The 56556-nt window shown below is 71.9% G+C and carries 48 protein-coding genes and 1 pseudogene (1 of these 49 running past the window's edge); 16 read left to right on the top strand and 33 right to left on the bottom strand.

From position 1 onward, the window contains the following. From ACIQGQ_RS19375 to ACIQGQ_RS19365, 3 genes are all read left to right on the top strand, one after another. Positions 1–560, top strand: the 3' portion of a protein-coding gene (locus tag ACIQGQ_RS19375) for a siderophore-interacting protein (RefSeq protein ID WP_402397346.1). Its footprint begins 283 nt before the window's first position; the window shows 560 of its 843 coding nt (coding positions 284–843); its start codon lies beyond the left edge, outside the window; the stop codon is at positions 558–560. Positions 561–758: 198 nt separating this feature from the next. After that, the gene (locus tag ACIQGQ_RS19370) at positions 759–2168 is read left to right on the top strand and encodes a cryptochrome/photolyase family protein (protein ID WP_402397343.1); all 1410 of its coding nucleotides are present in this window, start codon (positions 759–761) and stop codon (positions 2166–2168) included. Between the two features lie 85 nt (positions 2169–2253). Further along, complete coding sequence (locus ACIQGQ_RS19365) at positions 2254–2697, top strand: SPW repeat protein (protein WP_402397340.1); 444 nt, start codon at positions 2254–2256, stop codon at positions 2695–2697. 112 nt (positions 2698–2809) lie between these two features. Here ACIQGQ_RS19365 and ACIQGQ_RS19360 read toward each other — a convergent pair whose 3' ends face one another. The 12 genes from ACIQGQ_RS19360 to ACIQGQ_RS19305 all read right to left on the bottom strand — a co-directional run bounded on the left by ACIQGQ_RS19360 (position 2810) and on the right by ACIQGQ_RS19305 (position 14978). Then, a complete protein-coding gene (locus tag ACIQGQ_RS19360; RefSeq protein WP_402397337.1) occupies positions 2810–5644 on the bottom strand; it encodes a DEAD/DEAH box helicase in 2835 nt (944 codons plus the stop codon). Positions 5645–5688: 44 nt separating this feature from the next. After that, positions 5689–6597: a diacylglycerol kinase gene (locus tag ACIQGQ_RS19355; RefSeq protein ID WP_402397334.1), complete on the bottom strand. Its 909-nt coding sequence runs from the start codon at positions 6595–6597 to the stop codon at positions 5689–5691. Between the two features lie 17 nt (positions 6598–6614). Next, positions 6615–7565: a twin-arginine translocase subunit TatC gene (gene tatC / locus ACIQGQ_RS19350; protein ID WP_402397331.1), complete on the bottom strand. Its 951-nt coding sequence runs from the start codon at positions 7563–7565 to the stop codon at positions 6615–6617. Positions 7566–7630: 65 nt separating this feature from the next. Next, positions 7631–7924, bottom strand: coding sequence for a Sec-independent protein translocase subunit TatA (gene tatA / locus ACIQGQ_RS19345; protein ID WP_352277579.1), 294 nt, complete (start codon positions 7922–7924; stop codon positions 7631–7633). Between the two features lie 261 nt (positions 7925–8185). Continuing rightward, a complete protein-coding gene (locus ACIQGQ_RS19340; protein WP_366290251.1) occupies positions 8186–8386 on the bottom strand; it encodes a hypothetical protein in 201 nt (66 codons plus the stop codon). Positions 8387–8482: 96 nt separating this feature from the next. Continuing rightward, positions 8483–8752, bottom strand: a complete 270-nt coding sequence (locus ACIQGQ_RS19335; RefSeq protein ID WP_352277582.1) for a hypothetical protein — start codon at positions 8750–8752, stop codon at positions 8483–8485. Between the two features lie 19 nt (positions 8753–8771). Beyond that, positions 8772–9731: a WYL domain-containing protein gene (locus ACIQGQ_RS19330; protein ID WP_366290245.1), complete on the bottom strand. Its 960-nt coding sequence runs from the start codon at positions 9729–9731 to the stop codon at positions 8772–8774. An 18-nt stretch (positions 9732–9749) separates the two neighbouring features. Next, positions 9750–10703: a helix-turn-helix transcriptional regulator gene (locus ACIQGQ_RS19325; protein WP_402397327.1), complete on the bottom strand. Its 954-nt coding sequence runs from the start codon at positions 10701–10703 to the stop codon at positions 9750–9752. 115 nt (positions 10704–10818) lie between these two features. Beyond that, positions 10819–11193, bottom strand: a complete 375-nt coding sequence (locus ACIQGQ_RS19320; RefSeq protein WP_366290239.1) for an FKBP-type peptidyl-prolyl cis-trans isomerase — start codon at positions 11191–11193, stop codon at positions 10819–10821. Positions 11194–11237: 44 nt separating this feature from the next. Further along, the gene (locus ACIQGQ_RS19315) at positions 11238–12182 is read right to left on the bottom strand and encodes an FKBP-type peptidyl-prolyl cis-trans isomerase (protein ID WP_366290236.1); all 945 of its coding nucleotides are present in this window, start codon (positions 12180–12182) and stop codon (positions 11238–11240) included. 165 nt (positions 12183–12347) lie between these two features. Next, positions 12348–13709, bottom strand: coding sequence for a Pup--protein ligase (gene pafA, locus ACIQGQ_RS19310; RefSeq protein ID WP_366290233.1), 1362 nt, complete (start codon positions 13707–13709; stop codon positions 12348–12350). A gap of 9 nt (positions 13710–13718) precedes the next feature. Beyond that, positions 13719–14978 (bottom strand): MFS transporter, encoded by a 1260-nt coding sequence (locus ACIQGQ_RS19305; protein WP_402397323.1) that lies wholly within the window; start codon positions 14976–14978, stop codon positions 13719–13721. Between the two features lie 133 nt (positions 14979–15111). On the opposite strand from ACIQGQ_RS19305, the gene ACIQGQ_RS19300 reads away from it, so the two are divergent. Continuing rightward, positions 15112–16137, top strand: coding sequence for a LacI family DNA-binding transcriptional regulator (locus tag ACIQGQ_RS19300; RefSeq protein WP_402397320.1), 1026 nt, complete (start codon positions 15112–15114; stop codon positions 16135–16137). Between the two features lie 60 nt (positions 16138–16197). Here the strand turns inward: ACIQGQ_RS19300 and prcA are convergent, their stop codons facing one another. The 6 genes and pseudogenes from prcA to arc all read right to left on the bottom strand — a co-directional run bounded on the left by prcA (position 16198) and on the right by arc (position 21991). After that, the gene (gene prcA / locus ACIQGQ_RS19295; protein WP_402397318.1) at positions 16198–16986 is read right to left on the bottom strand and encodes a proteasome subunit alpha; all 789 of its coding nucleotides are present in this window, start codon (positions 16984–16986) and stop codon (positions 16198–16200) included. Between the two features lie 59 nt (positions 16987–17045). Beyond that, entirely contained in the window at positions 17046–17891 is an 846-nt protein-coding gene (prcB, locus tag ACIQGQ_RS19290; protein WP_402397316.1) for a proteasome subunit beta, read from the bottom strand. After that, positions 17843–18033 (bottom strand): annotated as a pseudogene (locus ACIQGQ_RS19285) (endonuclease domain-containing protein); the annotation flags it as partial. The pseudogene ACIQGQ_RS19285 and the gene prcB, both read right to left, overlap by 49 nt. A 101-nt stretch (positions 18034–18134) precedes the next feature. Then, positions 18135–18353, bottom strand: a complete 219-nt coding sequence (locus ACIQGQ_RS19280) for a ubiquitin-like protein Pup (RefSeq protein WP_124718707.1) — start codon at positions 18351–18353, stop codon at positions 18135–18137. Positions 18354–18475: 122 nt separating this feature from the next. Beyond that, positions 18476–19987 carry a depupylase/deamidase Dop gene (gene dop / locus ACIQGQ_RS19275; RefSeq protein WP_366290218.1) on the bottom strand — a complete coding sequence of 504 codons (1512 nt, stop codon included), beginning with the start codon at positions 19985–19987 and terminating at the stop codon, positions 18476–18478. 237 nt (positions 19988–20224) lie between these two features. Beyond that, the gene (arc, locus tag ACIQGQ_RS19270; protein ID WP_366290215.1) at positions 20225–21991 is read right to left on the bottom strand and encodes a proteasome ATPase; all 1767 of its coding nucleotides are present in this window, start codon (positions 21989–21991) and stop codon (positions 20225–20227) included. A 241-nt stretch (positions 21992–22232) separates the two neighbouring features. Between arc and ACIQGQ_RS19265 the strand changes: the two genes are divergently transcribed. Continuing rightward, positions 22233–22544, top strand: coding sequence for a ferredoxin (locus tag ACIQGQ_RS19265; protein ID WP_352280591.1), 312 nt, complete (start codon positions 22233–22235; stop codon positions 22542–22544). 53 nt (positions 22545–22597) lie between these two features. Here the strand turns inward: ACIQGQ_RS19265 and ACIQGQ_RS19260 are convergent, their stop codons facing one another. The 3 genes from ACIQGQ_RS19260 to ACIQGQ_RS19250 form a co-directional block, all read right to left on the bottom strand. Further along, on the bottom strand, positions 22598–23176 hold the full coding sequence (locus tag ACIQGQ_RS19260) for a hypothetical protein (protein WP_402397311.1): 579 nt from the start codon (positions 23174–23176) through the stop codon (positions 22598–22600). Positions 23177–23409: 233 nt separating this feature from the next. Further along, positions 23410–24315 (bottom strand): tRNA (adenine-N1)-methyltransferase, encoded by a 906-nt coding sequence (locus tag ACIQGQ_RS19255; protein ID WP_093541283.1) that lies wholly within the window; start codon positions 24313–24315, stop codon positions 23410–23412. A 50-nt stretch (positions 24316–24365) separates the two neighbouring features. Then, a complete protein-coding gene (locus tag ACIQGQ_RS19250; protein WP_402397308.1) occupies positions 24366–25616 on the bottom strand; it encodes a site-2 protease family protein in 1251 nt (416 codons plus the stop codon). Between the two features lie 172 nt (positions 25617–25788). Between ACIQGQ_RS19250 and ACIQGQ_RS19245 the strand changes: the two genes are divergently transcribed. Both ACIQGQ_RS19245 and ACIQGQ_RS19240 read left to right on the top strand, forming a co-directional pair. Next, positions 25789–26634 (top strand): RecB family exonuclease, encoded by an 846-nt coding sequence (locus ACIQGQ_RS19245; RefSeq protein WP_402397699.1) that lies wholly within the window; start codon positions 25789–25791, stop codon positions 26632–26634. A gap of 18 nt (positions 26635–26652) precedes the next feature. Next, positions 26653–27324 carry a response regulator transcription factor gene (locus ACIQGQ_RS19240; RefSeq protein WP_366290206.1) on the top strand — a complete coding sequence of 224 codons (672 nt, stop codon included), beginning with the start codon at positions 26653–26655 and terminating at the stop codon, positions 27322–27324. Between the two features lie 10 nt (positions 27325–27334). On the opposite strand, the gene ACIQGQ_RS19235 is transcribed toward ACIQGQ_RS19240, so the two are convergent. From ACIQGQ_RS19235 to metH, 3 genes are all read right to left on the bottom strand, one after another. After that, complete coding sequence (locus ACIQGQ_RS19235) at positions 27335–28939, bottom strand: ABC transporter substrate-binding protein (protein ID WP_402397305.1); 1605 nt, start codon at positions 28937–28939, stop codon at positions 27335–27337. A gap of 113 nt (positions 28940–29052) precedes the next feature. Beyond that, a complete protein-coding gene (locus ACIQGQ_RS19230) occupies positions 29053–29754 on the bottom strand; it encodes an HAD family hydrolase (RefSeq protein ID WP_402397303.1) in 702 nt (233 codons plus the stop codon). Positions 29755–29872: 118 nt separating this feature from the next. Next, a complete protein-coding gene (metH, locus tag ACIQGQ_RS19225) occupies positions 29873–33385 on the bottom strand; it encodes a methionine synthase (protein WP_402397299.1) in 3513 nt (1170 codons plus the stop codon). A 240-nt stretch (positions 33386–33625) separates the two neighbouring features. Here metH and ACIQGQ_RS19220 point away from each other — a divergent pair, with 240 nt between their 5' ends. The 5 genes from ACIQGQ_RS19220 to ACIQGQ_RS19200 all read left to right on the top strand — a co-directional run bounded on the left by ACIQGQ_RS19220 (position 33626) and on the right by ACIQGQ_RS19200 (position 39525). Next, a complete protein-coding gene (locus ACIQGQ_RS19220; protein WP_352280606.1) occupies positions 33626–34390 on the top strand; it encodes an IclR family transcriptional regulator in 765 nt (254 codons plus the stop codon). 322 nt (positions 34391–34712) lie between these two features. Beyond that, complete coding sequence (locus tag ACIQGQ_RS19215; protein WP_402397296.1) at positions 34713–35504, top strand: MIP/aquaporin family protein; 792 nt, start codon at positions 34713–34715, stop codon at positions 35502–35504. 56 nt (positions 35505–35560) lie between these two features. Next, a complete protein-coding gene (gene glpK, locus ACIQGQ_RS19210) occupies positions 35561–37096 on the top strand; it encodes a glycerol kinase GlpK (RefSeq protein ID WP_402397292.1) in 1536 nt (511 codons plus the stop codon). Between the two features lie 5 nt (positions 37097–37101). Next, positions 37102–38712, top strand: a complete 1611-nt coding sequence (locus ACIQGQ_RS19205; RefSeq protein ID WP_402397289.1) for an FAD-dependent oxidoreductase — start codon at positions 37102–37104, stop codon at positions 38710–38712. 141 nt (positions 38713–38853) lie between these two features. Beyond that, positions 38854–39525: a FadR/GntR family transcriptional regulator gene (locus ACIQGQ_RS19200; RefSeq protein WP_352280614.1), complete on the top strand. Its 672-nt coding sequence runs from the start codon at positions 38854–38856 to the stop codon at positions 39523–39525. Between the two features lie 205 nt (positions 39526–39730). Here the strand turns inward: ACIQGQ_RS19200 and ACIQGQ_RS19195 are convergent, their stop codons facing one another. Both ACIQGQ_RS19195 and ACIQGQ_RS19190 read right to left on the bottom strand, forming a co-directional pair. Next, complete coding sequence (locus tag ACIQGQ_RS19195) at positions 39731–40510, bottom strand: SDR family NAD(P)-dependent oxidoreductase (RefSeq protein ID WP_402397286.1); 780 nt, start codon at positions 40508–40510, stop codon at positions 39731–39733. Then, entirely contained in the window at positions 40507–41859 is a 1353-nt protein-coding gene (locus ACIQGQ_RS19190; protein WP_402397282.1) for an L-fuconate dehydratase, read from the bottom strand. Before ACIQGQ_RS19190 ends, ACIQGQ_RS19195 begins: the two co-directional genes overlap by 4 nt. Before the next feature lie 258 nt (positions 41860–42117). Here ACIQGQ_RS19190 and ACIQGQ_RS19185 point away from each other — a divergent pair, with 258 nt between their 5' ends. Next, positions 42118–43179, top strand: a complete 1062-nt coding sequence (locus ACIQGQ_RS19185) for a PAC2 family protein (protein ID WP_402397279.1) — start codon at positions 42118–42120, stop codon at positions 43177–43179. 72 nt (positions 43180–43251) lie between these two features. On the opposite strand, the gene ACIQGQ_RS19180 is transcribed toward ACIQGQ_RS19185, so the two are convergent. The 5 genes from ACIQGQ_RS19180 to ACIQGQ_RS19160 form a co-directional block, all read right to left on the bottom strand. After that, complete coding sequence (locus ACIQGQ_RS19180) at positions 43252–46317, bottom strand: NPCBM/NEW2 domain-containing protein (RefSeq protein WP_402397276.1); 3066 nt, start codon at positions 46315–46317, stop codon at positions 43252–43254. Positions 46318–46452: 135 nt separating this feature from the next. Next, positions 46453–47682 (bottom strand): cysteine--1-D-myo-inosityl 2-amino-2-deoxy-alpha-D-glucopyranoside ligase, encoded by a 1230-nt coding sequence (gene mshC, locus ACIQGQ_RS19175; RefSeq protein WP_402397273.1) that lies wholly within the window; start codon positions 47680–47682, stop codon positions 46453–46455. Between the two features lie 120 nt (positions 47683–47802). Next, on the bottom strand, positions 47803–48648 hold the full coding sequence (locus ACIQGQ_RS19170; protein WP_402397270.1) for an SCO1664 family protein: 846 nt from the start codon (positions 48646–48648) through the stop codon (positions 47803–47805). Next, on the bottom strand, positions 48612–49202 hold the full coding sequence (locus ACIQGQ_RS19165) for a DUF3090 domain-containing protein (RefSeq protein WP_352280628.1): 591 nt from the start codon (positions 49200–49202) through the stop codon (positions 48612–48614). The genes ACIQGQ_RS19170 and ACIQGQ_RS19165 overlap by 37 nt, the downstream gene beginning before the upstream one ends. Positions 49203–49325: 123 nt before the next feature. Then, a complete protein-coding gene (locus ACIQGQ_RS19160) occupies positions 49326–50015 on the bottom strand; it encodes a histidine phosphatase family protein (protein WP_402397266.1) in 690 nt (229 codons plus the stop codon). A gap of 66 nt (positions 50016–50081) precedes the next feature. Here ACIQGQ_RS19160 and corA point away from each other — a divergent pair, with 66 nt between their 5' ends. Then, on the top strand, positions 50082–51077 hold the full coding sequence (gene corA, locus ACIQGQ_RS19155) for a magnesium/cobalt transporter CorA (RefSeq protein WP_402397263.1): 996 nt from the start codon (positions 50082–50084) through the stop codon (positions 51075–51077). Positions 51078–51093: 16 nt separating this feature from the next. Here corA and ACIQGQ_RS19150 read toward each other — a convergent pair whose 3' ends face one another. Then, the gene (locus tag ACIQGQ_RS19150) at positions 51094–51876 is read right to left on the bottom strand and encodes a ferritin-like domain-containing protein (RefSeq protein WP_402397697.1); all 783 of its coding nucleotides are present in this window, start codon (positions 51874–51876) and stop codon (positions 51094–51096) included. A gap of 173 nt (positions 51877–52049) precedes the next feature. After that, positions 52050–53099, bottom strand: coding sequence for an LLM class F420-dependent oxidoreductase (locus ACIQGQ_RS19145; RefSeq protein WP_402397260.1), 1050 nt, complete (start codon positions 53097–53099; stop codon positions 52050–52052). 139 nt (positions 53100–53238) lie between these two features. Here ACIQGQ_RS19145 and ACIQGQ_RS19140 point away from each other — a divergent pair, with 139 nt between their 5' ends. Both ACIQGQ_RS19140 and ACIQGQ_RS19135 read left to right on the top strand, forming a co-directional pair. Further along, a complete protein-coding gene (locus ACIQGQ_RS19140; RefSeq protein ID WP_402397257.1) occupies positions 53239–54222 on the top strand; it encodes an aldo/keto reductase in 984 nt (327 codons plus the stop codon). Continuing rightward, entirely contained in the window at positions 54219–56429 is a 2211-nt protein-coding gene (locus ACIQGQ_RS19135) for a helix-hairpin-helix domain-containing protein (protein WP_402397255.1), read from the top strand. Before ACIQGQ_RS19140 ends, ACIQGQ_RS19135 begins: the two co-directional genes overlap by 4 nt. Positions 56430–56556: the final 127 nt, after the last annotated feature.

The raw sequence follows: 56556 nt of genomic DNA, 5'->3' as shown, positions 1-56556 counted from the left end.
GCGAGCTGGCCATCGACTTCGTGGTCCACGGCGACGAGGGGCTCGCCGGGCCCTGGGCGATGCGGGCGGTCCCCGGCGAGCAGGTGACGTTCCTGGGCCCGGGCGGGGGCTACGGCCCGGACGCCTCGGCCGACTGGCACCTCCTCGTGGGCGACGAGAGCGCGCTGCCGGCCGTCGCGGCGGCCCTGGAGCAGATGCCGGCGGGTGCGGTGGTGCACGCGTTCGTCGAGGTGTCGGACGCGGCGGAGGAGCAGAAGATCGTGACGCCGGACGGTGTCGGGGTGACCTGGCTGCACCGCGGCGCGCGCCCGGTCGGCGAGGCGCTGGTCGACGCGGTGAAGGGGCTGGAGTTCCCGGCGGGCGAGGTGCAGGCGTTCGTCCACGGCGAGGCGGGCTTCGTCAAGGAGCTCCGCCGCCACCTGCGGCTGGACCGCGGCATCCCGCTCCCCCAGCTGTCCATCTCCGGCTACTGGCGCCTCGGCCAGAACGACGACGCCTGGCGCGCCGTCAAGCGCGAGTGGAACGCCCAGATGGAGCGCGAGCAGGAGAAGGCCGCGTAAGGACCGGCACGACCCCGTGCGCCCCGGCCCCGGCCGGGGCGCACGCGTGTCCGGCACCCGCGCCGGGAGACCGTACGGGTACATGGAGCGCTCGGCGGGCAGCGCACCCATCTCGTTCACCCTTACGCGCGATCCGCGATATATCGCGAATCCCGGAACTGATGGAAGGATCATGCGCTCCCGGGCAAAGGACACCGCATGACCGTCTCCGTCGCACTGTTCACCGCCGATCTGCGCCTGCACGACAATCCGGTCCTGCACGCCGCCCTCCATGAAGCGGACACCGTCGTCCCCCTGTTCGTACGCGACCGGGCCATCCACCGGACCGGCTTCGACGCGCCGAACCGGCGGGCGTTCCTCGCGGACTGCCTCGCCGATCTCGACGCCGGGCTGCGCCGGCGGGGCGGACGGCTCGTCGTCCGCGAGGGTGAGGTGGCGGCCGCCGCCCGCGCCGTGGCCGTGGCAACCGGTGCGCGGAGCCTGCACATCGCCGCCGGAGTGAGCGGCTACGCGGCCCACCGCGAGCACCGGCTGCGCACCGCCCTGGCGGAGGCCGGCTGCACCCTGCACGTCCACGACGCGGTGGTCACCGCGCTCGCCCCGGGCGCGGTCGTCCCGGCGGGCCGCGACCACTACGCGGTGTTCACTCCGTACTTCCGCCGCTGGCAGGAGGCCGGGGTGCGGGGCCCCCTGCCCGCCCCGCGTGCGGTGCGGCTGCCGGACGGGGTGGCGTCGGACCCGCTGCCGGAGCGGGCGGCGGTCTCCGGCACCTCCCCCGGGCTCGCCGAGGGCGGCGAGTCGGCCGGGCGCGGGCTGCTGTCCTCCTGGCTGCGCGGCCCACTGGCCGACTACGCGACCGGCCACGACGACCTGGCCGCCGACGCGACCTCCCGGCTCTCCCCGTACTTCCACTTCGGCTGCCTCTCGGCGGCCGAGGCGGTCGACCGGGCGGGGCGGCGGGGCGGGGCGGGCGGTGACGCGTTCGTACGGCAGCTGGCCTGGCGGGACTTCCACCACCAGGTGCTCGCCGCCCGGCCGGACGCCGCACGGGACGACTACCGCCCCCGGAACGACCGCTGGCGGTCCGACGAGGACGAGATCACGGCCTGGCGCACCGGGCGCACCGGCTACCCGGTGGTCGACGCCGCGATGCGGCAACTGGCGCACGAGGGCTGGATGCACAACCGGGGCCGGATGCTCGCGGCCTCCTTCCTCACCAAGACGCTGTACGTGGACTGGCGGGTGGGCGCCCGGCACTTCCTGGATCTACTGGTCGACGGCGACCTGGCGAACAACCAGCTCAACTGGCAGTGGATGGCGGGCACCGGCACCGACACCCGCCCCAACCGGCTCCTGAACCCGGTGGTCCAGGGCAGGCGCCTCGACCCGCGCGGCGGCTACGTACGCCGCTGGGTGCCGGAGCTCGCGGAGCTGGCCGACAGCGAGATCCACGAGCCGTGGAAGCTGACCGGACCCCGCCGGGAAGCGCTCGGTTACCCGGCCCCGCTCGTCGGCCTGATGGAGGCGCGGGCCCGCTTCGAGCACGCACGCGGCCTGGACCGGCCTGCGGTTCCCGCCGATTCCCGCGACTCCGAAAGCTACACATAAGGGAGATATAAGAGCAGAATGGCGGTACGGGCCGCATATCGAACGGGTACGGCGGCCCGGTCCGTGGAGGGAAGGAGACGACCCCATGTCGAACCTCTCGCACACCGGCCATGACATGGCCACCCACCCCGATGTCACCGAGATGCGCGACCGCTACGCCCGCATGCTCGGCGGCCGGGACGTGGCCCTGGTGGACGCGCCGGTGTTCCTGGTCGGCCTGTACTGCGCCATCTCGCCGTGGGTGCTGCACTTCACGACGACCCAGTCCGCCCTCGCCACCCACAACCTGATCATGGGTATCGCGATCGCCGTACTCGGCCTCGGGTTCACCGTCATGCCGGAGCGCATGTACGGCCTGAGCTGGGCCATCTGCGTCATGGGTGCCTGGATCATCCTCGCCACCTGGATCGTCGGCAGCAGCCCCGGCATCGGCATCGCCCTCAGCAACATCATCGTCGGCGGCCTGACCGTGCTGCTGGGGCTGGCCTGTGTCGGCGTGGCCCTGAAGAGCGGGAAGCACCCGGGCTGAGGAGGCCGCGGGGAACACCGCGCGTCACGGAAAGCGCCGGAAGCCGCCGGGGAAAGGAGCCGCGGCCGCGGTCCCCGGGCCCCGAAGGGCCCGGGGATCCCCGTGCCGGGCCTCAGCCCACCGAGCTGTACGCCACGACGCCCCGGAGCACCGCGTCCACCGCCTTGTGGGCGCTCCGCGCCACGGAGCTCCCTTCCTTCGGGGCGGCGGCCGCGATCTGCCCCAGTACGTCGATCACCTGCTTGCACCACCGTACGAAGTCCCCGGCCGGCATGTCCGCCTCGCCCAGCACCTCGTCCAGCGTCCGGCCGGACGCCCACATGTAGACCGCCCAGGCGAAGCCGAGGTCGGGCTCGCGCTGGCCGACGCCCTCCGCCTGGTTGATCTTGAATTCCTCTTCCAGGGCGTCGAGCCGGCCCCAGATCCGGACCATCTCGCCCATCGCCGTCTTCGCGGGCCCGGCGGGCAGCTTGGGCGCCACCGCGTCGTCGGCCTGCCGGGCCTCGTAGACCAGCGCCGAGACGCACGCCGCGAGTTCGGCCGGGTTCAGCCCCTCCCAGACGTCCGCCCGCAGGCATTCGCTCGCCAGCAGGTCCAGCTCGCCGTAGAGGCGGGCCAGTCTGCGTCCGTGCTCGGTGACCTCGTTGCCGCGCAGGTAGTCGAGCTCGGTGAGCAGGGCGACGATCCGGTCGAAGGTGCGGGCGATGGTGTTGGTCCGCCCCTCGATCCGCCGCTCCAGCTGCCGGGTGTCGCGCTTCAGACGGTGGTAGCGCTCGGCCCAGCGGGCGTGGTCCTCGCGCTCGTCGCACCCGTGGCAGGGGTGGGCGCGCAGCTCGGCGCGGTAGCGGGCGATCTCCCGGTCGTCGGCGGCCGGGGACCGTCCCTTGCGGTGCCGGTCGGGCACGATGTGCCCGGCCTTGGTGCGCAGCGCGGAGGCCAGGTCGCGGCGCGACTGCGGGGAGCGCGGGTTGAACGACTTCGGCACCCGCATCCGCTCCAGCGCCTCCACCGGTACCGGGAAGTCGATCGAGGCGAGCCGCTTGACCTGGCGCTCGGCCGTGAGCACCAGGGGCCGCGGCCCGTCGTGGTACTCCGTGCCCCGGTGGCTGTGCGCGTTGGCCCGGCCGGCGGGCAGCCCCGGGTCGAGGACCAGCGCGAGCCCGGCGAACTTGCCGGTGGGCACATGGATGACGTCGCCGGGCTTCAGCTTCTCCAGCGACGCCGCGGCGGCGGCCCGCCGCTGCGAAGCGCCCTGCTTGGCCAGCTCGGTCTCCCGGTCCTTCAGCTCGCGGCGCAGCCGCGCGTACTCCTCGAAGTCGCCGAGGTGGCAGGTCATGCCCTCCCGGTAGCCCTCCAGGCCCTCCTCGTTCTTCTGCACCTGGCGGGAGATGCCGACCACCGAGCGGTCGGCCTGGAACTGCGCGAAGGAGGTCTCCAGCAGCTCCCGCGAGCGGTGCCGGCCGAACTGGTGCACCAGGTTCACGGCCATGTTGTAGGACGGCCGGAAGCTGGAGCGCAGCGGGTAGGTGCGGGTACCGGCGAGGCCGGCCAGCGCACCCGGGTCCATGCCGCGCTGCCAGAGCACCACGGCGTGGCCCTCGACGTCGATGCCGCGCCGCCCGGCCCGCCCGGTGAGCTGGGTGTACTCGCCCGGGGTGATGTCGGCGTGCTGCTCGCCGTTCCACTTGACGAGCTTCTCCAGCACGACCGAGCGCGCGGGCATGTTGATCCCGAGGGCGAGGGTCTCGGTGGCGAAGACCGCCTTGACGAGCCCGCGGACGAACAGCTCCTCGACGACCTCCTTGAAGGTCGGCAGCATGCCCGCGTGGTGGGCGGCGATGCCCCGCTCCAGCCCTTCGAGCCACTCGTAGTAGCCCAGGACGTGGAGGTCCTCGCCGGGGATGGCGGCGGTCCGCTCCTCGACGATCTCCCGGACCAGGCGCCGCTTGTCCTCGTCGTTGAGCCGCAGCCCGGCGTGCAGGCACTGCTGCACGGCGGCCTCGCAACCGGCCCGGCTGAAGATGAACGTGATGGCGGGGAGCAGCCCCTCGGCGTCCAGCCGGTCGATGACCTCGGGCCGGGACGGGGTCCAGATCCGGCTGCGCTGACGGCGCTCGCGCTCCCGGTCGGCCTCGCGGACCATCTTGCCCCGGCGGCGCTCGCGCGGGTTGTAACCCCGCTGGTTCTCCATCCGGGCGAGGCGGACCAGGTCGGGGTTGACCTCGCGGCGGCCGGCCCCGCGGCCGCCGTGGTCGGTCTCCTCCTCGAAGAGGTCGTACATCCGGCGGCCCGCCAGCACGTGCTGCCAGAGCGGCACGGGGCGGTGCTCGGAGACGATGACCTGGGTGTCGCCGCGGACGGTGTCCAGCCAGTCGCCGAACTCCTCGGCGTTGGAGACGGTCGCCGACAGCGACACCAGGGTCACGGAGTCGGGGAGGTGGATGATCACTTCCTCCCAGACCGCGCCGCGGAAGCGGTCGGAGAGGTAGTGGACCTCGTCCATCACCACATAGCCGAGGCCCCGCAGCGCCTGCGAGCCCGCGTACAGCATGTTCCGCAGCACCTCGGTGGTCATGACGACCACCGGGGCATCGGCGTTGACGCTGTTGTCGCCGGTCAGCAGGCCGACCTTCTCCGCTCCGTACCGCTTGACCAGATCGGCGAACTTCTGGTTGGACAGGGCCTTGATCGGCGTGGTGTAGAAGCACTTGCGGCCCTGCTCCAGGGCGAGGTGCACGGCGAATTCGCCGACGATCGTCTTGCCCGAGCCGGTCGGGGCCGCGACGAGCACCCCCTTGCCCGCCTCCAGGGCCTCGCAGGCCTCGATCTGGTACGGGTCCAGATCGAATTCGTACAGCTCACGGAAGGGCGCGAGTGCGGTGGCCAGCTCGGCTGCACGCGTCCGAGAAGCCTGGTATCGCTCAGCGGGTGAGAGGTCCTCTGTCATCTTGCTTACGAGCCTACCCGTCGCCTCCGACAGTGACGCGATCTTTAAATGACGGGGGCCGGACCCGGTGCGAGCACCCGCACCGCGCCGGGGACGCAGGTCGCGGTCAGCGGCAGCGCCCCGAGCGGTTCGCCGTCCGCGTACGCGGTGACACCCGCCGCGGCCAGCTCGATCGAGGAGACCCGGTGCACGGTGACCTCGGGGTGGTCGAGGTGCGTCCCCTTGTAGACGCGGGGGAAGACCTTGAGCAGGGTGGTGCGGCTGCAGTCGCCGACCACGGTGACGTCGAAGAGCCCGTCGTCCATGACGGCCTCGGCGCAGATCCGCATGCCGCCGCCGTACGTCGTCCCGTTGCCGACGGCGATGAGCGTGGCCTCGATCTCCCGGACCGGCCCGCCGTCCAGCCGGACCCGGTACGGAATGGGCTTGAACGCGGCGAGTTCGGCGAGGATCGCGAGGTCGTACTTGAACCGGCCGCCGATCCACCGCATCCGGTTCCCCCGGTCGTTGACCCGGGAGTCGAAGCCGGAGGCGAGCACCGAGCCGAACCACCGCTCGCCGACCCGGCCCAGGTCGATCTCCCGGACCGCCCCGCCCTTCAGCGCCTCGGCGGCCAGCCGTCCGGCGGCGGCCGGTTCACGGATCGGCAGCCCGAGCGCGCGGGCGAAGTCGTTGCCGGTGCCGACGGCGACCACCCCGAGCGGCGTCGTCGTCCCGGCGACCGCCTGGAGGGCGAGGGACATCATGCCGTCCCCGCCCACGGTTATCAGCGCCCCGGTCCCGCCCGCGACGGCCTCGCGGGCCCGCCGCAGCGCGTCGTCGGCGTCCACCCCGAGCACGGTCCGTACGGAGAATCCTGCGTCCCTCAACGCGGAAGCGGCCGGCTGCGCGGCGTGCGCGCCCCGGCCGCTTCCCGCGGTGGGATTGACGAAGAGGGTGATCTCGCTGGTCACCCGGGGACCCTACAAGGTCAGGTGATGTCGTCGTAACCGTCGAGGCGGTCACGGTCCGAGTTCGACTGCGAGGGCAGCGACCTCTTGGACGAGACGGACTCGACCTCACCGATGTCCTCGGGGGTGAGATCCAGCTCCGAGGCCTCGTCGTCACCGGGTCCGGACGCCGCGATCCGTGCCTTGCGGCGGTCGTTGAGGAGCGAGACGAACGTGGCCGCGAAGTACAGCACCCAGATCGGTCCGGCGAGCAGCAGCATGCTCACCGGGTCGGTGCTGGGGGTGGCTACCGCCGCGAAGACCGTGATGCCCATGATCATGCCCCGCCACCAGCCGAGCATCCGCTTGCCAGTGAGGACCCCGCCGACGTTCAGCATCACGAGCAGCAGCGGCAGTTCGAAGGCGAGCCCGAAGACCACGACCATGCGTGTGATCAGGTCGAGCAGCTCGTCCAGCGGCAGCTGGTTGTCGAGATCGGCCGGGGAGAACTCCAGCAGCACCCGCGCCATCGTGGGCAGCGTCTTGTACGCGAAGAATCCGCCCGCGAGGAAGAGCGGGAACCCGGCGCCCACGAAGGAGAGCGAGTACTTCTTCTCGTGCTTGTGGAGCCCGGGGGCGACGAAGGCCCACAGCTGGTAGAGCCAGACCGGCGACGAGAGGACGACACCGGCCATCAGGGAGACCTTGAGGGCGAGGGTGAACGGCGTGAGCAGACCGTTGAGCACGATCCGTGCGCAGGTGGCGTCGCTCTTCTTGGCGAGCTCGGCGAAGCTGTGCTCGCAACCGACCGACTTCAGCACCGGATTGGTGAAGAACTCGATGATGTCCTTGTAGAAGAACGCGGCGACGATCGTGACGATGACGATCCCGAGCAGGCCCTTGGCCAAGCGGTTACGCAGCTCACGCAGGTGCTCCACCAGGGGCATGCGGCCCTCTGGGTCCGTCTCCTGCTTGCGGGCAGACTTGAGCAACCCACGTCCTCATCTCGTGCGGCAGGCCGTTGCCGGTCGGCGTGCCTGCGTCGGCCCGTTACTTGTCAGCGCTTGGTCGAGTCGGTCGGCTCCCCGACCGGACGCGAGCTGGTCACGTCGCCGGGCGCGGCCTTGATGGTGCGCGGGGCTGCCTGGTCCTGGGCGGCGTCGTTGGCGGCCGGCTCGGCCGGCGTCGCCGAGGGAGCGCTCTCGGACTTCATGGCCTTGGCCTCGCTCTTGAGGATGCGGGCCGACTTGCCGAGCGAGCGAGCCATGTCAGGAAGCTTCTTCGCGCCGAACAGCAGAACAATGACGACGAGGATCAGGATGATCTCGGGAGCGCCGAGCCTTCCGAACATATGCGTGTACCTTCTCACCGAGGCAGCAGGGGTGGGGCGGATGGAACCTCGGACAAGGCGTCCGATCTTCTTACCGTCAGCGATCGTATCCCGCAGGAGTAAACGCAGGGCAATACCCATGCATCCGTGCGATTACGGCCCATGCCTCGCTCTCAGGGCCGCCGTGAGCAGCGTACCCTCCGAATCCGCGAAACAGGAGGCCGTGCCCGGTCGGATCGATCGGCGCAGCTCACAGCCGGTTCCCTGGATGCGGGGGAAGTGCTACGGGCGCAGTGCCTCTCCGTTCGCGGCGAGGTCGGTCGCCGCCCGTTCCAGGTCCTCCGCGGCCTGGTTGATGCGCTGGGTGGTGCGCGTCACCTGACGCCCGAGCCGCTGGGCCTCGACGAAGACCCGGACGGCCAGCACGCCGAGCACGGCGATCCCGAGAAAGCCCAGGGCAACGGCGAGCATGGGCCAGAACATGCGGAGCCTCGATGGTGTCTAGAGGGTGTCTGATAGTTGGGTGCGGGACGCCGCAGGCATGTGTCCGACGCCCGGGGAGGTGTCGGACGGAGTGCTTCAGGAGCCGGTGTGCAGGCGCAGGGTCCGCACACCGCCGCGGCTGAGCAGTTCGACTATCCGCTCCCCCGCGGGCTTGCGGACCGCCGCACCGCACCGTGGGCAGGTGAAGGAGTAGAACGTCGTCCGGCGGCTGGCTCCCACGGCCAGGCGGAGGGCCGCCGCGGCCAGTTCGAAGCACTCGCGGCAGTCCGGGCAGGCGGCCCTGAACCGTACGGACTCGGGTACCACCACGGTCGGTACGCCCGACACCACAGACATCCGGCTCATCCCTTCCCTCGGTATCCGCTCAGACCGCGCCGTCGTCGTATCCGGCGAGCGCCGCGCGGGCCGCGTCGCGCGCGCTGCGGGCCAGCTCCGGCGGGGAGACGATGCGGCCCTCGCCGCCCAGCCGCAGCGCGAGCCTGCGCAACGAGGCGGGGTCGGGGGTGCGCAACGCGATCCGCAGCCCGCCGTCGGGCAGCTCCTCCGCGCTGTCGTGCGGGTAGTACTCGGCGACCCAGCGTCCACCGGGGCCGACCTCGACGATGACTTCGGGATCCTCCGCGGCCGGCTGGACGAGCCCCGCGGACAGGTCGCGCAGCTCCAGCTCGGGCGGTGCGGCGGGCTCGTCCAGCAGGCGGATCGCGGCGACCCGGTCGAGCCGGAAGGTGCGCCGGTCCTCCGAGGAGCGGCACCAGGCCTCCATGTAGGTGTGCCCCACGGCGAACAGCCGGATCGGGTCCACCTCGCGCTCGGTCAGCTCGTCGCGCGCGGGCGAGTAGTAGCGCAGCCAGAGCCGGCGCCGCTCGGAGATCGCCCGGTCGACCTCGGCGAAGACGCCGCCCTCGGACTCGAAGGTGACCGAGAGCCGCGAGCTGGCCGCCCCCGTCTCACCGGCCGCGGTCTCCAGCTTCGCGGTGGCCCGCAGCAGTGCCTGGCGGTCGCTCTCGCGCAGCCCGGGCAGCGTGGCCACCGCGCGGGCGGCGACCAGGAGCGCGGTCGCCTCGTCGGCGGCGAGCCGCAGCGGCTCGGCGACGTCGTCCGGGTTGTGCCACCAGATCCGGTCGCCGTCGGTGTCGATGTCCAGCAGGTCGCCGCCGCGGAAGCTCGTGCCGCACATGGGCAGCACGTCGAGGTCGGAGATCAGCTCGTCCTCGGTGATCCCGAAGGCGCGGGCGACGTCCTGGACGTGGGCGCCGGGGCGCTCCCGGAGGTAGGTCACCAGGGAGAGCATCCGGCGGGTCTGGTCGATCGCGTTCGTGGCCATGGGTGGTGCTGTGCTCCCTCAGTCCTTGGCCACGGCGCGCAGCCGGTCCACCACGTCGGCCCGCAGGTCGGCGGGCTCCTGTACGACGACGTCCGGACCGAACTCGACGAGCCAGGCGTCCAGGCCGTGTCCGTACGGAATCTCCAACTCGTCCCACCCGTTCCCGAGTTCCCGGACCGTCACGGCGCGCGAGCGCAGCGGGTATCCGGCGCCGGTGCGCAGCCGGATCCGCGCGGTCCTGGTGGCCGTCTCCCCGGCCCAGCTCTCGACGGTCTCGCGGACGGTGACGACGTCGGGCACCTCGGCGGTGAACGCCCCGGCCCGGGAGCGGACCCGGCCGGTGATGCGGGAGAGGCGGAAGACCCGCTCGGCGCGCCGGTCCCGGTCCCAGCCGGCCAGGTACCAGTGACCGCGCCAGCACTCCAGCGTCCACGGCTCGACCTGGCGCTGTTCGGGCGTGGCGGCGTTGCCCTTACGGTAGTCGAAGGTGACCGGGCGACGGTCGCGGCAGGCCAGCATCAGGGGTTCGAACGCCGCCTCGTGGACGGGGATGCGCGGTTCGAGGGCGCTGTGCACCTCGTAGGCGTCCTCGGCCTCCGGCATGCCCGCGGCCCGCAGCTTCTGGAGGGCTCCGCTGGCCGCGCCGGCCAGCCGGGCCTGCTGCCAGACCTTGGCGGCCAGCCCGAGCGCGGCGGCCTCCTCGGCGTCCAGGGTGATCGGGGGCAGCCGGTTGCTGTCGCGGCGGGCGAGGTAGCCGGTCTCGCCGTCCAGGTTCTCCACGGTCTCGATGACCAGGCCGAGCTCGCGCAGATCATCCTTGTCGCGCTCGAACATCCGGTTGAAGGCATCGTCGGAGCCCGCTTCGAGATAGGCCTCGATGGAACCGCGCAGCTCGCGCTTGCTGAGCGGACGGCGGGTCCCCAGGAGACACAGCGCCAGGTTCATCAGCCGCTCGGCCTTGGCAATCGCCATCGACGCCCCTTCTGTTTCGCTCTACGACGGTCGACCGTACCGCTCCGCGCTGCCGGGACAAAAGCGAGGGCCCGTGCCTGCCGGCACGGGCCCTCGTTCCGCACGGATGCGGGGGTCAGACGGAGACCAGGTCGCAGACGAAGATCAGCGTCTCGCCGGGGCCGATGAGGCCGCCGCCGGCGCCGCGGTCGCCGTACGCGAGGTGCGCGGGGATGGTCAGCCGGCGGCGGCCGCCGACCTTCATGCCCTGCACGCCGCGGTCCCAGCCCGCGATGACCTGTCCCGCACCGAGCTGGAACTCCAGCGGCCGGCCGCGGTTCCAGGAGGCGTCGAACTCCTCACCGGTGGAGAAGGCCACACCGACGTAGTGAACGGAAACGGTGGCACCCGCCTGGGCGACCGGGCCGTCGCCCTCCCAGAGGTCCTTGATCTCCAGGTCGGCCGGCGGCTCGCCTTCCGGGAAGTCGATCTCGGGCTTCTCGATGTCCACTGACTTGCTCCTCATTGATGGTGAACTGGGCAACCGGGACAGTCTTACATCTTCGCCAGCAGGTCCACGGCGAAGACCAGCGTGGACTTGGCCGGGATGGTCTGCTGCGCCTTGTCCCCGAAGCCCTGGTCCGGCGGGATGACGAGCAGCACGCGGCTGCCGATCTTCTTGCCGACCAGGCCGTTCTTCAGCCCCTTCAGCGTCACCTGGGCGAGCGGGAAGGTCTGCGTCTTGCCCGCCTGGTAGGTGCTGTCGAAGGTCTTGCCGTCCTTCCACGTCAGTGCGACGTAGTTCACGACGACGCTGTCGGTGTCCTTCACCACCTCGCCCTTGGACTCCAGGATGTAATTGGAGACGAGCTTGGCCGGCGGGGTGTTCTTGGTCGGGATGGTGACCTTGGGGGCCTTGCCGTCCGTGTTGGTGCCGACCTTGGGCAGGTCGATGTTGTCCTGGGCGACCTCGGTGCCCTTGGCGGAGGCCGGGATCTGCGTCGCCTTCAGGACGTCGACGACGAAGACGAGCGTGGCGTTCGGCTTGATGTCGCCCTGGCCCTGGGCGCCGTAGCCGAGGTCCGGCGGGATGACCAGCTGGACGCGGCTGCCGACCTTCTGCCCGACGAGGCCCTTGTCCCAGCCCTGGATGACCATGCCGGCGCCGAGGGTCAGGTCGAACGGCTGCTTGCGGTCGAAGCTGTTGTCGAAGGGCTTGTCGGAATCCCAGGACTGGCCGAGGTAGTTGACCTGGATCGCGTCGCCGTTCTTGAGCGTGGCGCCGTCCCCCTTGCTGAGGACTCTGGTCTTGAGCTCCTTGGGCGGGTTGCCCTCCCCCTTGGCCAGGGTCGGCTTCTCACCGAACTTCGCGCCCGCGGTGATCGCGGGGAACCCGTCCTTCGACGCGGAAGCGGAAACGGAATCGGAGCCCTTCTCGTCACCGCATGCCGCGGTCAGCAGCAGGAGGGGGACGACGAGAAGGCCGGCAAGTCGGCGCACTTGTTCCTCAGATCTCAGACGACACGATGGGGTGGGTCCCCGCCACTCTAGGGGGTGTGCGGCCGATCGGGGCCGGTCCTACACCCCCATGGACGTACGGGGACCCCGTACGGGAAACGTACGGGGTCCTCGTCGCACCGGTGTCCTGGAACGGCCTGTTCCGGCTCACATACCCGCGATCAGCTTCTCCACCCGGTCGTCGACCGAACGGAAGGGGTCCTTGCACAACACCGTGCGCTGCGCCTGGTCGTTGAGCTTGAGGTGGACCCAGTCGACGGTGAAGTCCCGCCGCTGTTCCTGCGCCCTGCGGATGAAGTCCCCGCGCAGCCGCGCCCTGGTGGTCTGCGGGGGCACGGACTTGCCCTCGAAGATCTTCAGGTCGTTGCAGACGCGGGCGGCCTGTCCCTTGCGCTCCAGCAGGTAGTACAGGCCGCGGCGGCGGTGGATGTCGTGGTACGCGAGGTCTATCTGGGCGACCCGCGGGTGCGACATGGTCATGTTGTGCTTGGCCCGGTACCGCTCGATGAGCTTGTACTTCATCACCCAGTCGATCTCGGTCTCGATCCGGTCGAGATCCTCCTCCTCGACCGCGTCGAGCGTGCGGCCCCAGAGCTCCAGGACCTGGGCGACCGTGCCGGTGCGGATGCCCCGGCGGTCGACGAAGTCGACGGCCTTCTCGTAGTACTCGCGCTGCACCTCGATGGCGGAGGCCTCACGGCCGCTGGCCAGGCGCACCTTGCGCCGCCCGGTCGTGTCGTGGCTGACCTCGCGGATCGCCCGGATCGGGTTCTCCAGCGTCAGGTCCCGCATCACCGTGCCGGCTTCGATCATGCGGAGCACCAGGTCGGTCGCGCCGACCTTGAGCAGCATGGTCGTCTCGGACATGTTGGAGTCGCCGACGATGACGTGGAGGCGGCGGTACCGCTCCGCGTCCGCGTGCGGTTCGTCGCGGGTGTTGATGATCGGGCGGGAACGCGTGGTCGCGGAACTGACGCCCTCCCAGATGTGCTCGGCGCGCTGGCTGACGCAGTAGACCGCGCCCCGGGGGGTCTGCAGCACTTTGCCCGCGCCGCAGATCAGTTGTCGCGTGACGAGGAAGGGAATGAGGATGTCCGCGAGCCGGGAGAATTCTCCGTGCCGGGCCACGAGGTAGTTCTCATGGCATCCGTAGGAGTTTCCCGCCGAGTCGGTGTTGTTCTTGAAGAGGTAGACGTCGCCCGCGATTCCCTCCTCGTGCAGGCGGCGTTCGGCGTCGACGAGCAGACCTTCGAGAATGCGCTCGCCGGCCTTGTCGTGGGTGACCAGTTCGGTCAGGTTGTCGCATTCGGGGGTTGCATATTCCGGATGCGATCCCACGTCGAGGTAGAGGCGGGCGCCGTTCCGCAGAAAGACATTGCTGCTGCGGCCCCATGACACAACACGGCGGAAGAGGTAGCGCGCCACTTCATCAGGGGACAGTCGGCGCTGTCCCCTGAACGTGCACGTGACGCCGTACTCGTTCTCCAGCCCGAAAATGCGGCGGTCCATGACTGAACATTACGCCTGATGGCCTGAGCTGAAACCGGGTTCGACAGCACCGTTTCGATCATTTTCCGATCCACGTGCGGCAACCGCGGTACGTCCGGGAACCTCCAGCACCTTTCCGGTAGTCAGGAGAACGAGCAGCGCCGCCACCCCTCCGGCCCCCGCCACGGCGAAACTCCACGAGGTCCCTCCCGCCTCGACGGCGGGCCCCGCCGCGGCCGTTCCGACCGCCGCGCCGACCCCGAACGTGGTCACCAGCCAGGAGAACGCCTCGGTGACGGTGCCCCGCGGGGCGTGCCGGTCGACGACGATGAAGGAGCAGGCGATCGCGGGGGCCAGGAAGACCCCGGCCAGGGCCATCAGGGCGATCATGGCGGGGACCGAGGGGGTCAGCGTCAGGGGCAGGTAGCCGAGCGCCAGCAGGGCGACGACGACCCGGAGGCGGCGTTCCGGCGCCCCGGCCCACTGACGCGCCCCGTAGACCGTGCCGCCGACCAGGGCGCCCAGCCCGAGCGCCGCCATCAGCCAGCCGTACACCGCCTCGCGGCCGTGGTCGTCGGCGTAGGCGACACCGGCCACCGTGATCGAGCCCAGCGCGAGCCCGACGAAGAAGAACGAGCCGAGCAGGGCCAGCAGCCCCGGTGAACGCAGCGCGCCCAGCCAGTGCGCCTCACGGGGTGCGGAGCGCCAGGTGCGGGAGGGTTCGGAGAGGACGACGGAGAGCGCCCCGAGCACGCCGATCACGTTGATGACGAGCAGCGCGGCGGCCGGCGACCAGACGGCGACCAGAGCCGTCACCAGGAGCGGGCCCGCGGTGAACATGACCTCCTGGGCGACCGCGTCCATGGCGTACGCGCGGTGGACCCGGTCCTCCCGGCCCAGGACGCTCGGCCACAGGGCCCGCAGCCCGCCCTCCAGCGGCGGCGTGAAGAGCCCCGCCACCACCACCGCCGCGTAGGCCAGCGGCAGCGACCCCAGGCCCGCCAGCGCCAGCAGGGCCATGCCCAGTGCGGAGACGACGGCGGCGGGCAGCTGGACGCGGGGCTGGCCGTACAGGTCCACGGCACGCCCGAGCAGCGGCTGGCCCACCGCGGTGGCCAGCCCGTAGACGGCGGCGAGCGCGCCGGCCAGGGAGTAGCTGCCGCCCTCGGCACGGGTGAACAGCACGATCGCGATCGGGGCGGTGCCGTTGGGCAGCCGCCCCACCAGGGTTCCCGCCAGCAGCCGGGCGGCGTGCCGCGCCCGGAGGATGTCCAGATAGCCCGCGGCCATGTCGCTTCGCCCCTCTCCCCCGGTGGTTCGGCAACCCCGAGGTTTTACGTATAACGTCGATGCCCATACGTACCATGTGGCCAGTCCGCAGGTCCACCGCACGGCACCTGCCCCGACCGGCCCGGAGGCCCGAGTGAGCAGCGCACCACAACCCGCCCCGCCCCGGCCCACCAGCCGCGACGTGGCGCGGGCGGTGGGCGTCTCGCAGGCGACCGTCTCCCTGGTCCTGGGCGGCAAGTGGCGCGGCCGGGTCTCCGAGGCCACCGCCGAGCGCGTCCGCGGCGCCGCCCGGGGCCTGGGCTACCGGCCGAATCTCGCCGCCCGCAATCTGCGCCTGGGCCGTACCAGGACCGCGCTGCTGGTCGTCCCCGCGCTCACCAACGAGTTCTTCGCCCGGGTCTACACCGGCGCCGCGTCGGTCGCCGCCGAGCACGGCTTCGGCGTCGTCCTCTACCCGTCGCCCGACGGCACCGGACCGGCCAAGGACCCGTTCGCCTCGGCCAGCTCCTCCCTGGACGGCGTGATCGCCTCCTCGATGGCCGCCGACGCCCTCGGCGCGCTGCGCGGCGCCGGTCTGCCGCTGGTCATGCTCGACAGCGACCCGGCGGACACCGGTGTCGCCGCCCGCGTCAACCTGGACATCGCCGACGGGATGCGGCAGGTGGCGGAGCATCTGCTGGCCCTGGGGCACCGCCGCTTCGTCCACCTGGCCTCGGCAGTCGACTCCTGGACGTTCGCGGCGCGCGGCCGGGCGCTGCACGACGCCCTGCGCGCGGTGCCGGGCACCTCGGTACGGACGGTCGCCGCCGCGCTCGACGTGCACGCGGGCCGGGCCGCCGCGGAGCGCGTACTGGCCGGTCCCGGGCCCGCGCCGACCGCGCTCGTCTGCGACGACGACATCCTCGCCGCGGGGGCCTGCAAGGCCGCCCGCAGGCTCGGTCTGCGCGTCCCCGACGACCTGTCGGTCACCGGCTTCGACGACCTGGCGCTGGCGGTGGCCGTGGAGCCAGAGCTGACCACCGTGCAGCTCCCCGCCGAGCAGGTCGGGGAGCGCGGCATGGCCGCCCTGCTGGCGGTCCTGGAGGACCGGCCGGCCGAGCCGGGAAGCCTTCCCGTACGCCTGGTGGCGCGCGGCTCGTCGGCGCCGCCGCGCACATGACCGTGCCCCGGCCCGCCGGAAGGGGCGGACCGGGGCACGGCGGGGATCGCTGCGGGCGGGCTACTCGATGTCCCCGCCGGAATCGGACGTCCCGGTCGCGGCGGACTCGCCGCCCTCCTCGGATTCGGAGCCGACGTCCGCCGGGGAACCGTCCGCCTCCAGCAGGCGGGCGAGCTGCGTGCCGACGATCCGCTTGAACTTCCGCTGCTGCGGCCGCGTCCGGTCCAGGACCGCGACCTCCAGCCGCTCGGCGGGGATCTCCCGCTCGCTGCCGTTGGGGTCGCGGGACAGCGCCTGCACCGCCAGCTTCAACGCCTCGGCGAGCGTCATACCGTCCCGGTGCCGCTGGTCCAGGAAGGTGCTGATCTGCTCGGCGTTGCCGCCGACCGCGACCGAGCCGTGCTCGTCCACGATCGAGCCGTCGTGCGGCAGCCGGTAGATCTGGTCGCCCTCCGGGTCGACGCCGACCTCGGCGACCACCAGCTCCACCTCGTACGGTTTCTCGGCCGCGCTGGAGAAGATCGTGCCGAGCGTCTGCGCGTAGACGTTGGCCAGCCCACGGGCCGTCACGTCGTCGCGGTCGTAGGTGTAGCCGCGCAGATCGGCGTAGCGCACCCCGCCGATGCGGAGGTTCTCGTACTCGTTGTACTTGCCGGCGGCGGCGAAACCGATCCGGTCGTAGATCTCGCTGAACTTGTGCAGCGCGCGGGACGGGTTCTCGCCGACGAACACGATGCCGTCGGCGTACTGCAGCACGACCAGGCTGCGACCACGGGCGATGCCCTTCCGGGCGTATTCCGCCCGGTCGGCCATGGCCTGCTGAGGAGAGACATAGAACGGCGTCGACACCTGTTGTCCGTCCCTTTCTGTCGGTGACGAGAGCGTCGGGGAAGCGGTGGAACGGAGGGTCAGAGCAGCGCGGCGCGCGGGCCGTCGGGCTGCTCCAGCCGGTGTTCCAGGACGGCGCGGGCGATCTCGGAGGATTCCGCCTCGTCCAGCCTCCGGAAGCCCCCGTCGGTGATGACGGTGACGATCGGATAGATGCGCCGGGCCACGTCCGGACCACCGGTCGCCGAGTCGTCGTCCGCGGCGTCGTACAGCGCCTGTACGACCAGGGTCAGGGCGTCCTGCTCCGTCAGGTCCTGGCGGTAGAGCTTCTTCATGGAGTTGCGGGCGAAGACCGAGCCGGAGCCGGTGGCCGCGTACCCGTGCTCCTCGGAGCGGCCGCCGGTGACGTCGTACGAGAAGATGCGCCCCCGCTCACGGTCGATGTCGAAGCCGGCGAAGAGCGGTACGACGGCGAGGCCCTGCATGGCCATGGCCAGGTTGCTGCGGATCATCGTGGAGAGCCGGTTGGCCTTGCCCTCCAGGGAGAGCTGCGCGCCCTCGACCTTCTCGAAGTGCTCCAGCTCCAGCTGGAAGAGCTTGACCATCTCCACGGCCAGCCCGGCGGTGCCGGCGATGCCCACCGCCGAGTACTCGTCGGCCGGGAAGACCTTCTCGATGTCGCGCTGCGCGATCATGTTCCCCATGGTCGCGCGCCGGTCACCGGCCAGGACCACGCCGCCGGGGAACGTCGTCGCGACGATCGTCGTCCCGTGGGGGGCCTCGACCGCACCCTGCAGCGGCGGCAGGTTCCGGTTGCCCGGGAGCATTCCGGGGGCCTGGTCGGACAGGAAATCCATGAACGAAGAGGATCCCGGCGTCAGGAAGGCAGCTGGTAGACGCCCGGTGCTACGAGTGTTGGCTTCCACGCGTTTCCCTCCAGGTAAGCGACGGCCCTGCGCAAGGCGTCAGGATCGTCTCCCAACTTGCCGATGGCCGAATTGCGTTTGATGCGGTTACGCCACGGACCCTACCCGTCCGGCGGCGACGATCCACCCGAACCCCGGGAGCAGCTCCACGGCCCGTTCCGCCGTGTGCGACCGCGCGGTACGGGCCGACCCGACCCGTACCGCGCGCACCGCCCCCCGTTCCTTCGCGTTCACATACGCGGATTACTGTCCACCCTTCTGAACGAAGGACCTCACGAAGTCCTCCGCGTTCTCCTCGAGCACGTCGTCGATCTCGTCCAGAACCGAGTCGACGTCGTCGCTCAGCTTCTCCTGGCGGTCCTTGAGGTCCTCCGAGACCTGCGCGTCCTGCGCCTGCTCCTCGACCTCCTCGGTGGAGCGCGTCGCCTTCTGCTGTCCGCCGCCGGTGTCCTTGGTCGCCATCTAGCTCACCCCGCTCGGTTCGAAGCACTTGAATCAGACCCTACCCACGGGCTCCGACATCGGCCCGGTACTTTCCCTCAACGTCCAGGGGTCATCCCGATGATTCCCCGATCCCGGCCCTTTCAGCCGCCCGTCAGGACCTGGACCAGCTCCTCCGCCGTGCGGCAGCGGTCCAGGAGCTCCTTGACGTGGCTGCGGGTGCCGCGCAGCGGCTCCAGGGTGGGCACCCGCTGCAACGAGTCGTGACCCGGAAGGTCGAAGATGACCGAGTCCCAGGAGGCCGCGGCCACGTCGTCGGCGTACTGCTCCAGGCAGCGGCCGCGGAAATAGGCCCTGGTGTCCTCCGGAGGCTTCGTACGGGCCTCGGCGACCTCGCTCTCGTCCAGCAGCCTCTTCATCTTCCCGCGGGCCGCCAGGCGGTTGTACAGGCCCTTCTCGGCCCGCACGTCGGCGTACTGGAGGTCCACCAGGTGCAGCCGGGCCGCGTCCCAGTCCAGCCCGTCACGGCGGCGGTAGCCCTCCATCAGCTCCCGCTTGGCGATCCAGTCCAGCTCGCCGGAGAGGCTCATCGGATCGTTCTCCAGCCGGTTGAGCGTGTCCTCCCAGCGGCTCAGGACGTCCTTGGTCTGCTCGTCGGCGTCGGCCCCGTACCGCTCCTCGACGTACTTGCGGCCCAGCTCGAAGTACTCCATCTGCAGCTGCACCGCGGTGAGGGTGCGGCCGCTGCGCAGCGTGATGAGCTGGGCGAGATCCGGGTCGTGGGACACCTGGTGCAGCGTGCGCACCGGCTGGTCGACCGCGAGGTCGACGTTGATGAAGCCGTCCTCGATCATGGACAGGACCAGGGACGTGGTGCCGAGCTTGAGATAGGTGGAGATCTCCGAGAGGTTCGCGTCCCCGATGATCACATGGAGCCGGCGGTACTTCTCGGCGTCGGAGTGGGGTTCGTCCCGGGTGTTGATGATGGGGCGCTTGAGCGTGGTCTCCAGCCCGACCTCGACCTCGAAGTAGTCCGCCCGCTGGCTGATCTGGAAGCCGTGCTCGTGGCCGTCCTGGCCGATTCCCACCCGTCCGGCGCCGGTGACCACCTGGCGGGAGACGAAGAACGGGGTCAGGTGGCGCACGATGTCGGAGAACGCGGTCTCCCGCTTCATCAGGTAGTTCTCGTGCGTCCCGTACGAGGCGCCCTTGTTGTCGGTGTTGTTCTTGTACAGATGGATCGGCTGGGCGCCGGGGAGCTGGGCCGCGCGCTCGGCGGCCTCGGCCATGATCCGTTCGCCGGCCTTGTCCCAGAGCACCGCGTCCCGGGGGTTGGTCACCTCGGGCGAGCTGTACTCGGGGTGCGCGTGGTCCACGTAGAGACGGGCCCCGTTGGTGAGGATGACGTTGGCGAGGCCGATGTCCTCGTCGGTGAGCTGGCTGGCGTCCGCGGTCTCGCGGGCGAGGTCGAAACCCCGCGCGTCCCGCAGCGGATTCTCCTCCTCGAAGTCCCAGCGGGCGCGGCGCGCCCGGTGCATCGCCGCCGCGTAGGCGTTGACGATCTGGGACGAGGTGAGCATGGCATTGGCGTTGGGGTGGCCGGGGACGGAGATGCCGTACTCCGTCTCGATGCCCATTACTCGCCGTACGGTCATGCGGCCCTCCTTGCCCGGCGGCGCTCCCTTGAGGGGCGGCGCTCAAGTACCGCTGCTTGTCGGTGCGCGTGCACGGCCCGTCCACGCGTTGCGCGACCGGGCGGTACGCAAGAGCCTAGAGCGCCGCTGCGCCGGCGGGGAGATCAAATGCGCCATTGCCGCGGTGTCGCGTGGGACGTACCGAAAGCGACCGGCTGCGGGCTGCCCGGCCGGGCAGCCCGCAGCCGGTCGGCGTTTCTAGAGGTACTGCCCGGTGTTCGCCACCGTGTCGATGGAGCGACCGGTGTCCGCGCCCTGCTTCCCGGTGACGAGCGTGCGGATGAAGACGATCCGCTCGCCCTTCTTGCCGGAGATCCGGGCCCAGTCGTCCGGGTTGGTGGTGTTCGGAAGGTCCTCGTTCTCCTTGAACTCGTCCACGCATGCCTGGAGGAGGTGGGAGACGCGCAGGCCCTTCTGGCCCTGTTCGAGGAAGGCCTTGATGGCCATCTTCTTGGCCCGGTCGACGATGTTCTGGATCATCGCGCCGGAGTTGAAGTCCTTGAAGTACAGGACTTCCTTGTCGCCGTTGGCGTACGTGACCTCCAGGAAACGGTTCTCCTCGGATTCGGTGTACATCCGCTCGACGACCGACTGGATCATGGCCTGGGCGGCGGCCTCCTTGGAGCCGGTGTGCTCCGCGAGGTCGTCCGCGTGCAGCGGCAGCGAGGGCGTGAGGTACTTCGCGAAGATGTCCTTCGCGGCCTCCGCGTCCGGGCGCTCGATCTTGATCTTCACGTCGAGTCGGCCGGGCCGCAGGATCGCGGGGTCGATCATGTCCTCGCGGTTGGAGGCGCCGATGACGATGACGTTCTCCAGGCCCTCGACACCGTCGATCTCGGCGAGCAGCTGGGGGACGATGGTGTTCTCCACGTCCGAGCTGACGCCGGAGCCACGGGTGCGGAAGAGGGACTCCATCTCGTCGAAGAAGACGATGACCGGGGTGCCCTCACTGGCCTTCTCACGGGCCCGCTGGAAGACCAGGCGGATGTGCCGCTCGGTCTCGCCGACGTACTTGTTGAGCAGCTCGGGGCCCTTGATGTTGAGGAAGTAGCTCTTCCCGGCCGGCTGGCCGGTGACCTCGGCGACCTTCTTGGCGAGCGAGTTGGCGACGGCCTTGGCGATGAGCGTCTTGCCGCAGCCGGGCGGCCCGTAGAGCAGGATGCCCTTGGGCGGACGCAGTTCGTGTTCCTTGAAGAGGTCGGGGTGGAGGTAGGGCAGCTCGACCGCGTCGCGGATCAGCTCGATCTGGTCGCCCAGGCCGCCGATCTTGTCGTAGTCGATGTCCGGGACCTCTTCGAGGACGAGCTCCTCGACCTCGCTCTTGGGCACCACTTCGTAGACGTAGCCGGACCTGGGTTCGAGCAGGAGGGCGTCGCCGGGGCGGATGGTCATGTCCAGCAGCGGCTCGGCGAGCCGCACCACCCGCTCCTCGTCGGTGTGCCCGATGACCAGGGCCCGCTCGCCGTCCTCAAGGATCTCCTTGAGGGTGACGATGTCACCGGCCCGCTCGAATTCCATGGCTTCGACCACGTTGAGCGCTTCGTTGAGCATGACTTCCTGGCCGCGCCGGAGGTCGTCGAGCTCGACGCTGGGACTGACGTTCACCCGGAGCTTGCGGCCCCCGGTGAAGATGTCGCAGGTGCCGTCCTCATTGCTCTGCAGAAACACTCCGAAACCGGCCGGAGGCTGCGCGAGCCGGTCGACTTCTTCCTTGAGGGCCACGATCTGGTCGCGGGCCTCGCGCAATGTGTTGGCGAGCCGCTCATTCTGTGCGGAGACGCCTGCCAGGTTGGTCTGCAACTCGACGATCCGCTCTTCGAGAATCCTCGTATGGCGCGGAGAGTCGGCGAGCTTACGTCGCAGGACGGCGATTTCCTGCTCTAGATAGGCAACCTGGCCGGCCGGGTCTTCGGACCCCCGTCCGGGCCGGATGCCGCGGTTGATGTCGTCGTCGTGGGCTGCCACGGTCCTCACCTCCTCCAAGGGGAGCTGGACGCTTCCTGACCCTACCTGCGTGGGTGATGATTGAAACCCCTAGATCACAAAGACTGCGGTACGTGTCCGATCTTCACCCTTGCGTTCCCCCTCGTGTCTGGGGAATACCCACCCTTCAACATCGGAAAGCCGCCAGTTGTATCGTCGAACCGTTCAACACCCGTCAGGGCTGGCTTCTTTTGGTTCGGATACGCAGGGAACGGCAGGAGAAATGACCGTGCAGCAGGACGCTCCCAACGGTGGCGACACGGAGGATCTGGAGGTCTGGATCGACCAGGACCTCTGCACGGGAGACGGCATCTGCGTCCAGTACGCCCCCGAGGTGTTCGAGCTGGACATCGACGGCCTGGCGTACGTGAAGAGCGCGGACGACGAGCTGCTCCAGGACGCGGGGGCGACGACGCCCGTGCCGCTGCCGCTGCTCCAGGACGTGGTCGACTCGGCCAAGGAGTGCCCCGGCGACTGCATCCACGTACGGCGCGTCTCGGACCGTGTCGAGGTGTACGGGCCCGAGGCCGCCTGATCCCGGCGCTCCCGTCCGGCCGGTCACCCCTCGGTGGCCGGCCGGATGTCGTTTCAGGCGTTGGCGGGGGCGGCCCGCACGGTGCGGACGAACGCTCCGCCCTTCCACTGCCAGGTGACCCGCTCCTGCTGGTCGGGGCAGCAGCGCGCCACGGCCTCGGAGGAGTAGCCGAGCAGGGTGGCCGAGACGATGCCGTCGCGCACCGCGAACTCGCTGATGCTCATCCCCTGGGCGGGGTCGACCAGGGTCGCCACGACCCGGGGTGCGGGCCCGCTCCCCCGGGTGAGGACGTAGACACCGCTGGGCGGGGTCCCGGATCCGGCGTCGCAGTGGACCACCGCGACGGTCTCGGGGCGGGCGTCGCCGTCGAGGTCGCCGGTGGCCTGTTCGGCCACGACGCTCTTGAGGCCGCCGCAGTCCAGGGGGAACGACGCCTTGGCCGGGTCGGGGGCGACGGCGGGGGCGGTGCCGTGCTGCGCCGTGGTGCGGTGCGGGGTGGAGGCCGAGGCCGTGGGGTCCGGCTGGAGCAGGCCGGCTGCCGCGATGACGGCTGCCATGGCCGCCGCGGTGGCGAGCCAGTGCAGCGGCGTGGTGTCGGTGTGCGCGAGGTCCGGGAGCTCGGAGGTCTGCACGCGGGATGTCTCCTGTGGTTCCTGGTGGCCCGAGGATGCCCTGGGCGGGCGGTGCCCGGTGGCGTGGGTGGCCAGCATCGTGCCACACCTCACCGGGCGGTGGAACGGTGGGGTCGTACGTGATTCCCGGCCGGTGGGGCGGTCCTCTCCCACCGGCAACGAAGAGGCGCCGCCGCCGAGTTCCCGGGAAGTGCCCGGAAAGCAGGGCGGCGGCGCCGGTGCATCGCGTGGGGTCAGCCCCGGGAGGAGCCGCTCTGGCTGCCGGGACCGTCGTAGTCCTCGCCGTAGGCGCCCTTGGCCGGGCGACGGCGGCGGAGCGGCGCCTCCACTCCGTCGGCCAGGCGGCGGGCGGTGACGAGGAAGCCGGTGTGGCCGATCATCCGGTGGTCCGGGCGGACCGCGAGGCCCTCCACGTGCCAGTTGCGGATCATCGACTCCCAGGGCTGCGGCTCGGCGAAGCAGCCGATCTCGCGGATGGACTCGACGGTCCGGGCGAGCTGGGTGGTGGTGGCGACGTACGCGCAGAGGATGCCGCCGGGCACCAGGGCCTTGGAGACGGCCTCCAGGCACTCCCAGGGGGCGAGCATGTCCAGGATGACGCGGTCGACGTCGGTGTCCGACAGGTTGTCCTGGAGGTCGCCGACGGTGAGCTGCCAGGCCGGGTGCGGCTCGCCGAAGTAGCGCTCCACGTTCTGCTGGGCGATCTCGGCGAAGTCCTCGCGGCGCTCGTAGGAGTGCAGCATGCCCTGGTCGCCGATGGCGCGGAGCAGGAAGGTGGAGAGCGATCCCGAGCCGACCCCGGCCTCCACGACGCGGGCGCCGGGGAAGATGTCGGCGAAGGCCAGGATCTGCCCCGCGTCCTTGGGGTAGACCACGGCGGCGCCGCGGGGCATGGACAGGACATAGTCGGGGAGCAGGGGGCGCAGCGCGAGATAGGCGACGTTTCCCGTGGTCCGGACCACACTGCCTTCGGGGGCACCGATCAGCTCGTCGTGCGGGAAAGAACCCTTGTGGGTGTGGAAGTTCTTTCCTGCTTCGAGCGTGAAGGTGTAGTGGCGTCCCTTGGGATCGGTGAGCTGGACCTGGTCCCCGACCTTGAAGGGCCCGCGTCGGCGGGCGGCACCGGTCGGTTCAGACATGTGACCAGCGTACCGGTGATTTCCGGGGCGCCCGCCGCGAGCCCCGGCCGTCAGGAGGCGGGCCTGGCCAGGGCCGCGACGAAGGCGTGCTCGACGTCCGAGGTGGACAGGACGCCGTAGATCTCCCCGGTCTCCTCCAGGACCAGGTACTCGGTGGCCGGGGTGGCCTTGAGCCGGTCCAGGAGCGCCTCGCCGGACAGTTCGGCGGAGACCTTCATGCCGTCGGTGAGGTCCTGGGCGAGGCCGCCGACCTCGACCCAGGGGCGGCGGTGCTCGGGCACGGAGACGATGGCGGTCTCCCGGACGATGCCCTGCGGCTCGCCCTCCCCGTCGACGACGACCAGGGCGCGGGCGCCCGCCTCGTTGGCGCGGCGCAGCGCCTCGGAGAGGGGGGTGGCGGACTCCACCGGGACGGCGCGGCGGGTGAGGGTGCGGGCGCGCAGTTCGGGGAGGTGCTCGCGCAGCCGGGCCATGCGCAGGCTGTTGCCCGCGCCGGTCCAGATGATGGCGGCGAGGATGGCGGCGAGCAGCGCGTCGGTCAGGGTGTCCATGCCGCTGAGCTCGGCCGGGTCGTTGCCGAGGGCGCCGGTGCGGGTGAGCAGCGGCAGGCCGATCAGCGTGACGACGGCGAGGGCGCGGCCGACCCAGGCGGCGGCGATCGTGCCGCTCATCGGGCGTCCGGTGATCTTCCACACGACGGCGCGGAGCATGCGGCCGCCGTCCAGCGGGAGGCCGGGGAGCAGGTTGAAGGCGGCGACCAGGAGGTTGGAGATCATCAGCCCGGCGAGCAGGACACCGGGGACGGTGCCCGGCTCGACGAACTTCATCCCGGCGTAGAACACGCCCGCGAGCACCAGGGAGAGCAGCGGTCCGACGAAGGCGAGGAGGAATTCGCGGCCCGGGGTCTCGGACTCCTTCTCGATCTCGGAGACGCCGCCGAAGAACTGGAGCTGGATGCGGCGCACCGGCAGTTTGTAGCGCAGCGCCACGACGGTGTGCGCGAGCTCGTGGACGAGCACGGAGGCGTAGAAGGCGATGGCGAAGAAGAGCGAGACCAGGTAGCGCGCCGCCCCGAGTTCGGGGAGCACCCGGTCGAGCTGGCCGCCGAAGACCCAGGTGATCAGCGCGGCCACCAGGAACCAGCTGGGCGCGACGTACACCGGCACGCCGAAGGGGCGGCCCATGAGGATGCCGCCGCCGGGCTCTTCGGGGCGCTGCGGTCCGCCCTTGTCGGGGCCGGGCGCGGAGGGCGTTTCCTCCGGGCCGGGCTGCGGGCGCCCGCTGTCGCCGCTCTCGTCCACGGGATCCCTTCGGTCGGTGCGCCATGGCGCGGTGATGCGGTGTTCGGAGCTTGTGGGGTCGATGGTATGTCGCCCGCTGTCAGTGGCGGGCCGTAGGGTCTTCGGCATGACCTCCCTGCCGGCGCCCGTCCAGCCTCCTTCCTCCCTGTCGCCGTCGCGGGCGAGCGATTTCATGCAGTGCCCGCTGCTGTACCGCTTCCGGGTCATCGACCGGCTGCCGGAGAAGCCCAGTGAGGCGGCTACCCGGGGCACGCTGGTCCACGCGGTGCTGGAGCGGCTCTTCGACAATCCCGCGGCGGAGCGCACGGCGGGCCGGGCCACGGCGCTGGTCCCCGCCCAGTGGGACCGGCTGCTGGAGTCCCGGCCGGAGCTGTCGGAGCTGTTCGCCGAGGACGCCGGCGGCGAGCGGCTGGCGCGCTGGCTGTCGGAGGCGGAGGGCCTGGTGGAGCGGTGGTTCTCGCTGGAGGACCCGACGCGTCTGGAGCCCGCCGAGCGGGAGCTCTTCGTCGAGACGGAGCTGGAGTCGGGGCTGCGGCTGCGCGGGGTGATCGACCGGATCGACGTGGCGCCGACCGGCGAGGTCCGGATCGTCGACTACAAGACGGGCAAGGCTCCCCGCCCGCAGTACGCGGAGGGCGCGCTCTTCCAGATGAAGTTCTACGCCCTGGTGATCTGGCGGCTGAAGGGTGTGGTGCCGCGCCGGCTCCAGCTCGTCTACCTGGGCAGTGGCGACATCCTGACGTACGACCCGGTGATCGGGGACCTGGAGCGGGTGGAGCGCAAGCTGCTGGCCCTGTGGGAGGCGATCGCGCAGGCCACGGAGACGGGCGAGTGGCGGCCCCGGCCGACGAAGCTCTGCGGCTGGTGCGACCACCGGGCGTTCTGCCCGGAGTTCGGCGGTACTCCCCCGGTCTATCCGCTGACGGTCCGCCCGGCGGAGCCGGAGCCCGGCGCGCAGGGCAGAATGGAGCCGGTCCGTGCCGAGGCAGGCCGGTCCACGGCCCCCGAAGGCCCCTGAGGGAGACAAGGAGACCCTGTGGCTATCCGCGTCCTGCTGGTCGACGACCAGCCACTGCTGCGCACCGGCTTCCGGATGATCCTGGAGGCGGAGGGCGATCTCGCGGTGGTGGGCGAGGCCGGTGACGGTCTCCAGGCCATCGACCAGGTACGGGCGCTGCAGCCCGATGTGGTCCTGATGGACATCCGGATGCCCCGGATGGACGGTGTGGAGGCGACGCGCCAGATCACCGGTCCGGACCGCGACGGTCCGGCGAAGGTGCTGGTGCTGACGACGTTCGACCTCGACGAGTACGTGGTGGAGGCACTGCGCGCCGGCGCCAGCGGCTTCCTGCTGAAGGACGCCCCGGCCAACGAGCTGGTGCAGGCGATCCGGGTCGTCGCGGCGGGCGAGGCGATGCTCGCGCCGAGCATCACCCGCAGGCTTCTCGACAAGTACGCGGACCATCTGCCCTCCGGCGAGGAGCCGGTGCCGAACACCCTGCACACCCTGACCGACCGTGAGGTCGAGGTGCTGAAGCTGGTGGCGCGCGGTCTGTCGAACGCCGAGATCGCCGCGGACCTCTTCGTCAGCGAGACGACGGTCAAGACGCATGTCGGCCATGTGCTGACCAAGCTGGGGCTGCGCGACCGGGTGCAGGCCGCGGTGTACGCGTACGAGAGCGGTCTGGTGCGTCCCGGCGCGCAGTGAGCCCGGGTGCTCAGCGGGGGGCGCGGGAGAGTTCGCCGAGCCGGAGGCCGGTGGAGGGGTTGACCGCGCGTTCGACGCCGGAGAGTCCCTGGCGTGCGGCGGCGTACTCCTTGCCCTGCCAGATCGGCAGCACGGGTACGTCCCTGGCGACGATGGACTGGATCCGCCGGAAGGCCGTGGTGGTCGCGGTGCGGTCGGCCTCACGGCGGGACTGCGGGATGAGCGTCCGCCGCACCGGGACCGAGGTGTAGTCCGAGCCGAGGACGTTGTCGCGGCCGAGGAACGGGGCGGTGAAGTTGTCCGGGTCCGGGAAGTCGGGGAACCAGCCCATGCCGTAGACGGCGTACTCGCCGCGGAGCTGCGCGGGGCGGAAGGTGTCCCAGGCGGTGCCCCGGAGGGTGACGTCGAACAGTCCGGTGCGGTCGAGCTGCTTCTTCAGCAGGGTGAACTCGTCGGCCGTGGCGGCGCCGAAGTGGCCGGTGGGGTAGTTCAGGGTGAGCTTCACCGGGGTGCGGACGTGCGCGGAGCGCAGCAGCGCCGCGGCCTTGGCGGGGCTGGGTTCGCCGTACCGGTCGTGGAACGAGTTGGTGTGCGCGGCGATGCCGGAGGGGATCAGCGAGTAGAGCGGATCGGCCGTATCCCCGTAGACCGTGGCCGTGATCTCGTCCCGGTCGACGATCTGGGCCATGGCCTGGCGGACCGCCCTGTTCCGTACGGTCCCGTCGCCGGTGTCGAAGCCGAGGTAGTGGATGCCGAGGCCGGGCATCTCGGTGAGTACGACGCCGTCCGCGGGCTCCTCCCGCAGCCGCCGGGCCTGGGCCGGGGTCATGGTGCGGGTCATCATGTCGATCCGCCGGTCGCGGAGGGCCTTCTCCATGGCCCCCGCGGTGTCGAAGAGGTCCAGCTCGACCCGTTCGTTCCGTATCCTCAGGCTGCCCTTGTAGCGGGGGTTGCGGGTGAAGCTGATCCTGACGGCCCGGTTCCGGTCGGTCTCCGCCTTCATGGTGTACGGGCCCGAGCCGTCCACTTGGAAGCCGGTCCGCGCGGACTTGGCGGGGTACGACCCGCGCGGCACGATGCCCGCGACGGGGGTGGTGAGCTTGTACGGGAACGTGGCGTCCGGGGTGCGGAGGTGGAAGACTACCTCGCGTTGGCCCTGGGCCTCGACCGTGTCGATCGTGTCGAGCAGCGCGGCGGCCGGGCCGCCCGGGGTGTGCAGGGCGAGGGCCCGGTCGATGGAGTACGTGACGTCGTCGGCGGTGAGCGGGGTCCCGTCGGCGAAGGTCAGGCCGGGGCGCAGTTCGCAGCGGTAGCTCTCGTTCTGCCGGTCGGTGAACCGGCAGCTCTCGGCCGCCTCGGGCACCGGTGCGCCGCCGCCGACCGGTATCCGGGTCAGGGTCTGCACGGTCTGGCGCAGCACGTTCCACGCGCCCGTCTCGTGGCCGACGGCGGGGTCGAGCGGGGCGGGGGCGCTCTTCGAGACGGCGATCCGGTCGGTGGCGCCGACCACGACGGCCGCCCCTCGGCCGGTCCCCTCGTCCGATGCGCCGCAGGCGGCGAGTACGGGTGCGAGGAGGCCGGCGACGGCCGGCAGCACCAGGTTCTTGCGGTTCATCGTGGACGCTCTCCCTCATCCGGGCGTGGACAGAGCGACAGTAGTGGGTACCGTCGGCCAGCCAGGAACGAGGGGTTCCGGTTCCCGGTGGGAGGGCCGGGCCGGTGGCCGGTTCAGTACGGTGCCGAGACCAGGCGCCGCAGGAAGGCCAGGTCGACCTCTTCGAGCGAGCCCACGACCTGCCGGCCCGGTGCGGGGGCGATGGGCGCGACGGAGGGTACGGCGACCACCCGGCAGCCCGCCGCCTCGGCGGCGGCGACGCCGGTCGCGGTGTCCTCGATCACCGCGCAGCGCTCGGGGGCGGCACCGAGGCCGGCCGCAGCGACGAGATAGGGCTCCGGGTTCGGCTTGGTGCGGGAGACCTCGTCGCCCGCGACGGTCAGGCCGAAGCGGTGCGGGCGCAGCGACTCCAGTACCTGGTCGATGATCCGGCGGTGCGAGGCGGAGACCAGGGCGGTGGGGATTCCGTGCCCGGCCAGCTCGGCCAGCAGCCGCTCGGCGCCCGGCATCAGCGGGACGCCCCGGCCGATGCGCTTCTCGAAGCGGTCGTTGAGCAGCACGGTGAGTTCGTCGAGGCTGACGTCGGCGCCGGTGACCTCGATGAGGTATCCGGCGCTGCGGGTCATCGGGCCGCCGACCACCACGTCCCGCCACGCCTCGTCGAGCCGGTGCCCGAGGTCGGCGAAGACCTCCACCTCGGCGTCCCACCAGAACCCCTCGGTGTCGACCAGGGTGCCGTCCATGTCGAGGAGGACTGCCTGGAGCGCGGCGTCTTCGGCCGTGCGGGTCAAGGACGCGGGGACCGTACTGGTCATCCGGCACACCTTCCGTAAGGGACGAGAAGGCCGGCCGCCACTCCCGTGGGAGGGCGACCGGCCTGCACTGGACCGACAAGTGTACGACTTGCGGTGCTGCCGCGCGTCGAACGGCGTCTTACCGGGCGTTGAAGTACTTGGCTTCCGGGTGGTGGATGACGATCGCGTCGGTGGACTGCTCCGGGTGCAGCTGGAACTCCTCGGAGAGGTGCACCCCGATCCGCTCCGGCCGGAGCAGGTCGGCGATCTTGGCGCGGTCCTCCAGGTCGGGGCAGGCCCCGTAGCCGAGGGAGAAGCGGGCCCCCCGGTACTTCAGCGCGAACATGTCCTCGACGTCGGCCGGGTCCTCGCCGCCGAAGCCCAGCTCGGAGCGGACCCGGGCGTGCCAGTACTCGGCCAGCGCCTCGGCCAGCTGGACGGAGAGGCCGTGCAGCTCCAGATAGTCGCGGTAGGAGTTGGCCTCGAAGAGCTTGGCCGTCTCGGCGCCGATCCGCGAGCCGACCGTGACGACCTGGAGGCCGACGACGTCGGTCTCGCCGGACTCCTCGGGCCGGAAGAAGTCCGCGAGGCAGAGCCGGCGGCCGCGGCGCTGGCGGGGGAAGGTGAAGCGGGTGCGCTCGGAGCCGTCCTCGTGGAGCAGGATCAGGTCGTCGCCCTTGGAGACGCACGGGAAGTAGCCGTGGACGACGGCGGCTTCCAGGAGGTTCTCGGTCTGGAGCTTGTCGAGCCAGCCGCGCAGGTGCGGGCGGCCCTCGGTCTCCACCAGCTCCTCGTAGGTGGGCCCGTCCCCGGCCCGGGACTGCTTGAGGCCCCACTGCCCCTTGAAGAGGGCTCCCTCGTCGAGCCAGGAGGCGTACTCCTTGAGCTGGATGCCCTTGACGACGCGGGTTCCCCAGAACGGGGGCTCGGGGACCGGGTTGTCGACGGCGACGTCGGAGCGCACGCCCTCCTCCGGCTCGTCGACCTCCAGGACCGCGGCGTCGCGCTTGGGCACCCGGCGCTGCTTCAGCTCCGGCAGGACGGCGCCGGGGACGCCGCGCTTGACCGCGATCAGCGCGTCCATCAGGCGCAGCCCCTCGAAGGCGTCGCGGGCGTAGCGGACCTCGCCCTCGTAGATCTCGTGGAGGTCCTGCTCGACGTAGGCGCGGGTGAGGGCGGCGCCGCCGAGGATGACGGGGTAGTCGGCGGCCATCTTGCGCTGGTTGAGCTCCTCCAGGTTCTCCTTCATGATCACGGTGGACTTGACCAGGAGCCCGGACATGCCGATCACGTCGGCCCGGTGCTCCTCGGCGGCCTCCAGGATCGCGGAGACGGGCTGCTTGATGCCCAGGTTGACGACGTTGTAGCCGTTGTTCGACAGGATGATGTCGACGAGGTTCTTGCCGATGTCGTGGACGTCGCCGCGCACCGTGGCCAGCACGATGGTGCCCTTGCCCTCGGCGTCGGACTTCTCCATGTGCGGTTCCAGGTGGGCGACCGCGGTCTTCATGACCTCGGCGGACTGGAGGACGAAGGGCAGCTGCATCTGGCCGGAGCCGAAGAGCTCGCCGACGACCTTCATGCCCTCCAGGAGGGTGTCGTTGACGATGTCGAGAGCGGGGCGGGAGCGGAGCGCCTCGTCGAGGTCGGTCTCCAGGCCGTTCTTCTCGCCGTCGATGATGCGGCGCTGGAGGCGCTCCTCCAGCGGCAGCGCGGCCAGTTCCTCGGCCTTGCCCGCCTTCATCGACTTGGTGCTGACGCCCTCGAACAGCTCCATGAGCCTCTGGAGCGGGTCGTAGCCCTCGGCGCGCCGGTCGTAGACGAGGTCGAGGGCCACCTTGACCTGCTCCTCGTCCAGTCGGGCGATCGGGAGGATCTTGGAGGCGTGCACGATCGCGGAGTCCAGTCCGGCCTTGACGCACTCGTCGAGGAAGACGGAGTTCAGCACGACCCGGGCGGCCGGGTTGAGGCCGAAGGAGATGTTGGACAGGCCGAGCGTGGTCTGCACCTCGGGGTGGCGCTTCTTCAGCTCGCGGATCGCGCCGATGGTGGCGATGCCGTCGCCCCGCGACTCCTCCTGGCCGGTGCAGATGGTGAAGGTCAGGGTGTCGATCAGGATGTCCGACTCGCGGATGCCCCAGTTGCCGGTCAGGTCGGCGATCAGGCGCTCGGCCACGGCGACCTTGTGCTCGACGGTGCGGGCCTGGCCCTCCTCGTCGATGGTCAGCGCGATCAGCGCGGCGCCGTGCTCGGCGGCCAGGGCGGTGACCTTGGCGAACCGCGACTCGGGCCCGTCGCCGTCCTCGTAGTTGACCGAGTTCAGCACCGCGCGGCCGCCCAGCTTCTCCAGGCCGGCCCGGAGCACCGGGACCTCCGTGGAGTCCAGCACGACCGGGAGCGTGGAGGCGGTCGCGAAGCGGCCGGCCAGCTCCTCCATGTCGGCCACCCCGTCGCGGCCCACGTAGTCCACACAGAGGTCGAGCATGTGCGCGCCCTCGCGGATCTGGTCGCGGGCCATCTCCACGCAGTCGTCCCAGCGGGCCTCCAGCATGGCCTCGCGGAACTTCTTCGACCCGTTGGCGTTCGTCCGCTCGCCGATCGCCAGGTACGAGGTGTCCTGGCGGAACGGGACGGTCTGGTAGAGGGAGGCCGCGCCCGGCTCGGGGTGCGGGGTACGGGGGACGACGGCGGTGCCGCGGACGCGCTCGACGACCTGGCGCAGGTGCTCGGGGGTCGTACCGCAGCAGCCGCCGACCAGGGAGAGGCCGTACTCCCGGACGAAGGTCTCCTGGGCGTCCGCCAGCTCGGACGGGGTGAGCGGGTAGTGCGCGCCGTCCTTGCCGAGCACGGGGAGGCCGGCGTTGGGCATGCAGGAGAGCGGGATGCGGGAGTGCCGGGCGAGGTAGCGCAGGTGCTCGCTCATCTCGGCGGGGCCGGTGGCGCAGTTCAGACCGATGAGGTCGATGCCGAGCGGCTCCAGGGCGGTGAGCGCCGCGCCGATCTCGGAGCCGAGCAGCATGGTGCCGGTCGTCTCGACGGTGACGGAGCAGATCACCGGCAGCGAGGCGCCCGCGGCCGCGAGGGCGCGGCGGGCGCCGATGACGGACGCCTTGGTCTGGAGCAGGTCCTGGGTGGTCTCGATCAGCAGGGCGTCGGCGCCGCCCGCGATCAGCCCCTCGGCGTTCCGCTGGTAGGCGTCGCGGAGCTTGGTGTACGGGGCGTGGCCCAGGGTCGGCAGCTTCGTGCCGGGGCCGATCGAGCCGAGGACCCAGCGCTGCTGCCCGGTCTCGGCGGTGAACTCGTCGGCGACCTGGCGGGCGATGCTCGCGCCGGACTCGGAGAGCTCGAAGATCCGCTCGGGGATGTCGTACTCGCCCAGGGCCGACAGGTTGGCGCCGAAGGTGTTGGTCTCGACGCAGTCCACCCCTGCGTCGAAGTACTCCTGGTGCACCGAGCGCACGATGTCGGGGCGGGTGACGTTCAGGATCTCGTTGCAGCCCTCGAGGTCCTGGAAGTCGTCGAGGGACGGGTCCTGCGCCTGGAGCATGGTGCCCATGGCACCGTCGGCCACCACGACACGGGTGGCGAGTGCCTCACGGAGGGCTTCGGCTCGGTTCCGGCTGTCGGCGGAAGGGGTCGGCGACGAGGCCATGGATGTGCTCCCTGGGATGCGACGGCTGTCGGCTTTGCGCACTTCGGTGGAAGACGCACCGGGCCAGCGTAGCCCGGTGACGGCCGGGGCCGTCACTCCGTCCCACGGAGCGGACTGCATGCTGTGCGGGGAGATGTCCGGATCCATGAGGTGGCGCGGTTTCGTCGCATGACCGAGCATCGGTCGGCATCGACCGATAGTGTTCAGCATTGTCGAACCGAGGTGGAGGAGTACGGCGCGATGGCCAAGAACATCCAGTCGCTGGAGCGGGCGGCGGCGATGCTGCGCCTGCTGGCAGGCGGCGAGCGGCGGCTGGGACTGTCCGACATCGCCTCTTCGCTGGGGCTGGCCAAGGGCACCGCGCACGGCATCCTGCGCACCCTCCAGCACGAGGGCTTCGTCGAGCAGGACGCGGCGTCCGGCCGCTACCAGCTGGGGGCCGAGCTGCTGCGCCTGGGCAACAGCTATCTGGACGTGCACGAGCTGCGGGCCCGCGCCCTGGTCTGGACGGACGACCTGGCCCGCTCCAGCGGTGAGAGCGCCCATCTGGGCGTGCTGCACCAGCAGGGCGTCCTCGTCGTCCACCACGTCTTCCGCCCCGACGACAGCCGCCAGGTGCTGGAGGTCGGGGCCATGCAGCCGCTGCACTCCACGGCCCTGGGCAAGGTGCTGGCGGCGTACGACCCGGTGGCGCACACCGAGGCCATGGAGGCCGAGCGGCAGTCCTTCACCCCGCGCACGGTGACCGGCGCGGAGGAGTTCGAGGCGATGCTCGACCTGATCCGGGCGCGCGGCTGGGCGGCCGACGTGGAGGAGACCTGGGAAGGGGTGGCCGCGGTGGCCGCCCCGATCCACGACCGGCGCCGGATGCCGGTCGGCGCGGTGGCCGTGACCGGCGCCGTGGAGCGGGTCTGCGCGGCCGGGGAGCTGCGCCCCGAGCTGATCGCGGCGGTGCGCGACTGCGCCCGCGCGGTCTCCCGGGACCTGGGCGCCGGCCGGTTCTGACCGGCCCCGGCCACGGGGCCGGGGACCGCCGGGGGCCGGCCCGGGACCGTGCGGGACGGTCCCGGGCCGGCCCCGTCCGGCGCGCCGCCTTCCGGACGCGACACCACCGGTAACGATCGAGTTCGGGGCCGCACAACTCTTGACGCCCGATTCACCGAGGGGAAGCATTGCCGTTCACCGGTCGGCATTGTCGAACACCTGACGGAAGTGGCGTTAGGGTGTGACGGTGCGCAGGGCCGGAAAACGCCCTCCCCCCGAGGGCGCGGACCACCGGAGTGACCCGTGGTTCGGCTTCCCTGGACGAAGGACAAAGGAGTCGCGGGTGTCCAGCTCCGACATCTTCATCGGCGAGACCATCGGTACCGCCGTGCTCATCCTGCTCGGCGGTGGTGTCTGTGCCGCCGTCACGCTCAAGCACTCCAAGGCCCGGAACGCCGGCTGGCTGGCCATCACCTTCGGGTGGGGTTTCGCGGTGCTGACCGGCGCGTACCTGGCCGGCGGCGTCTCGGGCGCGCACCTCAACCCGGCGGTCACCATCGGCCTCGCGATCGAGGGCGGCACGAAGTGGAGCGACGTACCTGTCTACCTCGGCTCCCAGCTGCTCGGCGCGATGATCGGCGCGGTGCTGGTCTGGGTGACGTACTACGGGCAGTTCCGGGCCCATCTGACCGATCCGGAGATCGTGGGCACCCGGACGGGTGAGGACGGCATGGTCGACCAGGCCGCCGCCCCCGCGGCCGGGCCGGTCCTCGGTATCTTCTCCACCGGTCCGGAGATCCGGAACGCCGTGCAGAACCTGGCCACCGAGGTCATCGCCACCGTCGTGCTGGTCCTGGCCATCCTCACCCAGGGCCTCAACAACGACGGCAACGGCCTGGGCACCCTCGGCGCCCTGATCACCTCGCTGGTCGTCGTCGGCATCGGCCTCTCGCTCGGCGGCCCGACGGGGTACGCGATCAACCCGGTCCGCGACCTCGGCCCGCGTATCGTGCACGCGCTGCTGCCGCTGCCGAACAAGGGCGGTTCCGACTGGGGCTACGCCTGGGTCCCGATCGTCGGCCCGCTCGTCGGCGGCGCGATAGCCGGCGGGCTCTACAACGTCGCCTTCGCCTGAGCCGCGGCACCCGTAGCCGTACCCCTCACGACCACACAGACCTCCGGGAGCACACCGTGACCGACGCACACACCGCCGGCCCGTTCATCGCCGCCATCGACCAGGGCACCACCTCCAGCCGCTGCATCGTCTTCGACCGGGACGGCCGGATCGTCTCCGTCGACCAGAAGGAGCACGAACAGATCTTCCCGAAGCCGGGCTGGGTCGAGCACGACGCCCGCGAGATCTGGGCGAACGTCCAGGAGGTGGTGGCCGGCGCCGTCGCCAAGGCCGGCATCACCGCCGCCGACGTGAAGGCCATCGGCATCACCAACCAGCGCGAGACCACACTGCTCTGGGACCGGCACACCGGCGAGCCGGTGCACAACGCCCTGGTCTGGCAGGACACCCGGACCGACGCGCTCTGCAAGGAGCTCGGCCGCAACGTCGGCCAGGACCGCTTCCGCCGCGAGACCGGCCTGCCGCTCGCCTCGTACTTCGCCGGGCCCAAGGTCCGCTGGCTGCTCGACAACGTCGAGGGGCTGCGCGAGCGCGCCGAGCGCGGCGACATCCTCTTCGGCACCATGGACTCCTGGGTCATCTGGAACCTGACCGGCGGCACCGACGGCGGCGTCCACGTCACCGACGTCACCAACGCCTCGCGCACCCTCCTGATGAACCTCCACGAGATGCGGTGGGACGAGCGCATCCTGCACTCCATGGACATCCCGGCCGCGGTCCTCCCCGAGATCCGCTCCTCCGCCGAGGTGTACGGCACCGCCAGGGGCGGCGCGCTCGACGGCGTCCCGGTGGCGTCCGCCCTCGGCGACCAGCAGGCGGCCCTCTTCGGCCAGACCTGCTTCTCCAAGGGCGAGGCCAAGTCCACGTACGGCACCGGCACCTTCATGCTGATGAACACCGGCGAGACCCCGGTCAACTCGTACAACGGGCTGCTGACGACCGTCGGCTACCAGATCGGCGACCAGAAGCCGGTCTACGCCCTGGAGGGCTCCATCGCCGTCACCGGCTCGCTGGTGCAGTGGATGCGCGACCAGATGGGGCTGATCAAGTCGGCGGCCGAGATCGAGACGCTGGCCCTGTCGGTCGAGGACAACGGCGGCGCCTACTTCGTGCCCGCGTTCTCCGGCCTGTTCGCCCCGTACTGGCGCTCCGACGCCCGCGGCGTCATCGCCGGCCTGACCCGGTACGTCACCAAGGCGCACATCGCCCGTGCCGTGCTGGAGGCCACCGCCTGGCAGACCCGCGAGATCACCGACGCGATGACCAAGGACTCGGGGGTGGAGCTGACCGCCCTCAAGGTCGACGGCGGCATGACCTCCAACAACCTGCTGATGCAGACGCTCGCCGACTTCCTGGACGCGCCCGTGGTGCGGCCCATGGTCGCCGAGACGACCTGCCTCGGCGCCGCCTACGCCGCCGGTCTGGCCGTCGGCTTCTGGCCGGACACCGACGCGCTGCGCGCCAACTGGCGCCGGGCCGCCGAATGGACCCCCCGCATGGCCGCGGACACCCGCGACCGCGAGTACAAGAGCTGGCTGAAGGCCGTGGAGCGTTCCATGGGCTGGCTCGACGAGAACACTGCCGAGGAGTAATCGACATGACCACCCTGCAGAGCGTCCCGGCCCTCGGGACCCACCCGGCCGCCGGTTCCCTTCCGAGCCGGGCCGAGACCAGGGAACAGCTGTCCAAGGCGGCGTACGACCTCCTGGTGATCGGTGGCGGCATCCTGGGCATCTCCACCGCCTGGCATGCCGCGCAGTCCGGGCTGCGGGTGGCCCTGGTGGACGCCGGCGACTTCGCCGGCGCCACCTCCTCCGCCTCCTCCAAGCTGCTCCACGGCGGTCTGCGCTACCTGCAGACCGGCGCGGTCAAGCTGGTCGCGGAGAACCACTTCGAGCGGCGCGCGGTGTCCCGTCAGGTCGCCCCGCACCTCGCCAACCCGCTCACCTTCTACCTCCCCGTCTACAAGGGCGGGCCGCACGGCGCGGCCAAGCTCGGCGCGGGCGTGTTCGCGTACTCGGCGCTCTCCGCCTTCGGCGACGGCGTCGGGCACGTGATCAGCCCGGCGCGGGCCCGGCGCGACGTGCCCGAGCTGCGCACGGAGAACCTGAAGGCCGTCGCGGTCTACGGCGACGACCAGATGAACGACGCCCGGATGGCGCTGATGACCGTCCGGGCGGCCGTCGACGCGGGTGCCGTCGTCCTCAACCACGCGGCGGTCACCGGGCTGCGGTTCACCCGGGGCCGGGTGACCGGCGCCGAGCTGGCGGACCGGCTGGACGGCACCGAGTTCGGCGTCGACGCCCGCCTCGTGCTGAACGCCACCGGGCCCTGGGTCGACCACCTGCGGAAGATGGAGGACCCGAACGCGGCGCCCTCCATACGCCTGTCCAAGGGCGCCCACCTGGTCCTGAAGCGGACCCGCCCGTGGAAGGCCGCGCTGGCCACCCCGATCGACAAGTACCGCATCACCTTCGCCCTGCCGTGGGAGGACATGCTGCTGCTCGGCACCACGGACGAGGTGTACGAGGGCGACCCGGCGGATGTCGCGGTCACCGAGAAGGACACCGCGCAGATCCTGGACGAGGCGGCGTTCTCGGTCCGCGACCAGCAGCTCTCGCGCGATCTGATCACGTACTCCTTCGCCGGGCTGCGGGTGCTGCCCGGCGGGCCCGGCGACACCTCCCGGGCCAAGCGCGAGACGGTGGTCACCGAGGGCCGGGGCGGGATGCTGTCGGTGGCGGGCGGCAAGTGGACGACGTTCCGCCACATCGGCCGCACCGTGATGAACAAGCTGGCCGCGCTCCCCGGGCACCCGCTCGCCGAGGACATGGAGCCCATCGCGCGCCTGCCGAAGAAGCTCCCGCTGCCCGGCATCGCCAACCCGAACGCGGTGGCGCACCGACTGGTCGTCGACGGCGCCGCGCCCGGCCCCCGGATGGCCGCCGACACCGCCCGGCACCTGGCCACCCACTACGGCTCGCTCGCCTTCGACATCGCCCGGATGGCGAACGAGAACCCGGCGCTGGCCGAGCGCGTCCACCCGGACGCACCGGAGATCTGGGCGCAGGTCGCCTACGCCCGGGACCACGAGTGGGCCGAGACCGCCGACGACGTGCTGCGCCGCCGTACGACGCTGACGATCCGGGGCCTGGCGACGGACGGCATCCGGGCCGGAGTCGAAGCGATGCTCGACGACCGGCGCTGACCGGGCCGGACGCGTACGGAGAAAGGGGCGGTCCTCGTCGGGGCCGCCCCTTCGGCGGTCCGGGCCGACCCGCATAATGACTGGATACATCGGATGTCTGATTCCGCTGGCTGATTCCGCTCCGGCCCCAGGAGGACCGTCATGGCTGTCACCGACGAGGCGATCGAGAAGATCAAGGCGATGATCGTCTCGGGTGCGCTGCGCCCCGGCGACCGGCTTCCCAAGGAGAGTGAGCTGGCGGCGGAGCTGGGGCTCTCCCGCAACTCGCTGCGGGAGGCGGTGCGGGCCCTGTCGCTGATCCGCATCCTCGACGTCCGCCAAGGCGACGGCACGTACGTGACCAGCCTCGACCCGCAGCTGCTGCTGGAGGCGCTGAGCTTCGTGGTGGACTTCCACCGCGACGACACGGTGCTGGAGTTCCTCGCGGTCCGCAGGATCCTGGAACCGGCCGCCACGGCGATGGCCGCCACCCGGATCACCGAGGACCGGCTCGACGAGCTCACCGCGCAGCTGGACGCGCTGGGTCCGCGGCCCTCGGTGGAGGAACTGGTCGCGGGCGACCTGGAGTTCCACCGGGGCATCGTGCAGTCGTCGGGGAACTCGGTGCTCTGCTCGCTGCTCGACGGGCTGTCCGGGCCGACCACCCGGGCCCGGGTCTGGCGCGGTCTGACCCAGGAGGACGCGGTCAGCCGCACGCTCCACGAGCACCGGGCGATCGTGTCGGCGCTGCGGGACCGGGACGCGGAGGCGGCGCGGGCCTGGGCGACGGTCCATGTGGCGAGCGTGGAGCAGTGGCTGCGCTCGACGCTGTAGCGCGGCGGGCGGCGGGGGCGCCCCCGGCGGAGGCACCCCCGCTGCCCAGGGCGTCGGGCCGGGCGGTCGGCCCGCCGAGCACGATGAGCCGGGCCCGTCCTTCGGCCGAGCGGAGGCACGGGGTACGGCACCGGGGCCGGGCGGCCCGGGGCGTCCGGCCGGTGTCAGGGCCGGGCGGACACCCTCGGGGCCGTACCCCGCGCGGTCAGGTGCCGGCGGGGCGCAGGCGCAGTCCCTGCATCCCGCCGTCGACGGCCAGCGCCGTGCCGGTGACCGAGGCGGCGGCCGGGCTCGCCAGGTAGACGATCGCGGCGGCCACCTCGTCGGCCGCGACCAGCCGTCCCAGCGGCTGGCGGGCGTTGAGCGCGGCCCGCTCGGCCTCCGGGTCGTCGGCCTGGCCGAGGAGGCGGCCGATCCACGGGGTGTCCGCGGTGCCGGGGTTGACGCAGTTGACCCGGACGCCCTCGCGGACGTGGTCGGCGGCCATCGCCAGGGTCAGCGAGAGGACCGCGCCCTTGCTCGCGCTGTAGAGGGCGCGCTGCGGGAGCCCGGCGGTCGCGGCGATGGAGCAGGTCTGGGTGATCGACGCGGTGCCGGGCCGCTGGGCGGCGGCGCGCCGCAGGTGGGGCAGGGCGTGCCGGGCGGTGCGGACCATGCCGAGGACGTTGATGTCCAGGACCCGGGTCCACTCCTCGTCGGTGTTGTCCTCGACCGTGCCGATGGAGCCGATGCCCGCGTTGGACACCAGGGTGTGCAGGGTGCCCAGTTCGGCGGCGGCCCGGTCGACCGCCCGGCGCACGGCGGCGTCGTCGGTGACGTCCGCCTCGACGGCCAGGGTGCCCTCGGGGGCGCCCGTGGTGTCCCGGTCCAGGACGGCGACCTTCGCGCCGCGTGCCAGGAGCTGGGTCGCGACGGCCGCCCCGATCCCGGAGGCGCCGCCCGTGACCAGGGCCCCCATCCCCTCGAAGTCGCGTGTGCCGGTCATCGGTTGGCCTCCTCGGTGCGGCGGGAGCGCCAGACGGCGCCCTCCGGGTAGCGGTGTGCGGCGATCGACGCGGGGAGCATCCGGGCGGAGAAGCCCGGGGCGCTCGGTGCCCGGTAGTGGCCCGACTCGATCACGGTGGGGTCGGCGAAGTGTTCGTGGAGGTGGTCGACGTACTCGATCACGCGGTCCTCCCGGCTTCCCGAGACGGCCACGTAGTCGAACATCGAGAGGTGCTGCACCAGCTCACAGAGGCCGACGCCGCCCGCGTGCGGGCAGACCGGGACGCCGTACTTCGCGGCGAGCAGCAGGATCGCCAGGTTCTCGTTGACTCCCGCGACCCGGGCCGCGTCGATCTGGACGAAGTCGACGGCCCCGGCCTGGAGGAGCTGCTTGAACACGACCCGGTTGGCGACGTGTTCACCGGTGGCGACCTTGACCGGCTGGCCGGAGCGGACGGCCGCGTGGCCGAGGACGTCGTCCGGGCTGGTCGGCTCCTCGATCCAGTGCGGGTCGTACGGTGCGAGCGCGGTCATCCATGCGACGGCGTCGGCGACGTCCCAGCGCTGGTTGGCGTCGACGGCGATCCGGATGCCGGGGCCGACCGCCTCGCGGGCCAGGGCGAGTCTGCGGACGTCGTCCGGGAGGCTGCCGCCGACCTTCAGCTTGATCTGGGTGAAGCCCTCGGCGACGGCCTCCTTGGCGAGCCTGACCAGCTTGTCGTCGCTGTAGCCCAGCCAGCCGGGCGAGGTGGTGTAGGCCGGGTAGCCCTCGGCGCGGAGCCGTTCGGCGCGCTCGGCGCGGCCCGGTTCGGCGGCCCGCAGGATCTCCAGGGCCTCCTCGGGGGTGAGGGCGTCGGTGAGGTAGCGGAAGTCGACCAGCGAGACGAGCTCCTCGGGGGTCATCCCGGCGAGGAACTCCCAGACGGGCCGGCCGGCCAGCTTGGCGGCCAGGTCCCAGGCGGCGTTGACGACCGCGCCGGCCGCCATGTGCATCACGCCCTTCTCCGGGCCGAGCCAGCGCAGTTGCGAGTCATGGGTGAGCTCGCGGTGGAGTGCGGCGAGATCCGCCGCGGTGCGGGGCGCCGGGCGCCCCACCAGGTAGGGGCGCAGGGTCTCGATGGCGGCGGCCATCACCTCGTTGCCGCGCCCGATGGTGAAACAGAAGCCATGGCCCTCGATGCCGGCGCCGGCACCGTCCGACGGGTCCCCGGCGCCGGGGGCATCGGTGCGCAGGACGACGTAGGCGGCCGAGTAGTCGGGATCGGGGTTCATGGCGTCCGAGCCGTCCAGTTGTTCCGAGGTCGGGAAACGAATGTCATGGACCTCGAAATCCGTGACGGTCTGGCTCATGTGCGGCCCCCCAGGGGAATAACATCGGACCTCTGTTCTGGTCATCCGATGTATAGCGCCATGAAGGCAGTGACGTCCAGGGTTTCCTGGAAATCCACCCCTCACAGCTCGGATGTATTCGGCGCTCGATGCCCTGATTCGATCGGTGATGCACCGTGGTGGAACGGGTCCGGACAGCTGTGCGCGGAGGCAGCGGCAGGAGGGGCCGGAAGCCGTAAGGTTGATGGGTACACAAGGGAACTTCGGAAGGAGGCCTGGGTGATCGAGCTCGCCGGGGTACCCGAGCTGATCGACCCGGTCATGGTGGCCGCGTTCGAGGGATGGAACGACGCAGGGGACGCCGCCTCCACGGCGGTGGCGCATCTGGACCGGGAGTGGAAGGGCGAGGTGTTCGCGGCGCTGGACGCCGAGGACTACTACGACTTCCAGGTCAACCGGCCGACGCTCTGGCTGGACGGCGGAGTGCGCAAGATCACCTGGCCCACCACCCGGCTCTCCGTGGTCCGTGTCGGCGGGGAGAAGCCCCGCGACCTCGTCCTGGTCCGCGGGATCGAACCGTCCATGCGCTGGCGGTCGTTCTGCAACGAGATCCTCGGCTTCGCCCATGAGCTGGGGGTGGAGATGGTCGTGGTGCTGGGCGCCCTGCTCGGCGACACCCCGCATACCCGCCCGGTGCCGGTCAGCGGGGTCACCTCCGACCCCGACCTGGCGCGGGCCATGGACCTGGAGGAGACCAGGTACGAGGGGCCGACCGGGATCGTCGGCATCCTCCAGGAGGCCTGCGCGCACGCGGGCGTGCCCGCGGTGAGCCTGTGGGCGGCGGTGCCGCACTACGTGTCGCAGCCGCCCAACCCGAAGGCCACACTCGCGCTGCTGAACCGGCTGGAGGACCTCATCGGGGTCCGCATCCCGCTGGGCGAGCTGCCCGAGGACGCGCGCGCCTGGCAGCTCGGCGTCGACCAGCTGGCCGCCGAGGACAGCGAGGTGGCCGAATACGTGCAGACGCTGGAGGAGGCCCGGGACACCGCCGAGCTTCCGGAGGCGAGCGGCGAGGCCATCGCCCGCGAGTTCGAGCGCTATCTGCGCCGCCGGGACGTCGGCGGTCCGGGCCAGTCCCCGGGCGGGCATGCGACGGAGAGCGGTGACACCTCCTATCTCCGCGACACCTCCGGCGGCCGCACCCGCCCGCCGAAGCCGCTCCGCCCCGACACGGGCGGCGGTACGGCCTCCGGTCCCCTCAGGCGCCCCGCCGACCAGGAGGACGGCGACGGCGACGGCACCGAGGACGGCGACGGCCCGCGGGATTCGTCGGAGGAGTGACGGAACGGATGGTGGGCAAGGAGCGCCGGGCCGGTACGCGACCGCCCGGCGCTCCCCCGTCCGCGGTGAGCCTCAGGAACAGCTGAACCGGGCCGCCGCCCAGTCCCCGTGGTCACCGGTCTTGGACCCGTTGGTGTCCGTGACCTTCAGGCGCACATGGCGGGCCCCGTCGAGCTTCACGTCGACCGGTACGGTCGCCGAGGCCCCGGTCACCTTCGGCGAGGTCCACAGCACCTTGCCGTCCGCCTCGACGGAGAAGGCGACCTCGCCGTAGCCGTCGATCTCGTCGTCGATGCCCACGTCGGCGGTGAACGCGGTGCAGCGCCCGCCGAGGTAGAACTCGATGTCGGAGTCGGCGTGGGTGCCGATGCCCTTCTCGTACGTCTTCCCGTCGAGGGTCAGCGGGTGGCCGTCGGCCGCGCCCGACTCGCCGTTGCTGCGGTCGCGTTCGGCCGGTCCGTAGCCGTTGACGGACGTCAGCCAGACCAGATCGCTCGCCCAGGCCTGCCCGGTGGGCGGCGGTGGCATCACCGCGGCCGCGAACCGCTGGGTGGTGGTGCGGGGTTCGCCCGCCGCGCGGTAGCGGGCGAGCGCGGTGAGCCGGGCCTCGCCCGGCGTGGCGTCCTTGCCGGGGGTGACGGCGACCTCGACCCGCCGGGTGGTGCCTGCCGGTATCCGGTCCACCGTGGCGGGGCGCGTGACCTTCCAGCCCTCGGGGACGTCCAGGCCGATCTCGGCCCCGGTCATCTCGGCGGTGCCCGCGGTGACGTCGACGGCGACGGTGGACCCGGTCCCGGCGCCGAGCTCCTGCCCGGCCGGGACGGTGACCACCGCGCCGGCCGCCGGGTGCCGGCCGCCGACCGCGCTCGCGTCCTTCAGCCGCAGGGTGAACGGCGCCCCGGTGCTCAGCGGCGCGGTCTTGATCCGTACGACGCCGCCGCGGTCGTCCCGGTCGTACCACCAGCCCTGCTTCGCCGACTTGAACGCCGCGGCCGAGCCCAGCCGGGGCAGCTTCCCGCGCAGGGCGACCGAGGCCGGTTCGGAGCCGGTGTGCACGGTGAACTCGTACGGGCGGCTGCGCTGCTTGCCGGTGAAGTCGCCCCGGCTGGCGCCGATCCGCACGGTCACGTCGCCCGCGCCCCGGACCGGGGCGGTCACCTCGGCGCGCTGGGTGGCGTACTTGCCGTCGCGGTGCTGCCGGGTGACGCCGTCGTCCTCGTACAGCGTGAAGGAGGACCGGCCCCGCGGGTAGACGTCCCAGGCCAGCGGGGAGTCGGCGGTGCGGTCGCGGTAGGAGCGGATGCCCGGCCACATCGGGACGGCGGCGCCGCCCCGGACGAACAGCGGCAGGGTGTCGAGCGGGGCGCTGTAGCCGTCGAGGGTGACCGGCCCCTCGTAGACGCGTCCGCTCCAGTAGTCGGTCCAGGTGCCCTTCGGGAGGTAGATGCCGTCGCGGACGGCGGTGTCCTGGTAGACGGGGGCGACGAGGAAGTCCTCACCGGAGAGGAACTCGTACTTCGCGGCGTCCGTCGCCGCCCTGGGGTCGTCCGGGTACTCCAGGGCGAGCGGGCGGACCATGCCGACGCCGGTCTTCGTCGCCTCGTACGCGTAGGAGTACTGGTACGGCAGCAGCGACTCCTTGAGCTTGAGGTAGTCGCGGTTGACGGAGGTGTAGGGCTCGCCGTAGCGGAAGGGCTGCTTGTCGCTGGCCGCCCAGCCGTCCATCGTCATCGTGGTCCCCAGGAACATCTTCCACTGGAGGTCGCGGGTGTAGGTCTTGGCGCTGCCGCCGAAGATGCCGTCGACGTCGCCGGTGGTGTAGGCGAGGCCGGACATCGTGGCGCCCGCGTACGTCGGGATCTGCCAGCGGATGTAGTCCCAGGTGCCGTACTGGTCGCCGGACCACTGCACCCCGCAGCGCTGCGCGCCCGCCCAGCTCTCGGGGGCATAGGTGAAGCCGCGGGCGTCGCTGTTGTCCTCGATGCCCTGGTAGGCGTCCTTGCAGCCGTCCAGGGCGAACTGGTAGCCGTCGCCGACCCAGGCGACGTCCAGCTTGGCGACCCGCTGGCCGGCCTTGACCTGGTCGGCGATCTTGTCGATGCCGTCCTCGGTCCACAGGCCGAGCTGCATGCCGCGGTCCTGGAGGCCCTTGGCGGCCTCGGCGAGGTTCTCGTGGCCGCAGCCGTAGCCGTCGTTGACGAGCATCCAGCCGTTGGGCATGTCGTTCTCGACGTAGCCGTCGGCGACCTTCAGCGCGTCCAGGGTGTGCCGCTCGCCCCGGTTGGCGTTGTGGAGGTAGCAGTCGGCGTCACCGATCTCCAGCCCGTACACGGGCGGCAGGAAGGGCTTCCCGGTGAGCTTCGTGTACTGGCCGATGACGTCCTTGGCGCTGTCGCCCGCGAAGTAGTAGGCGTCGAACCGCTTCTCCTGCGCGCTGGTGGTCACCGGGTCGCCGAAGGTGTACGTGTTCGGGGCGAAGGTGTTGCGGAAGACGCCGTACCCGGCCGAGGAGAGGTAGAACGGCACCGAGTTGGGGTGGCCGCCGTCGTTCCAGTCGTAGTCGACGCCGACCTCGACGGTCTTGCCCCGGTGCGAGGTGTTGCCCCGGCCGTTCTGCATGCCCGCGCCGTAGAACTGCTCCTCGGCGCCCCGGGCCAGGGTCTGGGTGGTCCGCTCGCCGTTCCAGCTCAGCCCCCGGGTCTCGGACCAGATCCGGCTGCCGTCCGCCCGGTACAGGGCGAACCGCAGGGGCGACTTGTAGGCGCGCAGGGTGACGTCGGTGGTGGAGAGCTCGTAGCGGTCGCCGAGCTCCTTCCACCGGGTGCGCGGCGGGGCGCCCTGCGGCAGGACGATCTCGTCGCCCGCCGGGTCGGTGAAGGTGCCGTCCGGGGCCAGTTCGATGCGGAAGGTGTCGGTGGAGACGAAGCCGACCCGGACCTCGGCGGCGCCCGCCTTCAGGTGGTAGACGGCTCCGTCGGCGGAGAAGCCGGTGACGTCGCCGACCGTGGTGTCCGGCCCGGCCTCGGCGGCCCTGGGTGCGGCGGCCGCGGCCGGTCCGGCGCCGGGTCCCGTGAAGACGGCCACCAGTCCCAGCAAGGCTGCAACTGCCGCCGTTCTGATGCGCGTTGATGATTGCATAGAGCGCTTTTAGCGCAGGATCGAGCACTTGACCATGGACAAAACGGAACCGGCCCCGAACTCCACGAAAGAAGTCCGGGGCCGGTTCCCGATGAACAGCCTTGATGATTCAGTGAGTTGTCCGCATGTGCGGTACTACAGGGCGACGCCCAGCAGTGCGTCGACGGTGCGCGACACCAGGCCGGGAGCACCCTCGTCCGTACCGCCCTCGGCGTTCTGCCGCTCGGCCCAGCGGTCCACGGCGGCCAGTGCGGCCGGCGCGTCCAGGTCGTCGGCGAGGGCCGCGCGGACCTCCTCGACCAGGGCCTCGGCGGGCAGCCCGTCCGGCCGGGAGACGGCGGACCGCCACCGGCCGAGCCGCGCCACCGCGTCGGCCAGCACCTGGTCCGTCCACTCCCAGTCGGACCGGTAGTGGTGCGAGAGCAGGGCGAGCCGGATCGCCGCCGGGTCCACGCCGTCGCGGCGCAGCTGGGAGACGAAGACCAGGTTGCCCCGGGACTTGGACATCTTCTCGCCGTCCAGGGCGACCATGCCGGCGTGGACGTACGCCTGGGCGAAGGGGTGCTCGCCGGTCAGCACCTGGGCGTGCGAGGCGCCCATCTCGTGGTGCGGGAAGACGAGGTCGGACCCGCCGCCCTGGACGTCGAAGCCCATGCCCAGGTGGTCCAGGGCGATGGCGACGCACTCGATGTGCCAGCCGGGCCGGCCGGCTCCGAGCGAGCCGCCGTCCCAGCTCGGCTCGCCCTCGCGGGCGGCCATCCAGAGCATCGGGTCGAGCGGGTTCTTCTTGCCGGGGCGCTCCGGGTCGCCGCCGCGCTCGGCGGAGAGCAGGCGCATCGCCTCGGCGTCGAGGTGGGAGACCTCGCCGAAGTGCGGGTCGGCCTCGACGGAGAAGTACACGTCGCCGTCGAGTTCGTAGGCGGCGCCCGCGTCGCGGAGCCGTTCCACCAGCGGGACGATGCCGGGTATCGCTTCCACGGCACCGATGTAGTGCTTCGGCGGAAGCATGCGCAGAGCGGTCATGTCCTCGCGGAACAGGGCGGTCTCGCGCTCGGCGAGCTCGGTCCAGTCCTGTCCGTCGCGCACGGCCCGCTCCAGCAGCGGGTCGTCCACGTCCGTCACGTTCTGGACGTAGTGGACCTGCCGCTTGGTGTCGAGCCACACGCGCTGCACGAGGTCGAACGCGTTGTAGGTCGCCGCATGACCCATGTGGGTCGCGTCGTACGGCGTGATGCCGCAGACGTAGATGCGGGCGACGGGACCGGGGTCAAGAGTGATCCGTCCGCCGGTCGCGGTGTCGTGGATCCGAAGGTCGCGGCCCTTGCCGGGCAGGGCGGGGACCTCAGAAGCGGGCCAGGCATGCATGCCACGAGCGTAACCGGATGCACGTTCCGGATACGAACCGGATCCCGGATCGCGTCCGAAGAGGCGTTCTTGCGCCACGGCCTCCCGTGTGCTTCGCCCCCGGAGCCGTCCACGCTCCGCTCAGACCGGCGGCCAGGGGATCGAGGGCCATTCGCCGCTCGGCTCCGGGTGGCGTCCGGTCTCCCGCAGCCGCGCCACCCGCCCCCGCAGGGCCTCGATCTCGGCCCCGGTGATCAGCTCGGCCAGCCGGGTGACCAACGGGGTTCCGGGCGCGAGCCGGTCCGCGAGACGCTCGACGACCCCGGCCGCCTCCCCGGTGAGCGGCTCCCCCGCCCAGCCCCACAGCAGCGTGCGCAGCTTGTCGTCGGTGTTGAACGTCACTCCGTGGTCGATGCCGTAGATCCGGCCGTCGGGCGCGGACAGCAGATGGCCGCCCTTGCGGTCGCCGTTGTTGATCACGGCGTCGAGGACGGCCATCCGCCGCAGCCGCTCGTCGTCCGCGTGCACCAGCAGGGCCGTGCGGCCCTCGCCGATCCCGGCGCGGACCACGGCCTTCCAGCCCTCGCCGGGCTCGTCCTCCTCGACGAGCGCGAGCAGCGGCTCCGCGGCGTCCTCGCCCTCCTCGGGCAGCGCGTCGATCCACAGCTGGCACATGCCCTCGCCGTACGGGCCGTCCCGGAGCACCGTGGGCGGCACCAGGCCCCAGCCGGTCGCCTCGGAGATCCGGTACGCGGCCACCTCTCGCCCGGCGAGCGTGCCGTCCGGGAAGTCCCACAGGGGCTGTTCGCCGGCCACCGGCTTGTAGACGCAGGCGGCTTCCTCGCCGTCCCGGGCGACGGTGCAGTAGAGCGCCGCGTTGGAGGCGCCGCGAATCTGTCCGAGAACGGTCAGCTCGCCCTCGGCGAGCAGGGTCAGGGGGTCGGTGCCGGTCAGGCTCCGCGACGGTATCCGTTCTGGCGCGGGCATACGTGTCCTTCCGGGTCGAGCGGCAGGCTGCACAGCGGGCACGGCGGGCGGCCGGCGTTCACGACGTCGAGGGCGCGCTTGGCGAAGGCCCGCGCCTGTGCGCCGCTGAGCCGGACGCGGAGCATCGGCGGGCCGTTCTCCTCGTCCTGGAGCAGCCGCTCCTCCGCCTCGGCGGGGTCCTCGTCGGCCTCCACGTCCAGCTCGACCAGCGCCTGTGCCTCGACGATCATGCGCTGCTCCTCGCCGTCCCAGGCGAGCGCCATGGTGCCGACGCGGAACTCCTCCTCGACCGGGACGTCCAGCGGGGCGGTGTCGGTGACGTCCATCGGCGCCACGGCGGGCACCGGGGAGTTCCCGCCGGTACGCCGCACCACCTCGTCGAGCAGTTCGTCGATCCGCTCGGCGAGCGCAGCGACCTGGGTCTTCTCCAGGGCCACACTGGTGACACGTCCGCCCGAGGAGGCCTGCAGGAAGAACGTACGGCGCCCAGGCAGCCCGACCGTACCGGCCACGAAACGGTCCGGCGGGTCGTAGAGGAACACCTGACGGGACACGTCCTGTCTCCCTTGAGATCGACGACGGTGGGGAAAGCGGCCGAAAGGGCCGCGGGAGGTTTCCCGGGGCAGGGGCCTGGCGCCCCGGCACCTACGGAGCGCCCACCCTACTGCGCGAAGCGATCACGGCGCCCCAGCGCCGCCGCCGACGGCCGCCCGCGCGTCCGCGCCGGGCTCCTCGCGCGGTGCGAGCGATCCGAGGTCCCCGGTGTCGCCGAGTCTGAGCAGGAAGGGCTGCAGCCGGGTGTAGCGGATCACGGTGACCGAGCAGGGGTCGGCGTGGATGCGCTGGAAGAGGTCGAGGTGGAGGCCGAGGGCGTCGGCGACCAGGGCCTTGATGATGTCGCCGTGCGAGCACATCACATAGGCGGCCCCCTCGCCGTACGCGGCCTCGACGCGGGCGTTCCAGTCCCGTACGGCGTCGACGGCGCGGGCCTGCATGGCGCGCATCGACTCGCCGCCGGGGAACGCGGCGGCCGAGGGGTGGCGCTGCACGACGTCCATCAGGGGTTCGTCGTTGAGCTCCGCGAGCTTGCGCCCCGACCAGTCGCCGTAGTCGCACTCGCTGATCCGCTCCTCGGTGTGCGGTTCCAGCTCCGGGCGGGCGTCGAGCAGCGGGCGCAGGGTCTCTTGGCAGCGCTGGAGCGGACTGCTGACGGCGGCGGCCAGCGGCACCCCGGCGAGGCGGCCGGGGAGGGCCGCGGCCTGGGCGGCGCCGCGCTCGTCGAGCGCGACGCCCGGGGTGCGGCCCGCGAGCACCCCGGCCGTGTTGGCGGTGGAGCGTCCGTGGCGTACGAGGATCAGGGTGGGCATACGGGCCAGCGTAGGGGGTGCCGGCGCACCGGCGAAGAGGTGCGCCGGGGAGCGGGGCAGGGAAGAATGCCCGCCGTGATCGTGGACAGTGCCATCTACCGGGACGGGCGCCGCACCGACGGCCCCGCCGATCTCTCCGAGGCCCTCGCGGAGGCGCGGGCCACCGGGGACGCCTTCCTCTGGATCGGGCTGCACGAGCCGACGGAGAAGGAGTTCTCCCTGGTGAGCAGCGCGTTCAAGCTGCACCCGCTGGCGGTCGAGGACGCCCTGGGCGCGCACCAGCGCCCCAAGCTGGAGGTGTACGACGACTCGCTGTTCGCCGTCATCAAGCCGGTGGTGTACGAGAAGTCGGACGACACGGTCTCCGCCGACGAGCTGATGGCCTTCGTGGGCGATTCGTTCGTCGTGACCGTCCGGCACGGGGAGGGGGCTCCGCTGGCCGCGGTACGGCGGCGGCTGGAGTCGGAGCCGGAGGTGCTCAAGCACGGGCCGACCTCGGTGCTGTACGCGATCAGCGACGCCGTCGTCGACCACTACATCGAGGTGGCCGGTGAGCTCCAGTCCGACCTGGAGGAGCTGGAGACCGAGGTGTTCGCGCCGACCGGCTCCCGGGACACCAAGGGCACCGCGTCCCGGATCTACACCTTCAAGCGCCAGCTCCTGGAGTTCCGCCGGGCGGCCGGGCCGCTGAGCGAGCCGATGTCCCGGCTGGCGAGTGCGCAGGTGCCGTTCGTCCCCGAGCACTCGCAGCCGTTCTTCCGTGACGTCGGCGACCACCTGACCCGCGCCACCGAGTACGTGGAGGGGCTGGACCGGCTGCTCTCCGACATCCTCTCGGCCCATCTGGCCCAGGTGGGGGTGCGGCAGAACGACGACATGCGCAAGATCTCGGCCTGGGCGGCGATGGCCGCCGTACCGACGATGGTGGCGGGAATCTACGGCATGAACTTCGACCACATGCCGGAGCTGAAATGGGTGTGGGCCTATCCGGCGGTGATCGCGCTGATGGCCGTGGTGGTGTTCGCGCTGTACCGGCAGTTCAAGCGGCGCGGCTGGCTCTGAGGGGCGCGGGCCGGGGTCAGGCGGGGCCGGGCGTCGGGGGCCCGCCCAGCGCGTCGCGCCGCTCGGGCTGCGCCAGGCTCACCATGCGCCGCCACCCGGCGAACCGCTCGTAGGCGTAGAGCGCGTGGATCCCGGCGGCCAGCACCGCGGCCCTGGCCCGGGACCAGCCCAGGATGCGGCCCATGTGGCCCATCACGGCGAGGCTGACGTCGCGGTAGACGCGGATCTCGGCGAGCGCGCAGGTGCGCAGGGTGTGCTGGATGGTGCGGCCGTGCCCGGCCCGGGCGAAGCGGAGCAGTTCCTCGTGGCAGTAGGCCAGATGGTTGTCCTCGTCGTCCGAGATCATCCGTACGGCGCGGCCGAGGTCGGGGTGGTCGGCGAAGTGCTTGCGGAGCAGGGCCATCTGCTCGGAGGCGCGCTGCTCGGTGACCCGGCTGTGGGCCAGGTAGGTGATGATGTCGTGCTCGGTGAGCCGCTCCTCCTCGCGCAGCCGTTCGTGGGCGAGGCCGATGCCGTGCTTCTCCAGGAGCATCGTGTAGTCGGTCTCGTGCGGGACCGTCACGGGCCGCAGCCCGCGCTTGCGCAGCAGCGCGTTGAAGATCCTGCCGTGCTTGTCCTCGTCGGCGCCGTGCCGGGCGATCCTGGGGGCCAGGGTGCGCTGGCTCTCGGGTGCCAGGGCGGCGATCCGGCCGTTCTCCCAGCCGCCCTGCGACTCGCCGCCGGCCGCGATGGAGCAGAACAGCCGGAACGACTCGTCGTCGTCGAGGATCTCCTGGAACAGGTTCTTCGCCGAGAGCATCACTGCCACCTCCGTGCCGCTTCCTCCGCACGACAGTCAAGTGCGGCATCCCGGCACGGGCAACAGGAACGGTCCCGGGCCGGGGCGTCCGGCACCCGGGTACGGGAGGGGGCGCGGCCCCCGGCACACGCGCGTGCCGGGGGCCGGTACCGCTCGGCCGGCCGGGTCCGGGATCAGGCGAGCCCGGCACGCTCCAGGGCGTCCGTCCCGGCCCGCAGGGCGGTGAGCCGCTCCTCCAGGGTGAACCCGGCCGGGGCGAGGGTCAGCGTGGTGACGCCTGCGTCGGCGTAGGCCTGCATCCGGTCGGCGATCCGCTCGACGGGGCCGAGCAGCGAGGTCTGGTCGACCAGCTGCCTCGGCACCGCGGCGGCGGCGCCGTTCTTGTCGCCGGACAGGTACTTGTCCTGGATCTCGGCGGCTTCCTTCTCGTAGCCCATGCGCTGCGCGAGCTGGTTGTAGAAGTTCTGCCTGCGGCTGCCCATGCCGCCCACGTACAGGGCGGTGTACGGGCGGAAGATGTCCGCGAGGGCGTCCGGGTCGTCACCGACGGCGAGCGGCAGCGTCGGGCAGACGTCGAAGCCGTCCATGGTCAGGCCCGCCTTCTCGCGGCCCGCCCGCAGCGGCTTCATCGCGGTCTCCTCCAGGTGCTCGGCGGAGGGGAAGATCAGCAGTGCCCCGTCGGCGATCTCACCGGTCTGCTCCAGGTTCTTCGGGCCGATCGCGGCGATGTAGAGCGGGATGTGCTCGCGCTGCGGGTGCACGGTCAGCTTGATGGGCTTGCCCGGACCGCCCGGGAGCGGCAGCGTCCAGTGCTCCCCCTCGTAGGAGAGGCGCTCACGGGACATGGCCCGGCGGACGATCTCGACGTACTCCCGGGTGCGGGCGAGCGGCTTGTCGAACTTGACGCCGTACCAGCCCTCGGAGACCTGCGGCCCCGAGACGCCGAGGCCGAGCCGGAACCGGCCGCCGGAGAGCGAGTCGAGGGTGGCGGCGGTCATCGCGGTCATGGCGGGCTGGCGGGCCGGGATCTGCATGATGGCGGAGCCGACGTCGATGGACTCCGTCCGGGCGGCGACCCAGGAGAGGACCGTCGGCGCGTCGGAGCCGTACGCCTCGGCCGCCCAGCAGACGTCGTAGCCGAGCCGGTCGGCCTCCTGGGCGACGGCGAGGTTGTCGCCGTCCATTCCCGCACCCCAGTAGCCGAGATTGATGCCGAGCCGCATGGCCGCTCCCCTTACCGATCAGTAACGTCCCTGAGTCCCGGACTCTAGCGCGCGGTGGCGCGATCCGGCAGAGGCGGCTTGCCGCCTGGTTGTCCACAGGCCGGGCCCGGTGGGGTTCCGGCCAGTAATCTCAGCCCCCATGGAGCAGAGGCATCTCGGCCGCACCGGCCTTCGCGTGTCCCGGATCGGGCTCGGCACCCTCACCTGGGGGCGGGACACCGATGAGCACGACGCCGCCGAACAGCTGAAGGCCTTCTGGGAAGCCGGCGGCACCCTGGTCGACACCGCCGACGTGTACGGCGGCGGGGAGGCCGAGTACCTGCTCGGGCAGCTCATCGGCGGCCTGGTGCCGAGGAGCGACCTGGTCGTCGCGACGAAGGCCGGCAGCGTGGCCGATCCGTACCGCAGGTTCAACGGCTCGCGCGGCCATCTGCTGGCCGCGCTGGACGCCTCGCTGGAGCGGCTGGGCACGGACCATGTGGACCTGTGGCAGATACACGCCTACGATCCGGCGACCCCGCTGGAGGAGACGCTCCAGGCGGTGGACCTGGCGGTGTCCAGCGGGCGCGCCCGGTACGCGGGGGTGTCGAACTTCTGCGGCTGGCAGCTGGCCAAGGCGGCGACCTGGCAGCTCGCCCCGCCCGGGATGCGCACCCGGATCGCGAGCACCCAGATGGAGTACTCGCTGCTGCAGCGGGGGGTGGAGCGCGAGGTGCTGCCCGCCGCCCTCGACCTCGGCGTCGGGCTGCTGCCGTCCTCGCCGCTGGGGCGCGGCGTGCTCACCGGGAAGTACCGCACGGGCACCCCGGCGGACTCCCGGGGCGCCTCGGAGCTGCTGGCCCCGTTCGTGGAGCCGTATCTCGACGAGCCGGCGAGGCGGGTCGTGGACGCGGTGGCGACGGCGGCGGACGGTCTGGCCACCACCCCGCTCCAGGTGGCGCTCGCCTGGGTGCGGGACCGCCCCGGAGTGGTGGCCCCTGTCGTCGGCGCGCGCACCGCGAGGCAGCTCGCGGAGGCGCTGTCAGTGGAGGCGCTTAGTCTTCCTGACGAGATCTGCCAGGCGCTCGACGACGTGTCGGCGCCCGTGCACCGCTATCCCGACCAGGACTGGAGCACGCTGTGACTGCGCTTCCCGGGGGAGAGACCCCCGGCTCCCCGGCCACCGACGACGACGGCGCCGAGGCCAACCCCTCCACCGACGTGCCCGCCCCGTCCGCCGGGGAAGCGGCCGTGGACGACGGGGCTCCGACGTCCGACGACGCGGCCGCGGAGACGGACGCGGGTACGGAGGACGGGGCCGCGGCGCTCTCCGAGGCGGAGGCCGAACTGGCCGCCCAGCGCGAGCTGCGGGAGCGGATCGAGCAGCGCAAGGCGGAGAAGGCGGGTCCGATCGCCGCCGGGGCGAAGCTGAGCGGCAAGGCGGCCGACCTGATGGCGGCCGTGCGCGCGGTGGAGAGCGGCGAGCGGTCCGCCGGCGCGTTCTTCGACTCCCCCGCCGCCGCTCCGCGCCGCACCGCGCCCGAGCCCGCTCCGGCGCCTCCCCGCGCCCCGGCACCACCGACGGTCCCGCGCGGCGCCCCTCCGGAGTCGGTCGCCGCCACCGCCGCCGTGCTGGCCGAGGGCGGAGCTCCGGCGGCGCTGGCCGAGGCCGTGGCCGGGACCCTCGGGGCCCAGGCGCCCGACGCCCTGCGCGCGGATCCCTGGCAGCTGCTGGCCGTGCCGGGGGTCGGGCCCGAGCAGGCGGACGGCTTCGCGCGGGCCCTGCTCGGCGCCGGCTGCGGCCCGGACGACGAACGGCGCACGGCCGCCCTGGTGGGCTGGCTGCTGGAGCGGGCCGCCCTGCGCGGCCACACGGTGCTGGACGCGTCGGAGGTACTCGCGGCGCTCGCCGGACGTTCGGTGTCCGACCCCGGGGCCGCCGTCCGGAACGCCGTCGCCGAGGGCGTCGTCCTCGCGTTCCAGGACGCGCGGGACGGGGACGCGCGGGACGGGCAGGAGACCCAGGAGCCTTCCGGGCCCGGGGAGGCCGAGTCCTCCGCCGAGGAGGCCGGGGGCGCCGGCGAACCGGTGCGGACGCTGCTCGGCCTCGACCGCTACGCCCTCGCCGAGGAGAGCCTCGCCGAGGGGCTCGCCCGGCTCGTCAGCACCTGCGAGAAGGACGCCGACTGGTCGGAGGCGGTCCCGGCCGGGGCCTCCGACTCGGCGGCCGAGCTGATCCGCGCCGCCGCGGCCCACGGTCTCGTGGCGCACACCGGGGGCGAGGCCGCCCGGGCGGAGCCCGCCGCCCTGATCACCGCCGCCCGCGGTCTCGGCCTGCGCGCCCTGGGCGCCACCCACGGGACCGACGGCAGACGTCGGCTGGCCGGGGCCACCGACGCCCCGGAGAGCGCCGTCACCCTCGCCGGTCTCCTCGCCGGGACCGAGGGCCCGGGGCGGGACGCGGAGGGCGCGCTCGCCGTCGACCTGCTCGTCGTGCTGGACGCCCCGCAGCTGGACGTCGAGAGCGCGGCGGTCCTCGTCGAGTCGCTGGCCGACGGCACCCGCCTGGTGCTCAGCGGTGACCCCGGGGTGCTGGGTTCGGCCGGGGCGGGGCAAGTGTTCGCCGATGTCCTCGCGGCCCGCGCCTGCCCCCAGACCGTCTCCCGTACGCCCGACCCCGGGCCGATCGGCGAGCTGGTCTCGGGCATCGGCATCGGCGAGCTGAACCAGGTAGAGGCGCCCGGCAAGGAGGTGGTGATCGTCCCGGTGCGCGACGCGGGCGAGGCGGTCCACCGCACCGTGCAGCTGGTGGCCGACTCGGTGCCGCGCGCCATCGGCGTACCGTCGGCCGAGACCCAGGTGATCACGGTCGGCCACGGCGGATCGGCGGGCACCCGGGCGCTGAACGCCGCTCTGAAGCAGCGGCTCAACCCGGGACCGGGCCGGTTCGGCGGCTTCGACCCGGGCGACCGCGTCGTCCACGTCCCGGCACCCGGCCGGATCGTGGGCGCGGTGGTCGTCTCCGCCGATGCCGAGGGGCTGCGGCTGGACTGCGCGGGCACCCCGGTCGTCGTCCCGCAGGAGCGGGTGGCGTCCTGTGTCCGCCACGGCTGGGCCCTCACCGCCCACCAGGCGGCCGGCACGCGGTGGCCCGCGGTGGTCGTCGTCCTCCCCGGCGACGCGGCGCAGGGGCTGAGCCGCTCCTGGGTGTACACGGCCTTCGGCCGGGGCGAGCGGCATCTGTCGGTGGTCCACGGAGTGGACCAGGCCCTTCCGCGCGCGGTCGCCGAGCCGCCGGCCCAGGACCGTACGACCAGGCTGCGCACCCTGCTGGAGACCCCGGCCCACTGAGCGGCCCCGGGGCAGCGTCGGGGGGGGGGGGGGGGGGGGGGGCGGGGGCCGCCCCCCCCCCCCCCCCCCCCCCCCCGGGGCCCCCCCCGGCGCGGGGGGCGGCCCGGGGCCGGGGCGGCGCGGGGGC

Origin of the sequence: Streptomyces sp. NPDC092952 (assembly GCF_044754785.1) — a bacterium.
GTDB lineage: Bacteria > Actinomycetota > Actinomycetes > Streptomycetales > Streptomycetaceae > Streptomyces.
The sequence above is the reverse complement of the archived record's forward strand: the minus strand, read 5'-3'. Positions and strand labels throughout refer to the sequence as shown.

What these genes read in the sequence shown, in the direction of transcription:
- ACIQGQ_RS19370 (WP_402397343.1), top strand. Translation starts at nt 759, where the DNA reads ATGACCGTCTCCGTCGCACTGTTCACCGCCGATCTGCGCCTGCACGAC.
- ACIQGQ_RS19365 (WP_402397340.1), top strand. Translation starts at nt 2,254, where the DNA reads ATGTCGAACCTCTCGCACACCGGCCATGACATGGCCACCCACCCCGAT.
- ACIQGQ_RS19360 (WP_402397337.1), bottom strand. Translation starts at nt 5,644, where the DNA reads ATGACAGAGGACCTCTCACCCGCTGAGCGATACCAGGCTTCTCGGACG.
- tatA (WP_352277579.1), bottom strand. Translation starts at nt 7,924, where the DNA reads ATGTTCGGAAGGCTCGGCGCTCCCGAGATCATCCTGATCCTCGTCGTC.
- ACIQGQ_RS19340 (WP_366290251.1), bottom strand. Translation starts at nt 8,386, where the DNA reads ATGTTCTGGCCCATGCTCGCCGTTGCCCTGGGCTTTCTCGGGATCGCC.
- ACIQGQ_RS19335 (WP_352277582.1), bottom strand. Translation starts at nt 8,752, where the DNA reads ATGAGCCGGATGTCTGTGGTGTCGGGCGTACCGACCGTGGTGGTACCC.
- ACIQGQ_RS19330 (WP_366290245.1), bottom strand. Translation starts at nt 9,731, where the DNA reads ATGGCCACGAACGCGATCGACCAGACCCGCCGGATGCTCTCCCTGGTG.
- ACIQGQ_RS19325 (WP_402397327.1), bottom strand. Translation starts at nt 10,703, where the DNA reads ATGGCGATTGCCAAGGCCGAGCGGCTGATGAACCTGGCGCTGTGTCTC.
- pafA (WP_366290233.1), bottom strand. Translation starts at nt 13,709, where the DNA reads ATGGACCGCCGCATTTTCGGGCTGGAGAACGAGTACGGCGTCACGTGC.
- ACIQGQ_RS19305 (WP_402397323.1), bottom strand. Translation starts at nt 14,978, where the DNA reads ATGGCCGCGGGCTATCTGGACATCCTCCGGGCGCGGCACGCCGCCCGG.
- ACIQGQ_RS19280 (WP_124718707.1), bottom strand. Translation starts at nt 18,353, where the DNA reads ATGGCGACCAAGGACACCGGCGGCGGACAGCAGAAGGCGACGCGCTCC.
- dop (WP_366290218.1), bottom strand. Translation starts at nt 19,987, where the DNA reads ATGACCGTACGGCGAGTAATGGGCATCGAGACGGAGTACGGCATCTCC.
- ACIQGQ_RS19265 (WP_352280591.1), top strand. Translation starts at nt 22,233, where the DNA reads ATGACCGTGCAGCAGGACGCTCCCAACGGTGGCGACACGGAGGATCTG.
- ACIQGQ_RS19255 (WP_093541283.1), bottom strand. Translation starts at nt 24,315, where the DNA reads ATGTCTGAACCGACCGGTGCCGCCCGCCGACGCGGGCCCTTCAAGGTC.
- ACIQGQ_RS19245 (WP_402397699.1), top strand. Translation starts at nt 25,789, where the DNA reads ATGCAGTGCCCGCTGCTGTACCGCTTCCGGGTCATCGACCGGCTGCCG.
- ACIQGQ_RS19235 (WP_402397305.1), bottom strand. Translation starts at nt 28,939, where the DNA reads ATGAACCGCAAGAACCTGGTGCTGCCGGCCGTCGCCGGCCTCCTCGCA.
- ACIQGQ_RS19230 (WP_402397303.1), bottom strand. Translation starts at nt 29,754, where the DNA reads ATGACCAGTACGGTCCCCGCGTCCTTGACCCGCACGGCCGAAGACGCC.
- metH (WP_402397299.1), bottom strand. Translation starts at nt 33,385, where the DNA reads ATGGCCTCGTCGCCGACCCCTTCCGCCGACAGCCGGAACCGAGCCGAA.
- ACIQGQ_RS19220 (WP_352280606.1), top strand. Translation starts at nt 33,626, where the DNA reads ATGGCCAAGAACATCCAGTCGCTGGAGCGGGCGGCGGCGATGCTGCGC.
- ACIQGQ_RS19205 (WP_402397289.1), top strand. Translation starts at nt 37,102, where the DNA reads ATGACCACCCTGCAGAGCGTCCCGGCCCTCGGGACCCACCCGGCCGCC.
- ACIQGQ_RS19200 (WP_352280614.1), top strand. Translation starts at nt 38,854, where the DNA reads ATGGCTGTCACCGACGAGGCGATCGAGAAGATCAAGGCGATGATCGTC.
- ACIQGQ_RS19195 (WP_402397286.1), bottom strand. Translation starts at nt 40,510, where the DNA reads ATGACCGGCACACGCGACTTCGAGGGGATGGGGGCCCTGGTCACGGGC.
- ACIQGQ_RS19190 (WP_402397282.1), bottom strand. Translation starts at nt 41,859, where the DNA reads ATGAGCCAGACCGTCACGGATTTCGAGGTCCATGACATTCGTTTCCCG.
- ACIQGQ_RS19180 (WP_402397276.1), bottom strand. Translation starts at nt 46,317, where the DNA reads ATGCAATCATCAACGCGCATCAGAACGGCGGCAGTTGCAGCCTTGCTG.
- mshC (WP_402397273.1), bottom strand. Translation starts at nt 47,682, where the DNA reads ATGCATGCCTGGCCCGCTTCTGAGGTCCCCGCCCTGCCCGGCAAGGGC.
- ACIQGQ_RS19170 (WP_402397270.1), bottom strand. Translation starts at nt 48,648, where the DNA reads ATGCCCGCGCCAGAACGGATACCGTCGCGGAGCCTGACCGGCACCGAC.
- ACIQGQ_RS19160 (WP_402397266.1), bottom strand. Translation starts at nt 50,015, where the DNA reads ATGCCCACCCTGATCCTCGTACGCCACGGACGCTCCACCGCCAACACG.
- corA (WP_402397263.1), top strand. Translation starts at nt 50,082, where the DNA reads ATGCCCGCCGTGATCGTGGACAGTGCCATCTACCGGGACGGGCGCCGC.
- ACIQGQ_RS19150 (WP_402397697.1), bottom strand. Translation starts at nt 51,876, where the DNA reads ATGCTCTCGGCGAAGAACCTGTTCCAGGAGATCCTCGACGACGACGAG.
- ACIQGQ_RS19145 (WP_402397260.1), bottom strand. Translation starts at nt 53,099, where the DNA reads ATGCGGCTCGGCATCAATCTCGGCTACTGGGGTGCGGGAATGGACGGC.
- ACIQGQ_RS19140 (WP_402397257.1), top strand. Translation starts at nt 53,239, where the DNA reads ATGGAGCAGAGGCATCTCGGCCGCACCGGCCTTCGCGTGTCCCGGATC.